Below are 57671 nucleotides of genomic sequence, written 5' to 3' on the forward strand. Positions count from 1 at the left end.
ATAGCTGATTCCAGTGGAGAGATAGTAGAAATCAGCCTGCGAACAGTCAATGCGGATCAAGCCCGTCATTAACCTGCTAGCACGTACTATTTCGCAAGCTAGGTGAGGGCTACATTCGAGCCAGATGACTCGGTCGGGCGGCTAGGCACGGCTCGTGTATCTAACTCATCACGAAGTACGACCATATCGGCCGGGGCGTCAATTCCCAATCGGACTTTATCGCCCGCCACGCGCACCACGGTGACTATAATGTCTTTTCCCAAACGAATCCGCTCGCTTTGTTTTCGAGACAATACCAACATATCCTTACCCTCCGTGAATTCTTTGTTTATGAACTTTTGTACAGTAACGCGCGCGTTCCGTCAAGGACGAAATTGCGTTCGATATTGAAGTTCGTCTTGGCGAAAGACCATTTATGCCGCGCAGGGGAGCAAAGCCGGAGCACTAGTTAATCGCGTTCGGTGAAACCGCTCCCCTGTCGAATTGTAAAACAGAATCGTGTTGCGCTCCGTTTCCCAAATTGCCGTCACTTTTACCGCTCGAGGGCCGTGCAAGCAAAAGAAAACCCCACACGGTTTGCTACCCCGCAACAAAATCCGTTCAGTCATTCGGAACGCGTCCACCTCAAGCTGATCGTGCTGGCATAAGATTCGATTGACATAGTTTCGTAATGTATCCAGGTTTTGCAGTCGCTCCATGTTTGTCAACATTGGATGCGTTGTCTCCTGTATGTGCACAACAGTAGATAAATATGGGCTACTGTGCGGATTGGATAAGCGAGGGCAACTACCGATAGATTAAGCTATCGGCAATTTGGCCAATGTTACTTCGCAGCTAGCACTCGAGTTTGTAGAAAAGCCAGAAACGTCTTTGGCGGTCTCGAGACGCAATCGCAAAAATGAATTCGCGCAACTTATTTCGGCTCACGGTTTTTCGGCTGCATATTTCGCAAAGGCTTCAGCGATGTGACCTTCTTTTTCGTCTCCCTTGTGAAAAATTACACGAAAATAAAATTTCATGGTGTCGCCGGCTTTGAGTGTTGTGCTGGCCTTAGGAAGCATCTCATCGAATACGTGTTGGCCAAACACATTGGCTGCAAACAGGCCGTAATCGCGCGTGTGCCAGCGGGTTGGGTAACCAAAGCTGGTGGGATGTTCCAGAATAGCAATTCCAAGTTTTTCTCCTTCGACAGGCCCGTGATAATCAACCCACGACGCCCGATTACCCCATACGGCTCGCTTGCACTTGGGGTCGCCAGTTGCGCCCTTGGGAAAGTCATCAGGATTCTCGTCTTCGCCGACTTTTCCCTCGTTGTTGACAAAACTCCCTCCCTGCTTGGCGTCGACACGCATGGTGTCAGGCACGCGCAATCCAAACACGCCATCCTTCTCATCGCCAAACACCACGTCACCTTCGGTAGCCTTTAGCGTGATGTCGAAATCGATGATCCGATTATCGCCATCGGTCATGCACGTAATTGTGCGCTCGTCTTCCAACAATTTTTTTCCGTTGGGATCGAGCCAATCGTTACGGGTCACAATTTTCGCGGTTGGTCCGCCGGAAACTTGCACAAACTCCTTGTGCTTGGTGGAACCCGTCGGCGGGTTGGCATGTTCTTCCCATAAATTGTTGCCGTTCACGCTTTGGTAGCTGAACCACAGCGAGCGGTGCCACGAATGGTCGTCGGAAAGGATGTCGCCTTTTGGAAGCTTGCCCCCTTTGGCCGTCTTTTCGGCATCGACTGCGGCGGTGTCCATGGGCCAAGGCCGGGTCATTGGCTTGCCCGTGGGACCAATAATCGGCCACAAGATGGGCTTTTTCCCCGATTGAATTTCGTATTTTGTGAACAACTTGCCGTCGAGATTTACAGTTACGCCGTCGGCGGTCTTATCGACCGTGAATTCCGCAGCCGAGGATTGCATGGCAATTCCACCGGCCAGAATCAATCCAACGAGACTGCTCAAAGCTCGCACTTTGTATTGGCACAAATGCATGACGAATGCTCCCAGTAGATTTTGAATTGTTTCCGGATTGTCGCCGCTTGCCGCATCGTCGGCAACTCTCACGGATGCGAGCCGCCAAACATCTCCTCTGGCCTACGGCACTAATGCTAACAGCGGCCGCGGGGCGTTTCCAGCAGGCGGTAAATACTGAGCATTACTCGGCACTATTTTTCAGCCGGCGCGGGCGCAGTTGGCTTCGCCTCCGGTGGTGAGCCCGTGACCCTGAAAACAAACAAAACACGTTGCGGGAAGGCAGGCGGCACGGATGCCGTGGCCGTCATAGGCGGCTCAGAAGCTAACGAGGCAGCCGGCGGGGAACCAACCGGCGAGTTAACAGGTGTATCGGTAGGAACGGACTGAGACGTATTCGTGGAAAGCTTGTTTTTATTTTCCGACAGTACGCCACGACCTCCGTAATCCAATTTGTCGGCGGCGCCTTCTCTTCCATCGACCGCTCCACCGCCGCCGATGCCACCCATTCCGCTGATGCCGCCAAATGTACCACCATATCCGGGTGCGCCTGCGTTGGCGTGACCGTTGCTGCTGCCGACGCCTTCTTTGACTACAGGCTGGCGCGTAACGGTCGATAATTTCTCGTCGCTGCTGAGCGGTAACATCAGCCTCACGGCATAGCTTTCTGTAGGAGATGAAGCGGCAAAGCGACGCGATCGCTCTCCTCCGACCGAACGATGTTCGCCAGTGGGCGGCTGCTCTGCTTTTAATTGCAAACCCAGCTGCGGCGTCGTCGGCGATTGCGAGCTTTGCTGTTGCTGCGGTTTCGCGGCGCCGAATCGCTCCGATTGCGCTAGATTTTCCTGCTCCAAACCTTTCCGGAAGTCGTCGGAATTGGCGGGTTGATTCGCGCTCGATCGGCTTTGATCCTGCATGCTTTGCACGGCTGGGTTTTGTGCTTCGGTCTTCTTCGCCGCGGCAAGATCGGTCGTGCCTGGCGGCGCGGCTTCATCTCGGCCCGACAAATGCAGATCACCCGTCTCCTTATCGTTGATGGTTGATTCCAAATTTCCCGGCGAAGCGACGCTCACGCCAACCGCAGAAAACAGCGCCGGCGCCTGCTGCAATCCGGCCAACATTCGTTGGATTTGCTCCGGCGAAGCCACCACATATACGGCATCAACTAATTTTGTGTCGCTCAAATCGGTTTCGGCATCCGAATCGAATGAAAAGTTATCAAGCTTCAATTCATCCCGATTCTTCGCCCGTTCGCTCAAATTTCCCTTCCGTGCGACATCCGCGCGGCTAGTTGGCGATGCGGTGCCGATCGAATAAGGCGCCGGCCGAGCAGCCGCAACGCCCGGCACAGTGGCTGTTGCACCAGGCATAGTGGCCGCGGAAGTAGAATTGGCAACGGTACCAGCATTTAGCTCACGCGAGGTTTCAGCGGGTGTGGCATCGCCGGCTTTCAACTTTTTCAGGTGCTTAAGCTCTGAGGCGTTTAAGTAAGAATTGAACGTTTGATCGGCGGGCTCCAGCCGAATGTGATTTTTGGCCAAGAGTTGCTCGAACTCACCGTTTCGGACTGCACTGGGCATCAACGACACGTTCACAATCACCAAATTGTTAGGCGCGCGGCGCAACTGGTGCGTAGCGCCCAGCGGTGCAATTGTATCGGCGGGCGTCTTGGCAAAATCGTGCTCCGCCTCGGCCAATGGCGTACTTAATGGGGCCACCGCCGATGCAGAATTCGATGGGGCGTTTAGCTTATTGCCATCCAAATTATTGCCTTTCAAAGAAAGACGATCGCCAATTGCGCCACTTAGACTCCCGCCCGAGAACTCTGCGGGATTACGATCGGCGGCGATTTGGTCTACAGAGGGCTGCGCAGCGGCCGGTGCGGTCAACGCAGGCATCTCTTCGGATTGTCCGATCGGCTGAGATGCAGAATGTGAAACTGCCAGTCTCGGTTCCGCAGCCGGCTCAGCAGCGCCACGATTTTGCTCGGCCTGCCGATTCGCCACCATCACCACAACCGCCGCGGCCACAGCCACAGCCGACCAAATAATGCCTCGGCGATTAATCGGCAAGCGGCGCGGAAGCAGCGGCGATGGCTGCGACATTGAGGATTGAGATGTTGACGGTTGAGCCTTGGGAATCGTTATTTGCGGCGTGGCCAACCCTGCAACCGCTTCCGTGGAGGCTATTTGACGATCGGCCATTTCTCGTTCAGCTCGCTGCAGCACATGCTGGGCAAAATCCAACTCCAATCGATGCTGCGGCAAATCCTGCAAGCCGGCGCGCAAAGCCCGCAACTCATCGAGCAATTGCCGTGCTTCCCCACTGCTGGCGAGCAATTGCTCAACACGGGTGCGTTCCTCGCCGGTCAGTTCGCCGTCAAGGTAAGCGCTAATCAAAATGTCGTTTTCCGAATGGTCCATCGAAAGTTATTCAAAATTGAATTCCAACTTTGTCACTCCGTCACCAATACGCCCTTCAATAATTCGCGCAATTCCATCCGAGCCCGATGCAACCGGCTGCGGACGGTGCCCAGCGGCAGCTCGAGCATTTCGGCAATTGTTTCGTAGGGATGGCCGTCGATTTCGCGCAGCACCAACACCGTGCGAAAGTCGTCATCCAAGGCAGCCAGCGCCTCTTGAACTCGAGCCACCCGTTCTTGCTGCTCCAGCGGCTCCGAGGGTCGGCCTTCGCGCCCGACCGGTTCGTAGCCGGTTGCTTCGCGATGTTCGTCAACCGAGAGGGTCGGTTTCTTTCGTCTCCGGCGGCTGGCGGCCATGTTCAGTGCAATTCGGTACAGCCACGTGTAAAACGCGCTGGACCGCTGGAACGAGCGCAATTTGACGAATGCCTGAACAAAGGCGTCCTGGCACACGTCGCGCGCCTCTTCCGCCGATCCTGTCACGTGGACCAGCGTGTTGTACAGCCGGTCCTGGTAACGCGTTACCAGGCGTCCAAAGGCCGACGAGTTCCCACATAGTGCTTCGTCAATGAGTTGCAGGTCGTCGTTCACCGTAACTCCAAGTATTAGACGTGCACCACCAAATAAAGTTCCGAAAATGGCATATCAGTCCGAGGGAGGTTAACTTTTCTGAAAATCTGCAAGGGAAATTCTAAATTCTGCAATGGCATGCGGTTAGGTTGAATTTTCCCGGCAGATTATTGGGCGATTCACTGATATTCTCCGGCAATTCGCCATTTCGATCAAAATTGGGCCACTTATTTTCCTCTTAATTTCCTCTTGAATTGGGCCACGGCAAAAAATCGGCTCGTGAAAACAAGGCATTTTCGTATGCCGAGGCGGTTTCCTTGAAAATCCCAAAGGGAAATTATGAAGCCACAAGTGGGGTTGAGCTCCCTGCATGGCCGCTTTCCTACAACAACTGTTTTTGATTGGAACCATGGCAGCCATCGCCCGCTTCTAGGCCACAATTTTGTTTCTTGGATGTTTTGGAGCATTTCACTTCTTCTGTTACGTCGCTCAACGCTTGCCGGCGGGTTTTTGATAATTCAGGATCGCTTTCGGATGATTCAGGTCAACTGTCGTAGCCATCCAGCATAACAAACCCATGGCCTAAAACTCGAAAGTTTTTTTCGCTCGCCGCCATTGGGGAACGTGTTTAAATTTTTGGTAGTGGGCCAGTTTGATGAAAACAATTTGGGTGGCCGGGATCGAGTACCGCCGAGCCCCCAGAATTTCTGCGACTGGGGGCTCACTTCGTTCGACCCCAACCACCCTGAAAAATCAAACTGGCCCCCCAAATTTTTTGAAAAATCGCTTGCAAAGCAGTAAAGACCGTGCTACTATAAAACCAAATCTAAATAACCAAATATAGTCTGTGATCACAAAGATCGGATTTTCAAGCGAATTTTGCTGCGGTTCTGCCATATAGGAGAAGTTCAAAATGGCTCGTCCCCGTGCCAAGGAATTAACCGAACGTGAATTGGAAGTCATGCAAATGTTTTGGAAGCACGGCGAGCTGAACGCCGTGGAAGCCCGCGAGAAGTTGGCGGCCGCTGGACTGGACCGGGCTTATACCACCATCGCCACGCTGATCCGAATTTTGGTGGATAAGGAATGCTTGAGGCAACTACCGGGCAGCGAGCGGCCGTTTCTTTTTCGTCCCACACGCTCGCAGGACGAAGTTTCCGGGCGAATGCTGGCCGATGTCGTGGAGCGCGTGTTCCAAGGCTCGAGGGAACAGTTGTTGGTGCAACTACTCAAACAGAAAAAATTAACGGCCAAAGAGCGGGCCACTTTGCAAGAACTCTTGAAGGAGCAAACGTCATGAACGCTTTAACCTCGGCAATTTTGTGGATGGCAGTGCAAGTGCTGTTGTTTTCGCTGGTTGGCGGTGCGGCGTTTGTGCTGTTACGCCGCCGTGGGCCCAGCGCTGCGGTCGCTTGCGCGGCCACGGTGTTAGCGCTCACCTTGCCACTCGTCTTCTGTTTGGCCAGTCCGTGGCCACAGTGGATCGGCACATCGGACAGCCGAATTTCGGCAACGCAGGCAAATGCTGGGCTTGCTCCGTCCACGATTCAAAATCAATCCTCGGATGCGATCATTTCAGCGGCCGATAGCGCCAATGCAACGCACGGCTCGGTACTTTCGACGGTATCGAACTGGTGGCTGAAGGCGGTCGAATGGCTGCAACCTACGAGCAATTTCGCCAACGGAGAGAAATCCGCAGCGCCTATCTGGCAAATCGCGATGCTATGGGTATTGGCAACCGGCGTGAGCTTGAGTTTGGCTCGGCTGGCCGCCGGAATGTGGGCTGTTCATCGATTGCGCCACCGCTCGCAGCCGATTGACAATCCGGCACTGGAATCGACACTGCGAGAACTTTCGCAGCGGTTGAATGCGCCGACGGTGGAACTGCGTCACACCGAATGGTTGCGCTCCGCGGCCACGATTGGCTGGCGGCGTCCCATGTTGCTGTTGCCTGCCGATTGGTCTGGCTGGACCGAAACAGAGCGGCGGGTGGTCCTGGCTCACGAATTGGCACACGTCGCCCGGCGCGATTATTTCACCGCTTTGTTGGCGCAGTTGGTGTCGGCGATCCATTTTTATCAGCCGCTGGTGCTGTGGCTTAGCCGCCAATTGCGGGTGCAGCAAGAATTGGCCGCCGATGGGCAAGCCGCCGCCGTGACGGAAAATCGACAAGCTTATCTCGCCACGCTGGCACAAATGGCCCTGCGGGCCGATGAACAGCCGGTCCCCTGGGCTGCGCGTGCATTTCTGCCGGGCACCAGCATGCTCATCAAGCGCGTGGCGTGGCTCAAACGCAAGGGTCAAAGAACGGAAACATCGCTGGGCAGAACAGGCCGTTGGATTCTGGCAGCATGTATGGCGGCCATTGCGCTAGGCGTGGCAGGCCTTCGTGGACCGAGAGATTCATTCACTCAGGTGGCCATGGCTGCGCCGGCCGACGATGCCAAGCAATCCGAAACCAAAAAAGACGCCGAGCGAGCTTGGGATGTTTCGCAGCCGCAGCCAGCGGTGTTGCGGAGCTTCCGGTTTGTGCCGTCGGAAGCAAAACTGGTCGTCGGTATTAATCCGCATGAATTGGCGAAGACTGCATCGGCGGCAAAACCGATTGTGGACATGCTGGACAAGGAATTCGAAGGCAAAAACGGATTCAAGCTCACCGACATTGCCGACGTTGAGCTCATTTGGATGCACTCCACACAAGAGCCTGACAGGATTGTCATTCAAACCGAAAAGCCCATCGACTGGAAGGAAACGCTGCGGCGTAAGAATCCAGGCGATATGGAAATCCAACACCAGGGCGATCACGAGTATTACGTGCTGAAAGATAGCGCAGATTTTGGGCCATGCGTGTACCCGGTCGACAACCGAACAATTGTTGCCGGCAGCGAAAAGCAAATTCAAACGTTCATTCGCGGCGGCGAAAAATTGATGGACGCTAGCGCGTTTCCTGAGTTTCCAGCCAGTACGTTGGCGATTCGGGCGGAAATATCGATTATGAAGCCGATCACGGAATTGGACGCCCTGTCGGCGGCGATGTTTTTGCCGCTCATGGAGCATGTGAAGGTGGGACGGGGGTTTGTCGGCGCCGAACCGCCGGGGACCAACGGCGTCGGCTTCCACGCACTACTCGAATGTGATTCGGCCGACGGCGCCCAGCAGGTTGCCAAAACACTGGAAGTGGCGCGGACCATCGTTTTGAATATGATCCAGATGAAAATACAAGCCTGGCGGCAAACGGAAGGACAGACGGCCGACAAGGAACAAGCGGCCCAGATCAATGGGTTGTTCGACTTACTCACCAAAGCGCTGAGCGATTGCAAGATTAACGCAGCCGGCAGCGTGGCACAAGTTTCGGCAAATGTGGAGCTGGGGCCGGCACTGGTCGCCGGATTTTTAATGCCGGCGATGGCGGCCGCGAAAGAGGCGGCCATGCGACAGCAAACCATGACCAATATGAAACAGTTGGGGCTGGCGATGTTTGAGTATGCCGACAAGCACAATCACTTTCCCCCTGCGGCTATCGTTGGGCCAGACGGCAAAACAAAACATAGCTGGCGCGTGGAGGTACTTCCGCTGTTGAATACGGTCGAAGCGAACACCGTTTATAAGGAATATCACTTCGACGAACCGTGGGATAGCGAACACAACAAAGCATTGTTGGCGAAAATGCCGGCCGTATTGCGCGATCCGCATGAACCGGAAGGAAGCACCGACGCTTGCTATTTTATGCCGACCGGCAAGGGAATGATTGGCGGAAGTGAAACCGGAACACGCCTTGAAGACATCACAGACGGCACGGCAGTGACGATTGCGCTGGTCGAAGCCAAGCGCGATATTCCCTGGACCAAGCCGGAGGATATTGAAATCGACGCCGATTCCACCAAACCGCTGCCGAAATTTGGCGGACATTTGGCGGACGCTACAGGTTCCAACAATATTTACGCGGCGGTCTTTGCCGACGGGCATGTGCAAATTATGTCCAACGAAGCCGATCCGAAATGGGTTCGAGCGGCATTTACCATTAGCGGCGGTGAGCCATTAGATGGAGGAAGACTATCGGCCCCGCAAGAACAGAAGCGGCTAACGCCGGATTTGAAGCCGGTTAATCCGCAGTCCACGCCGGTTCCGCCTGGAAGTGGTTCGAAAATCGATCGGCCAAAGCTGGAATTTCGTTTGGCGGAAGCCGAACCAGGAGAAGGACTAACGGAAGCCGCGCTGCCCGGCGGAACGGAAAAAGTTTATTTGCATCTCCAGGCGGAATTGAGCAAAGACGACATAGCGTCGATCCAACTCATGCCAAACGAAAATGGAACAGAAGGGATTTCCATTACGTTGACCGAGGCGGGAGGGGAAAAAATGGAAGCCCTAACGGCCGCCAACCTCTTAAAAAGATTGGCAGTTTTAGTTGACGGCAAAGTGCTGGTTGCGCCGAGGATTCAATCCAAAATTTCGGATAAGATGCAGCTCACCGGCAACTTCAGCAAAGAAGAACTAGAGCAGCTTTCAAAAACCTTGGGCGGGGATCCAAGGCATTGAGCTGGGCCGTGGTGTTTTCAGGCAACGGCCGCATATTTCAACCGCGGGCTGCGGATGACGAAAATCCACAGCGTGAAACTCCAACCTAGCCCACAACAGTGAAAGCTGAACTGAAGCAAGAATTGTTATACCTGGCGCCGGCTAGCTCCGTTTGTGTACTGTTGCCGCTGCCTGTAATTTTCTTCTGGCCAACTGCTGACGGACGACGAGTGGCAATTTGGCTGTTCTTGGTATCTTGTTGCAGCCTCGTTGCTTTTGCGTTTCGGCGCGAGTTAATGTCTGCGTCTTTAGAAAGGCAAGAGCGAACGTCTCTTGGGTGGCACATAAAAATGGCTGCCATTTCAAGCGTCGTCTTTGCCGTCTTTATTTGCTTTTCACTTTTGTCATTACTCTTGAACAGTTCCAGCGACTTTGTAGCAGTCTTCCTTGCTTTTTTAGCATTGATTCCATCCCTTTGTGTTGTGCCTTACTTGACACTTCTTACCTGCAATCCGTTTGCGGCGGTGATATTCTCGCTCGCACTTCTCGGTTCGATGAAACTCCTTGGCTGCGTCGTTGTGGTTTTTATCTATGGCTGGCACGCCGACGCTTTGGGTTATACGCAGACGCCTTGGATGCATCCAAACTTGCTGGTATGGTTAATTTGGTTCAATACTGGAGTGCTTTCGTTAGCGTGTTATTTTCTGGGTAAACGGCGATATGTAAGGATCGGTGCGTCGAGTCGACAGCATTCAGATATTGCCTCGGTCCAATGAACATTCACTCGATGGATGATCGGAATCTTGGTGGCAAAACGGCTCATCGGGATGAGAATCGATATTTTGGATTCCGCACCACGAAAATCCACAGTGTAACGGCAGCCGCCATCAGCAGCACGCTGGCGATTTGTGAGATGGTCATATGCGTGAGGCCCACGAAGGGTTCGTCGGTGCGAATGGCTTCTTCCAGGATCCGCATCAACGGGTAAATGGTGATCATCAGCGCCGTGACTTCGCCCGCATGTCGGCGAAACGGATACCAGGCCAGCAAAAATAGCGTGAGCAACAGGGCTCCCAACGCGCTGTACAACTGCGTGGGATGCACCGGCAGGCTGCGCGGCGGCAGCGGCGGCGGCGTGGTCAATGTCCAAACCTGCGATTTCGGTTTGCCGGCGGCATCGATGGCGTGGAACGTAACTTTCGTTCCAGGCTGTTGAATATTCGCCAGTGCCTCCTGCGCTTCAGCCACCGAAAGCGCCGTTGTTTCGTTCCCTGAGTATTCCTGCGGCCGTTTGGGAGCCGGCGGTTCGACGTAAATGCCCGTCAAACGATCGCCCGCATGTAGCCCGGCCTGTGCCACCGGGGAGCTTTCATCGAGCGATTCGATTACTGCCGGTGCAAACGGATTCGGTTCAAAGTGAATTCCGTCCAGAACCAGCTGTCCGCGGTCAGCCTGGTTCATGTACGCCGGCGAGCCGATTGGAAAAGTTACCCCCCAGGGACGATCGCACATTCCGCCGTAACAGCAGCCGTTTAGGAAACATCCGATGCGCCCCAATGCCAGGCCAAGAGTCAAACTGGGGGCAATGATGTCGGCAAATTTCAGCATCGGCAACTTGTACCGGGCAAAGAACAGCCCAGCGGCCACGCATCCGCCGGCAAATGCTCCGTATACCACCAACCCGCCTTGTGTGTAATTGACGACGGCGATAATCGTCGCCCGCAATGTGTCTTTTTGAAATTGGGTATCCCAATACTCGATCACGTAAAACAACCTCGCACCCAGGATCGCAGAAATGCACATCCACAGTGCGAGCGAATAAACGAGTTCGGGATCGAAGCCTTCCCGTTTGGCACGGTACACGGCCAGCGCCACGCCGGCTACTACGCCCAGAAAAACCATGACCCCGTAGCCACGGACCGGCAACCCGGCATCATCCGATAGCGCCGGCAGCACCCACGCCAGGACCGCCCCCAGCACCAACATGATGGGCAACTCGTTCCACACGGCGCTACTCCATCCGTGGCGAAAGACAAGCCAACCGACACGTGCTGCGCAAATCAATGCCCAAACCGCCAGCAGAATTCCAAACCCCAACAGCGGCACGCCGCCCACCGTATTTGGAATGTGAAACAGGATGGTTCGCATGCCTCAGTGCGCCTTAGCGTTTGTGCGGTTCAAATCTGCTTCGGAAAAACCAAGCAATTCGTTGTCAATTAATCTGGTTTTGCCCACTCGCGCGGCAACCAGCGCGACGGCAGAATTTTTAATGTGCGACAGTTCTGCAAATGTTTCCGGATCGGCAATGGTCGCATAATCCAATTGCACGCCTGCTGCGGCGGTAATTGAGCGTCGTAGGAAATCGCGAATTTTCACCGCATCGCGCTCGCCGGCGTCAAACATTTCTCGCGCCAATCGAAGACTGCGCGGCAGCGCCAGCGCATGCTTTCGCTGGTCGGGGGTTAAATACACGTTTCGAGAGCTCAGAGCCAGGCCATCTGCATCCCGAATGGTTGGGCAAACAACGATTTCGATCGGCAAATTCAAATCGGCGGCCATCCGCCGCACGGCCAGCGCCTGCTGATAATCTTTGCGGCCGAAGTAGGCCCGATCGGCCGGCGCAATTTGAAACAACTTCATCACGACGGTAGCCACGCCGCGGAAATGCCCTGGCCGCAACGCGCCTTCCCACAAATCGGTCAGGCCGCTGACATCAATCGAAGTGCCAAAGCCGGGTGGGTACATTTCGCCGGGTTCGGGCGCAAAAACCAATGGGACACCCAAGGCGGACAATTGGGCCAAATCGGCTTCCAAGTTTCGCGGATACTGCGTGAAATCTTCCGTGGGCGAAAATTGCTTGGGATTAACGAAAATCGAGACCACCGTGTAATCGCACTCGTTGAGGCTGCGTTGCACCAAACTGAGATGTCCTGCATGCAACGCGCCCATCGTCGGCACCAGCCCCACGTGCTTGCCGGCCTGCTGTTGTGCACGGACCAACCGATGCGTTTCGTGCACCGTGGTGGCAACAGGCGTGCGAGTCCGATTTGGAGTTGCTTGAACCATGAAATAATTACTGCCTACGCCATTGCTTGAATCGCCGCGGTCAATTCAGCCTCCGCATGCGCTAAACTTCCGCCTTCCAGCCACAATACGGGGCCCAGCCCGGGACGGCCGGCTCGGGCACGCCGAGCTTCGTTCAATCGATGCCACAGTGCTACGGCCACGCTACTCGACTGCTTTTGCTCCGAAGTTTGGCTCTCGTGGAACTGCTGCGAAGTCGCTTCGTATACCACTAATAATTTGGGCGGCACAATGGACGCAACCAACGATTGCCACGCATCGGTCATTGCACCGGGCCATAACGCGTCGCCAATGGCCAGTAAATCTTCGATCCAAAACGGGGTGATCGCGCCTGGTTGGCGGGAGCCAAGCCACCGCTTACGATCGAGCAGCGTTGCCTGCTGGCGAAGGAATTCTATCGTTTGTGATAATCCCAGACTAGCCAAACCACCGAATGGTGAAGCGTCGTCGCCTTCGGCAAAGTCCACAAGCTTCCAGCCAACTTTCGCTGCCACAGCATGCGCTAGTTGCCGCGTGGCCTGATGCACGGAGCCGCTGATCGCCACATACGGCTGGGCAAATTGCACATGTTTCAGCAATTGAGCAACCGTCCAGCCAATGATTGGGTGCCGCATTTCGCTGGCCACTTCGCTGGCCGGCTGAAGCACAAAGCGGCGAAAGGCCATTCGCGGATGAGGCAATTGCAAACCCGGCGTGTGCTGCACGACATCGTCATACAGCAACAAATCAAGATCGATGGTCCGCGGGCCAGAAAGCTCGGCACGCACGCGCCCCAGAGTTTGTTCTATTTCCAGCAGCCGCGCCAACAATAACTCTGACGGCAGTGAAGTTTCCATCACGGCCGCGCCATTCAGAAATTCCGGTTGACCCGGCGGCCCGCCAATGGCATGCGTGGCATGCCAGGCGCTATGCCGCAATTCCGATACGCACGGTGTAGTTCGCAACATTTGCACGGCGCGGCCGAGTAATTGTCGCCGATCGCCTAGATTGGAACCCAAACCGATCAGGGCAGAGGCCATAGTGAGAAACCAACCCCAATCTGTAAGCCGAACTCTGGAAACCAGGCAACCGCGGAATCAATCCCTAGTTCCCCTAGGTTGTACACCGGGCGCAGCTCAAAGCAATTCTGAGAACAGCGGTTAACCGTGCAATTTTTCCGCGTCAGGGTATATCTGAGAATCGCGCTTTGTGGTTTCGGCTGCTAAAAATAGTTGGGGGGGACATCCTTGGCCCCGACCAGAGGTCGTCGACGGTCGATCCCTCGGTTCGCGCCCCCCAAATTTTGGTTGGGAAGGATAATTGCCCGAGCGTGGGACCAGCCTGACCTGTCAGAACATCAGCGCAACACGACCGCTTAACCCCTACGCCACAAACACGATCGGCATAGGCAATCGCCGCGGTACGCCACAATTTCCGTGACTTGCTGTACACTAAAAGCGGTCACGAAAACTGCCAATATTCATTTCATTTCGGTCGAAACTGCCAGGTCATTCGGCGGGCAAACCGTAAAACTCCAGCCGCCTGGTGCGTTTCGACGCGCTGATTCCACAAGTCAGGCCCCACGCGGCTTATTTTGGGAACGGCGCAGTTTTTGTCAAGCAAGCGCGCGAAAAAGTTTTTTTCGCACCGCTGAATACCGAGTAACCTGCGAAAAAAATAACGGAATTGCCGATTCTTCAGCGTGCTGTTTGAGAAGCAGGGCGCTGCTGGCAGGCAGCGCAGCATTCGATATCGCGCCGTTTACCATCCAATGGGCGGCACCACACATTGACAGCGAGGATCAATGCCGGCATACGGAAACTGTTCGCGATAAGGATACGGTTGCGTGTAATCCGCCGGATGCAAAAACATGCGGTGATAGAAATAACACGCCGGACGGTAATTCGTCTCACACGCTGGCTGAGTGCTGGCCAGGGGTGGTGCATTATTCGGACAGCACCGATAGGCCGGCGGAACAGCACAATTGCCGCCGCAACCACAGCCCGGACAGCCGTACACGGGCGCAGGAACCGGATACGAAACGCTGATATTGCACTGCGGCGCGATGGAGCTGACGCATTCGACCGGCACCGCTTGAACAACTTCGCGCGGCGGCGTGTCGCCGCAAGAAACGGACATCAACACCAATGACAATAACGCTGCGTGCATAATTTAAGATCAAGTTATTTGCCGGCCGGCGGCAAAGCGAAGAAAATGGATAGAACTAGCTGTGTTTCATATCGGCCCGTTACAGACACCGGGTTTAGTACTATCGACGGCGATGACGGCAATTGTTTAATTGTTCGCTTTAACAACGGGCGAGGGAAAATCGGGAAGCAGCCGCGCAAACTGCGGCGGTTCGCTGGCAATGCTGGCGCTGGACTTGGTCTGCGCGCCACTTTACAATGCTTAGCTGCTAGCGATGGGAGATAGCGCGACTTGCGGCAGGAACGAATTGGCCCCCGGTCAGGCGCCTCACCGCACAGCAAGAAAAAAAGTTTTCGGGGCGGTAGCTCAGTTGGGAGAGCGTCGCGTTCGCAATGCGAAGGTCGAGGGTTCAACTCCCTTCCGCTCCACTAACCCCTTGCACAGCAAGGGGTTTTTCATGCGCAGAATTCTTTTTTACAGGTAGTGGATTTTTCCAAAAAATAACGACTTATGCCAAGAAATCGCCAAAGTAAGTTCCCAAAATCGGGTTTTCAACAACGACGGGCGATCAGGTTTTCTGAATTCCCAAAGTGCAAATTGGATCGCGTAATTTCGGCAGTTTGATTTTACGACACCTGATCGGCACTCTTAGAGGCGACTAGATTACTGGTAATATGACACGCCTTTTCACGTACACGATTCCTGTTGACGACGGAGCCGCTCCAAATCCATTTCATGGAATGTGTACTCTGACGATCTGCAAACCTGGAATCCGTAGAGTTGCGGAGCGTGGCGATTGGGTCGCTGGACTTTGCTCCAAAAGAGCGCCTAGTAGCGACTTAAGCCGCCGCCTTGTCTATGCCATGCGAGTTGACGATGTCCTGACCTTGGAGGATTACGACATGCGGGCAATTGAAGAGTGGCCGCATCGTATTCCAAACCTTCAAAGTGATGATCTTAATGAGCGCCTGGGCGACTGCATTTACGATTATTCGCGCGAACCGCCACGGCAAAGGCGCTCGGTACACGGGCCGCAAAACGTAGACACGGATTTGAGCGGAAAAAATGCACTCATTTCCCGACACTTTTACTACTTCGGCCGCAGCGCCATTTCGCTGCCAGAAGCTCTTTGGGAGATTTGCTATCAGACTCAGGGGCATCGCAGCAACTCGAATGCGCCATTTGTAGATGAGTTTGTCTTATGGCTTGAGAATCAGGAGTTTGCGCCAGGACAACATGGTCAGCCTGATTACGTGATCGACTGGAACGACGGCGCGTCGTGCAGTCGTTGCACCGGTCGACAGCAGGACGGCGAAAATGACAATAGTTACTGATTGCAAGATAATCACTGCCAGCCGACTCATCTGTTCAATCGGCCTGGGAATAAACTGCTGTTCAGGCTGCTTTACGACGGGCCATTGTAGTTTCCGGGCGCTCGCGGCGGCCAATGGACGGTGCTCTTAATCCCGGTAAGTATAGAGGGTTTTCGGCCAGCACGGTGTTCACCGCAGCGGGCTGATTGCACCGTTCACCCGCTGGTTCGATAACCCTTTCTCCAATGAAACCGCACAGCGCTGATCTCAATATCGGCCAAAAAGAGATTGCCGGTCTCGCCTCGCTCGATGCGGTGGCAGGGTTCGTAACCACATTGGGATTACGACACCTCCAATCGGAAGGAATTGACCGCGGAAGCGATCGGATTGACCGGTGATTCGGCAGCGGCGATCAAGCAAATCGAATTGTTGTCGGAAGACGCCGAAGGCTTTCTGCGAGTCGTCTTCGTCCAGCTTCGGTCGCTAACCGCCAAGAGCCGATATGATCTTGCCCGCGTGCTGGGCAAATCAAACGTCGATCATCTGCTGATTCTTACGTCCGACTTTTCGACGATCGAATTTGTCTTGCTCGACAAGCGCCGACGGGAACAACGCGGCCCCATTAGCGTACAGCGCATTCAGGTTGTGCCGCTTAGCGTTGCCGTCGCGCGAAAATCTCCTGAAACGCGAGAATTGCGCACGATTCGCCGTTTCACCTGGACGCAGCGAGATGGATTAGAGCAGTTCGATAAACTCCGTAGCGTTTTTGAGGCGGCTGCATTTTCTGAAGATTATTTCTGCAATCGAGCGCTCTTCGCAGACCATTACCTGCTAACACGGCTACCCGGTGCGAACGGTAGAGCGCCCCGTTGGGGCTTGGTGGATATTATGTGCCATCCGTTCCAGGGGCGATGCCCCTGGCTATTACAGGTTGGGCCGTTAGCCCAGGTGCAAATTTGTCGTTGGCCCACATTCATGCTGGCCGTTGGCCTCACGGGGCGATTGCATACTGGCTTTGCATTCCTCGCTGGGCGGTTACATTAGAAGCATCCGATTCGCTCCCGGGCTCTCACCTAAAAACTCTAACAAAATCCGTCTTTTTACCTCTCATCCGGCCCTTCGATGAACTCAGCGCAGGCCCTCTCCCACAAGGAGAGAGGGAGTTTTTTAGAGTTCCTGAATTCAAAACAATTCAAAACCATGAAATATCGCACCTTCGGCAGCATCGGTTGGAACGTTTCCGAAATCAGCTTCGGCGCGTGGGCCATTGGCGGATCGTGGGGGGAGCAAAGCGAGGAAGAATCGATGGCCGCGCTGCACCGCGCGCTCGATGTCGGCATGAATTTTATCGATACGGCCGATGTGTACGGCGACGGCCGTAGCGAACGGTTAATCGCCCGGCTGCGGCGCGAGCGCAAAGAGCCGTTTTACGTGGCCACGAAAGCGGGCCGGCGACTCAATCCCCATACAGCCGAGGGTTACAACGAAACAAATCTCGCGCAGTTTGTGGAACGCAGCTTGAAGAATCTGGAAGCGAACGTTTTGGACCTCGTGCAACTGCATTGTCCGCCGACCGATGTTTACTACCGGCCGGAAGTGTTCGAGGCGCTCGATCGGCTCGTCGCCGCGGGAAAAATTCGCCATTACGGGGTAAGTGTGGAACGGGTGGAAGAGGCGCTGAAAGCGATAGAATATCCGGGCGTGCAAAGCGTGCAGATTATTTTCAACATGTTCCGTCACCGGCCGGCGGAATTGTTTTTTGCCGAAGCCAAGCGGCGAAACGTGGCTGTAATTGTGCGCGTGCCGCTGGCCAGCGGATTGTTGACCGGCAAGTTGCAGCGGAATTCACACTTTGAACCGGACGATCATCGGCAATTCAATCGCCACGGAGAAATGTTTGATCGAGGCGAAACTTTTTCCGGCGTCGACTACGATATCGGGCTGCAAGCGGTGGAACATCTACGAGCGCTGGTTCCGGCTGGCGCTAGCCTGGCACAGATGGCGTTGCGCTGGATTTTGATGTTCGACGCCGTTTCGACTATCATTCCCGGTGCCCGGCGGCCGGCCCAGGTGGAAGACAACGCCGCCGCCTCTGCTCTGCCGCCACTTACCGAACCTCAAATGGCTGTGGTCCGCGATTTATATCACCGCCGTATTCGGCCGCTGGTCCACCACCGCTGGTAAATAAAGCTAATTGCGCGATAACACCGCTGGCGGGGAGGCCTGCAAACGAGTGTGTTTTTCTCCAGCGCATCTGAATCCGCTTAAATCGGCGGGCAAATTGCGATGTGGCATTTTGCATTACCCAGGCAAACTGTGCCGATTAGCGCGAAAGTTCTCGAATGCGCCACGAATACCGTCGAAAACGATTAAAACGCCTGTGCCGATGGCACGGGTGGTAATGTCTTTGTGGGACGGCTGACTCGACACCGAGAGGCGGTCTGTGATTTGGAGCGCTTCGCTCATCATCTAGATCGCAAGGAACCTGTGCCGTGATCCATCGCATTCGGGAAGCGCCTGGGGCTGTCTTGTTCGTCCTTTTGCTCTCGTCATCGCTTTTAGTTTGGGCAGATGAGAGCATACCATCGCCTGCAACCGTTCTGTCGCATCAAACTGAGAGTCCCATTTTTATGCCAGCGCCGCCTACCGGTTCCGCTGTGGCATCATCGAACGTCGATCTGCAAGCCATTTACCGTCGTCTGGAACAACAAGACGAGGAATTGCGGCAACTGCGAGATCAATTGGGCACTATGCAAAATAGCGTCCATGCTTTGCCATCTGTCTCGAACGAAGAATTGTCGGCGCCCCAGCTAGGAATTATGCAAGCTGGTGGAATCGATAGTCCGCAGATTTTCCAATTGCAAGACCGGATGTCCGCGATGGAAAAGCGTTTGGACGCCAATGATGCAGCCGCCGGCAGTGCACCTCCTGGCTATGAAGTGGGAAGCGATTTGCATTTCTCGGCTACCTGGGCCAAGGGCTTGCAGTTCGAAACGCCCAACAAAGATTTTCGCTTTCACGTGGGCGGAGTGCTGCAGTTCGACCTGAATTATTTCGACAATCCGCATGGGATTCAGGCGCCCGCAGCCGCCGGCGGCATTGGCCGACAGCCAGATTCGCTCGATTTCCGTCGCATACGGCTCCGCATGGACGGCACCATGTATGAAGTTTTCGATTGGATCGTGCAGGTCGACTTCGCGAACCTGGTCACTCCCGCCGGCAGTCCGAATGCGCAGTCACCGGCCACCACCAGCCCGGCCTTCGACGAAATGTACATCAACTGGGGCCAGATACCTTACATCGGCAACTTGCGGTTCGGCAATATCAAGGAGCCCATGGGCTTTGAACACATGATGACCGACTCGCAATTGCCTTTCATGGAACGATCGTATTTGCAGGACTTTGTATTCGGTCCATTCAACGGCGGCTACGCGCCAGGGATTGAAATGATCAATTGGCGCCAGGATTTGAAAGGCACGTATTCGCTGGGTTGGTTTGGCGCCGACGACGATCAATTTGGCTTCAGCTTGGGCAACGATTATGCCGGCACCGGCCGACTCACGTGGTGTCCGATTTACGATGAACCGTCGAATGGCGCCTATATGATGCACTTGGGAGTGTCCGGCAGTGTTCAAAGCACCGACGAAGGGTTTGTACGGTTGCGAACGCGGGGCGATATTCGCAGCGGCCCGCCGGGTATTTTGAATCCTATTTATATCGACACCAACTATACCGGCACCATTGACGCCATCTCGCAAAACATCTTTTGTGGCGAATTTGCCTGCGTGATGGGCTCGTTCAGCGTAGTCGCGGAATATGCGGGCACGACGATTCCCAACGCAACCGTCGCCGGTGTAAATCATGGCACGCCGTTATTTCAGGGCGGTTACATTCAGTGCGCCTACTTGCTGACCGGCGAGCACGAAGTTTACGACCGCAAGCGGGCAACTTTTGAAAGAATTGTGCCGTATGAAAATGCGTTTTGGGTTCGCGACACAAATGGTAATTGCTGCCATGGCTGGGGCGCCTGGCAGATATTGGCGCGCTATAACACCATTGATCTGAACGACAACGGAATTACCGGCGGCGAGCTCAATAGCTTTAGCCTGGGCGTGAATTGGACTTGGAATGCCCAAGCTCGAATGCAATTTAACTACGATTTCACCAACCGCAGCGCCATCAAAACGACATCGCAGGCGGACCTAAACTCGGTGGGTACGCGGTTTAGCTTTGACTTTTGACACGTCGCGTCTTGACTGTTCAAGCATTTAAAATTTTAGCGATTGCCTGTTAAGTGCCATTCACGCTTTTTAACGATGCTCTGTCGGTCGATATACTGTCGCAACGGCGGACGAACCCATTTCAGGCGGGCGCTGGCAATTGGTCGGTTGCGGATCGCCCCAGCCGGGATTGCACGTCATCTGCTGCGCGGGAAAACCGAGGGCGTGGTACAGTCGGAATTCTGCGCGATTGTAATCGTTGATGCTGGTATAGTAATCGCTATACGCTTGCTGCAATTGCAATAGCGCGGCGGTCACTTCCTGAGGACGAATCACGAGTTCCAACTGTTGCCCGACCTGAATCGTTTCGCTGAGCCCTTTCAAATTGCCTTTGAACGAGGCTTCGGCGGAGGCCAATCCATATTCTGCTTGCTTGATTCGCGCAGCGGCCGCGATGACTTGCGCCTGGGCCTGGACAATTTCCGCCGCCACCCGATCCTGAACGCGAAATAATTCCACCATTGCCTGCCGTTCTTCACCCATCCGCTCGTGAACCAGGCCTGCATTTCCAGCGCCTAAGTTTTGCAATTCCCAAACGACTTGAAAATCCCAATCGCTGCGGCCTGTTGAAATCGGATTGGCACCGGTGACATTGGCTTCATAAAAACCGGCTCCTAGCGTATCGCCCGGATTCGCCGACCCCTGCACCACCAAGCTAGGAATTAGCGGCCGCATTCGTTCCTGCTTTAACCGCGCAATGGTTGCTTGCACCACGGCCTTTTGCGATGCCAATTCCGGACGCGTGAGCAAGCCTTCGGGAATCAATTCATCGACCGATTTTTCGGGCGACACTATCGTCACTTGCAATTGCGGCGGTTCCAGCGGCACGATAACCGCCGCCGGATTCAATCGCAGCACGCGGGTTAAGTTGGCGCTATTAATGCGCCAATCTTGTCGGGCAGTAGTCGCCCGCTGTTCCAATTCTGCCAACGTGGTTTGAGCCCGTTGAACTTCAATTGGCGCAGCTAATCCTTGCGACAGCGATTGCACGGTTTTTAGAAGCTCGCGCCCTTTCGCTACGGCATCTTCGTCGCCGGCCAACACTCCTCGCGATTGCTGTACCAGAAAATACGCATCGGTCATATCCAGCAGCGCATCGTTTTTTGCGGCCTGCACGTCGTAATTTCGGGCCCGGTAAAGTTGCTTTGCGGAAAGCGGCTCGTAAATTGCGTCCGCTAATGCAAAAATGGCTTTCAATCCGCCGCCGGTTAAAAACTGGTTTCGGTCGTTGATCGAAACTTCGCCCTCAGCGCGCTGTTGGCCACCATCGTGGCGTTGATAATCGCTCCCCAAAATTAAATCGGGCAACCACAACACTTGGGCTTGCTGGACGCGACCATAAGAAGTCATCTCGCTTGCTATCGCGGCTTGAATGACTAAAGGCCGCGCACTGGAAAGGCGCATGGCCGTGGCCAAATTAATCGGCAAAGCCGCGTCGATTTGCTCCGGCTGTGCTGCGGGAATGTTTGGGGCAGCGCCGGCATCACTGAGGTTCGGAATCGCTGGCTCTGGTTCACCTTGGAGCCACGCCAGCGAACTGGGACACAGCCTGGCCGGCGAAGCAGGCCGTTGTTGGTATTCTGGCCGCGGATCATACCCGAACGAAGGATTTCCTCGCGGAACGGTTTCCGGAGATTGGCCGTATAGAACCGCCGCTGGGGCGGTGAAAAGCAACATCGCCGCCAAGAGTATGAAGCTAACTCGCATGAATTAGCCCCCTCGACAGCAATTGTTTTTGAAAGGTCGACACGGATTTTTAGCCCGAATAATCGCCTCCCTTGCAGCCCGTATCATCGGCATTGCCGGCCTTTAACCGGAGGAATTCGGGCCATAACATTGATGCAGTCGTATTAAACGTATGCTGGCATTGCTTACCCGCCCGGCCAACTCGAATTAATCGATAGGCAGGCACTCAAAAAATCGCCTTTCGAAGCACACGAAATCACTTGGCAGCGTTGAACTTACAGCGCCCCGGGATTCGCAAAAACTATGCTTCGTCGTATATTTTTGAACTGCCGCCAAAATAGGAAAACCGGTGGGAATGGGAAACGTGCTGCTGCAAGGAGCAGGGAGTGAAGCTGATTGTCTTTGCGATGAAGCATCCGGTGACGACCGTGATGCTTGTTGTTTCGATCGTGCTGGGCGGCTGCCTGGCCCTCTCGCGCATGCGCATCGATATCTTTCCGCCTATCAACATGCCGCAGATTTATGTGTTCTGCAATTATGGCGGCATGGACCCCGGCCAAATGGAAGGGCTGCTGGTCAATCAGTTTGAGATTTCTTTTCAATACGTCGACGGCGTGAAATCGATTGAATCGCGCTGCATTTCGCAAGTGGCGGTCATCAAGCTGTCGTTCTATCCCGATACCGACATGGCCAAAGCGATGGCTTCGGTAGTCAGCCAGGCCAATCGCGCGCAAGCGACGATGCCTCCCAACGTGTTGCCGCCGCTGATTATGCAAATGGATGCCGGCAGCGTGCCCGTGGGTTATCTCGTGTTGCAAAGTAAAACCGCTTCGCTGGGAACGATGGGTGATTTGGCCCAAATGCGAGTTCGAGCCCTGGTGCAATCCAATGTGCCTGGCACGGTCGCTACTTCGCCTTTCGGCACCAATGTGCGGGCGATTGTCATCAGCGTTGACCCCGATCGGTTGCGCTCTTACGACCTAACGCCGGAAGATGTGGTTTCCGCAGTTCAAGCGGGCAATTTCATCAGCCCGTCGGGCAATGTGTACATCGAAGACGAAATGCCGCTGGTGCCCAACAATGCCATGATTGGCAATTCGGCAGACTTCGCAAATATTCCAATTAAAACCGGCCGGAATGTTTATGTGCGCGATGTCGGCACCGTGGCCGATGCCACCGACCTGAACTACGGCTATGGGCTGGTCAATGGCCACAAATCGGTATACTTGCCGATCGTGAAAAAAAGCACCGCTTCCACGCTGCAAGTGGTGGCCGATATTCACAAGGCCATGCCGCTTTTCAAAAGCGTGCTGCCAGACGATGTGGATATTAGTTTTGAATTCGACGAATCGCCCACGGTCGTTCGCTCCATCAAAAATGTCGGCACGGAAGGCTTAATCGGCGCCACATTAACTGGCCTGATGGTGTTATTATTCCTGCGCGATTGGCGCAGCGTGTTGGTCGTGGTGGCAAATATTCCGCTGGCACTATTAGGAGCGCTGTTCGCGCTGTGGATCACCGGTTGCACAATCAATATTATGACGCTCGGCGGGCTAGCGCTGGCGATTGGCATCTTGGTCGACGAAGCGACGGTCTCGATCGAAAATATCCACGTACAAATGACGCGCACGAAGTCCTTGGCCCGAGCGGTGGAACGGGGCGGTGCGGAAACGGCCATTCCCCGATTTTTGGCGCTCGTTTGCATTTTGTCGGTATTCATTCCGGCATTTATCATGGCCGAGCCGATCCGTTCGTTCTTCGTGCCGCTGGCGCTAGCTGTCGGCTTTGCGATGACGACCTCGTATTTCCTTTCCAGCACGCTCGTTCCGGTGTTGTCGGTGTGGTTGTTGAAACATCACGGAAAGACGCACGAAGAACACTCGCAAGGGCTGTTTGCACGGGTAGAACGGGTGTTTGGCGGCGTGGTGAAGCAGCTCGTATTGTGGCGCTGGGTGGTAGTGCCATCTTACTTAGTTGTTTGCCTACTGATCCTGTTGGTCGTGGGGACTAACCTAGGAACAGAGTTATTTCCGCAAGTCGATGCCGGCGAATTCGTGCTTCGATTCCGCGCCCCGCCCGGCTCCAACTATGAAATCACCCGCGAAATTGCCGTGAAGGCCTTGCAAATCATCGAGCAAGAAGCCGGCGGCCCCGGCAGCATCGATATTTCCATGGGCTTTGCCGGCCAGCAAGCGCCCACGTACTCGATGAACAATTTAATTTTGTTCATGCGCGGGCCAGATGACGGCCAAATGCGCATCGCCTTGAACGAAAACTTTGACGTTCGCCTGGACGAGTTGCGCGAGCGATTGCGCAAGCTCTTGCCGGAAAAAATCAAGCCGTGGCTGGCCGAGTTGCTCCAGCAGAAAGGCTTGACGCCTGATTCGGCCAAGCAACGCGCCGATTTGGTTACGTTCGGCTTTGAGCCCGGCGACATCGTTAGCGAAGTGATGAGCTTCGGCTCCCCCACGCCCATTGAGGTGGCTGTCGCCAGCCCGAACATGGCTGATTCCAAAATGTTCGCGATGCGGATAAAAAAAGAGCTCGAAAAAAATGATTATTTGCGCGACGTCGGTTTCCGCCAATCGCTCGATTACCCGACGGTGCCTGTAAAAATCGACCGAGAACGCGCCGGCCTCAGTGGACTGACTGCGCGCGACGTGGCCGATGCCATCTTGGTTAGCACTTCGTCCAGCCGTTATGTGGCACGCAATTATTGGCGCGATCCGAAAACGGGCATCGATTATCAAGTGGAAGTGCTGGTCCCCACGCCACGCATGAACTCGCCGCGGCAAGTGGAAACCATTCCGGTGCGGCACGTGGAGGGGGGCACCAATGTCCTGGTTCGAGATGTTGCCAACGTCATGGCCGGGGCTATGCCCGGCGAATACGACCGCAACACCATGCAACGCTACTTGAGTTTGACCGCGAATGTAGAAGGGGAAGATTTGGGCCGCGCCGGACGGCAAATTCACCGGGCGATCGAAGCTGCCGGTCAACCCCCTAAAGGCGTTCGCATTGAGGTGCGTGGGCAAATCACGCCGATGGAAGAAATGTTCCGCTCCATGGGTATTGGCTTAATTGCGGCGGTGATGGCAATTTTAATTATGCTCACCGCGTATTTTGAATCGCCTCGCTTGGCGCTTTCCGCGGTGGGCGCGGTGCCGGGCGTACTGACCGGCGTGGTATTGATTTTGTTTATTACCCGGACAACGTTAAATATTGAATCGTTCATGGGCTCCATCATGTGCATTGGTGTGTCGCTGGCGAATTCGGTCATGATGGTGTCGTTCATTTCCCGTGATTGGCGCGAAGGGAAGAACACCTTTGAAGCCGCCTGGTCGGGCGCACAAGAACGGTTGCGGCCAATTTTAATGACCGCTTGCGCGATGATCGCCGGCATGGTGCCCATGGCGTTGGCGCTGGAACACGGTACCGAAATGCAAGCGCCGCTGGGCCGCGCGGTAATTGGTGGCTTGGCGTTTTCCACCTTCGCCACGCTGTTCATTGTTCCGGCGGTATTTGCACTGTTGATGGGGAAGAAGCCGGCAATTTCGTTGTCGATGCATCCCGATGACCCCGAAAGCGCTCATTACCATGAAATGCGCGGCGAGGAAGGCAGCGGGGCGTAACGCCGCGGCAAGGAACAGCGCCAGCCGAAAACACAGAAGCAAGCTAAATTTGATAGATTATTGCGGATTAGAATTTCATCGAGCACATTCCGTGAAACGCATTTGGTTATCATTGACGATTGCCGGCAGTCTGCTTAGCGGCTGCTCCGACCCCGCAAGCCCTACGGGAAAGGCGATGGAGCTACGGCCCACGGTCACCGTTGCACAGCCGGAAATCCGCACGATTCATCGCTCCGTGGCTCAGCCCGGGGTGATCGAACCGTACGAGCAAACGTCCATTTTTTCTAAAGTCGCCGGGTTTGTGCAAAGGTGGAATGTCGACATAGGGGACCACGTGAAGAAGGATCAATTGCTGGCCGAAATTCTCGTCCCCGAATTGGCGGAAGAATACAACCAAAAAGTCGCGGTCGTGGAACAGCAAAAATCGATGGTCAAGCAAAGCGAGCAACTTATACACGTGGCCGAAAGCAATTTGCAAGCATCAATCGACGCCGTGAACGAAACGAAGGCAAATCTCACTCGTTATGCGGCCGATGTCGAACGTTGGGAGGGAGAGCTGGATCGGCTGAATAAAATGGTGCGCGATCAAGTCGTTAATCCCGAGGTATTGGCCGAAACGAAAAATCAAGCCAAGGCCAGTCAGTCGGCCTATGACGCAGCCCAGGCAGCCGTCAAAACCAAGGAATCGCAACAGTTGGCCTCTGCCGCCCAGGTCGATAAATGCAAAGCCGACTTGGCCGCCGCGGGGGCACAGGTGAAAGTTGCCGAGGCTGACGAACGGCGCATGGCCGCCATGTTCGCCTATACGAAAATTCTTGCCCCCTACGATGGCGTCGTCACCACGCGAAATATCAACACCGGCGACTTTGTCCGACCCGCTTCCGGCGACGCCTCCGGTGGGGAAGAAGGGGGCGCCTACGGGGTAAGCTCCATTCCGTTGTTCGTTGTCGCCCGCACCGATCCCATGATGTTTGTCATCGGCGTGCCAGAACTCGATGCACCGTATGTGTCGGTGGGAACCAAAGCGTCGTTGCGGCTGCAATCGCTGGCCGAACGGGAATACGACGTGCCTGTCACTCGCACTTCGCTGGCGCTGCGAAATCAAAGCCGTACCCTGCAGGCAGAAATCGATTTACCCAATCCGAAAGACGAACTGCTGCCGGGAATGTATGCCTATGGTTCCATCGAAATCGAGCGGCCTAAAGTGTGGGCCATTCCCAGTTCGGCAATTGTAGAAATTGGCAACCGCATGTGTTGCTACTTAGTGAACGAAGGGGTAGCCGTGCGAACACAAATTCAGGCCGGCGTAAGCGACGGCACTTGGACGGAAGTGGTCAAGCGACGAACTTATCCGACCAGTGGAGAACCGGGAGCGTGGGAAGATTTCAACGGCTCCGAGCGCGTCATTGACGGCGACCTCTCAGAAGTTGGCGACGGTAAGCAGGTGGCCGTCGAGAATGCGAAATAGCTCGAATTTTCGAGCAAATTGTCAAAACGAATGGTCGTTTACCAATCATGCCTGGCGAATGCTATGGTTGTTTGAGGCGGCAGTGATACGGTGCATTTCAACTGCTGAAAACGGAACGAGATGATGCTTCAAAACAGAGTGTCGATTTTGATCGCCTGCGGGATACTTGCTTTTGCCGGCTGCAACAACGAGCCGTCCATGGATAATTCCAAGCTTCCTCTTGCGGTGAACGTGACGGTGCAGCCGACTGATGCGCATCCCCCGCAAGTCGCAGCCGCCGATGCCTTGGGCCGCATTGGTGAGCCGGCCGTGGCGGCACTTTCCGATGCGCTGACCGACGGCAATCCGATTGTTCGCTTGCAATCTTGCCGCGCGCTGGCTTATATGGGCATTCAAGCCAAAGACGCGGTGCCGGCCCTCATTCGTACTTTAAACGATCCCGAAGAAGGGGTGCGGGAAGCGGCCGCGGAAGCGCTGGGACAAGTAGGATTGCCAGCCGCGCCGGCTGTGCCCACTCTCATCCAAATGTTGCGTGCGAAGACAGTGGGTGGTCAGTGATCGGTGGCCAGATGGGAAGTCGCGGGTCCCACTGCTATCCGTAATTCAACCGCTCAGGCACGCCGCGCGCAATGGGGACATCGATTAAGCGTGGCTGGTCGCTAGCCAGTGATTCTTTTATAGCATCACTCAAATCGCCCGGCTCAGTAATGCGCACCGCTTGTACGCCCAGCGATTCAGCCAGTGCGACCATGTCGACCTCCGGCTCAACAATGTCTAGCCCCACAAATTTTCCAGCCAGCGCTTGCGGCAATTGCAAACCGGCAGCGCCGACTTTGAGAATTTGATATTGGGCGTTGTTCGCAATTACAAACGTGACCGGAATGCGGTAACGGGCCGCCGACCACAACCCTTGAATGCCGTACATGGCGGCTCCTTCACCTAAAATGGCCATCACCGGCCGGCGCGGCCACGCCAACTTTACGCCCAAGGCAACGCCCAAGCCCCATCCCAAAGCCCAGCCGCGATGGCCAAAGTGGCCAGAGGTGTTTTTAAATGTCCCCAAGCGTTCCAACATGGTTCCGGTGGTGGTTACCGCTTCTTCCACGACGGCGGCATCCGGAGGAAGCACCCGGGCGATGGCCGCCATAAAGGCCAGCGGAGAAAGCGGTCGCTCGTTTTTCTGCGCATCGCACTCTTGCCAAGCAGCCTGGCAAGCCGCCGCGTGATCGAGCGCGAGGTGTTCTATTCGCTGCATGGCCATTTTTTTCTGCGCCGCTGTCATCCGCTGCGCCAGAATGGTTTCCAACTCCGCCAGTCCCGTTTTTGTGTCGCCGATCAGCCCAACTTCCAACGGATAATTTTTCCCGAGTTGATACGGATCTTCGTCGAGATGAATTAGCCGGGTTCCTTCAGGAATGGGGCAAGCTGGCTCGTAGTACACGTATTGCCGCAACAAATCCATGCCGACGACCAGCAGCACGTCATAATTTTGCAGGCGCTGGCGCACTTCGGGCGACCACAGGGGCAATCCCTGAGCATACAGCGGATGATCGCAGGGAAACGCCAGCCGGCCGTGCGTAGTGCCGCTTTCGGAAATAACTTGTAAGCCCAATCGCTCCGCCAGGCGAACCAACTCCCCCACGGCGTCGGCTTCCTGCACGCGGCTGCCGACCAAAATTGCAGCATTTTTAGACTCGATCAAAACTTCGGCTGCGCGGTTCAATGCTTCCAGCGGTGGGCGCACTCGGCGATCGGGCAGTCGTGCGGGAGTTAAGTCGAGCCCCTCGGTTACGGCAGTTTGCACATCCATCGGCAGCGACATAAACACGGGGCCAGTCGGCGGCGTAAGTGCTGTTTGAATAGCGCGGCGCGTGGCGGTAGGCAAATCTTCCACTCGCTCCACTTCCACGGCCGAACTACGTCGACCATACGGCCCCATAAAATAGGCTCTTCAAATTTCAAGCGACGGTCTTGCTGGCCTGCCGTAATTAACAGCGGAGTGCCTTCCCGGAAAGCGTTGTATAACATGCCCATGGCGTTGCCCAACCCGCAGCAAATGTGCAAGTTAACCACAGCCAGTGAGCGCGAAGCCATGGCGAAACCATCGGCCATCGCCACCAGCGGCACTTCTTGCAGTCCCAAGATGTACTGAAAGCGCGGATCGCCAGCCAAGGCATCGTTTAGCGGCAGCTCCGTGGTGCCGGGGTTGCCGAAAATGTGCCGTACACCGGCCGCAGCAAGCAAATCGAGAAACGCATCGATTCCGCGCATGAGCTGAGCCATTGACCAACGAAGGCTGAGATCGCCGCTGACAACAACGATCTCAGTGTAAGGTCTTGGCGGCCGGAATCAACAAGGGGCAAACGAGACTCCTGTTGATTCGCCGTAGGCTGGAGAAAAGCTCAATAAAAAATCCGCCGTGGGGGACCTTCGAAGTTGACCGTTCGAATGGTCCTCAGCGGCGGACGTAAGTTGGATCTGTCGCCACGAGCAACGCGAATTAGAACTATTGCGTTACGGTGTTTTTCGACTTCTGGCCGATGTAGGTTTCGTCGCCGGACATGCCGCTTTCGTCATGCGGCGGCCAGGTGACCGAGCCGAACCGTGGCGTCGCCTGGTAGCAATGGTTGGAACAAGCACAGCCGCCGGTGTAACCGCCGCAGTGGTCGCAGGGATCGGGCGTGGGAGGGCAGCTTTTCCAATCGCACCAATATTTTTCGCCACATCCGCCGCCGGGGCAGCTATATTGCTCGCCTGTGCAGTTGCTGCAAGAGAACCAGCTTTTCAGCCAGGAATCCAAAAAGCAGCAACTGTGCCCGCAGTTGTTGCATCCACAACCGCCACAGCCGCCCGAATCACAACCGCAGCTACCGCACGAAGCACAACCAGAGTTATTGCCACAGCCACAGTTATTACCGCAACCGCAGCTTTCGTCACAGCTGCAGCTATTGCAGCAACTGCCGCACGAGCCGCAGTGAGAACATGTATCGCAACTGCTGCATCCGCCACCGTGTCCGCAGCCGCAACTGTCGCAGCTGCCGCATTGATTGCAGCAACTATTGCAGCCTGTGTGCACACCGCAAAGATAATCCATATTGCAACAACCGCCAGATGCGGCCATGGCAATCGCCGACAAAGCGGCAGCCCACAACGCATGCTTGGTCATGACAGGTCCCCCCGAAATTTGCTGTCGAAGTAGGGCCGCGGAAAGAAGAACTGCGCGGTTACCTGAAGGCGTTATCGGCCGATAGAAACGGCGGAATCGAGAAAATCGTTATAACCGCTCCCAATGCATCGGCGGCAAACTCAACCAACCTTACGACTTTCCATGCCGCTACGCTGGATGGACAGAAGCCAAGCGTGCATTCACCGCTATCACGCGGCGGGCTTGATAGCAAGGGGAGCCGCTTGGTGCGCTGCCAAAGCCAAATCGGCATCGACCATCATTTCGGCCAATTGTTGAAATGATGTGCGCGGTTTCCAGCCAAGCTGCTGGCGTGCTTTGGTGGCATCGCCCACAAGATGAAACGGCTCGCTGGGGCGAAAATAACGCGGATCGATGTCCACATGCTGTTGCCAATCCAAATTCACGCGGTCAAACGCGATTTGCAAAAACTCGCGCACCGTGTGCGTTTCGCCAGTGGCAATGACAAAATCGTCGGGCTGACTTTGCTGCAGCATTAGCCACATCGCTTCGACGTAATCTTTGGCGTAACCCCAGTCGCGCTGGGCATCGAGGCTTCCCAACGACAAGCGATTTTCCAACCCCAAGCGAATTCGTGCGGCTGCGCGCGTAATTTTGCGCGTGACAAAATTTTCGCCGCGGCGAGGCGATTCGTGATTGAACAAAATTCCGCAGCAGGCAAACAGACCATACGCCTCACGATAGTTGACCGTTTGAAAATGCGCAAATACTTTGCCACAAGCGTACGGGCTGCGCGGGTGGAATCGGGTATCTTCGCGCTGCGGCGATTCCATGGCTTTGCCAAACATTTCGCTGGAAGAGGCCTGATAGAACCGCACCGACTTATGCTTATTCAATTGCCGGGCGGCTTCCAAGACGCGCAGCGTGCCCAGTGCGGTAATCTCAGCCGTGTAGAGCGGTTGATCGAATGAAGCCTGCACGTGGCTTTGAGCGGCCAGGTTGTAAATCTCGTCGGGCTGCACATCGAGCACCAAATTCGCCAGGCGAATGCCATCGATCATGTCATCGTAATGCAGCACCAGATTGGGGCTCGCGCCGTGCAAATTTCGATACAGATGCTCCAGCCGACCGGTATGCAGCGAGCTGGCCTGTCGGGCTAAACCATGAACCTCGTATCCTTTTTCCAAGAGCAACTCCGCCAGATAGGAGCCGTCCTGTCCGGTGATGCCGGTGATTAAAGCGCGGCGGGGTAAAATCATCGCAGAATGCTCGAAAGTTTACGGCAGGAGTTCAATGCGGAACTATTCAATTCATTTTTTGACGCACACGGCATTTAGCTTGCTTCGCGCATTTCGTCCCAGTGATACTTGGCCCAACGATTCAGCCGGCCCCAGTTTTTTTTGAGCCGCAGTTTTGTATTGCGAGTCTGGCGAATCAGGAAGAGCCGCGGCTCAGGCTTTTTCAGCGCGATTGGCGTTTGGGGCGACGATAAAATCTTTTCGAACTGTGCCAGTACATTTTGCTTGTCAACAAAGGCGTTCGGACGGTTGCCGTGAAACCACGGCTGGCTTACATATTGGCAATACAACTCGTCGTTGCGATCCACTTCAATAATGCGTTCGATCAGCGCGCGGGGACTGCCATAATCGAAATAGTTCAAAAAGCTGGCCGGGTTAAAATCGCGGTGCACCAGCGGGTTGCCCCAATAAATGGGCAAGCTGTTCATGAGCATCGGCTGGCCAATTTTTTCCGTCGTATAGCCAGGATAGCTGGAGTTTTCAAACGCGAGGGTAAATTTGTATTGGCGGATGAATTCCAGTTTATCTTTGACCCGCCCCCCGACATTGTTGAACAGCCGCCCGCCGGCATCTACGTGTTTGTACTTCGAAAGCTCGCGAAAAAATGCGTTGCGGAACCGGCAATAGCGGTTGGAATACACAAAATTGCAGAACTGGATTTTTTCCGCCAGAACTTTTTGGGGATCGACCGTGGTCTTCACCAATCGACCGACGTCGCAATGCAAAGCGTATTGCGGCAGGCGATAATGATTAGGATGATCGCAATAATCGAAGGTGAACGCGTAATCGCAATCTGCGAAATTCGGCCGCAAATTTTCCGAGGTGTAGTAAACGCGCGTGCAAGGGTAACGGCGAAAGTTTTCTCGCGAACCGTAGCAACTGTAAATTACAATCTCGGGCTGATCGGAAAGCTCGACGTCGTACTTCTCGCGCAATAATCGCGTGAAGTAATGATTGGCCGGATTCATCGCGGCCTTAAAATCGCTGAATGCCAACCGCAGCCGAGGCTTCATGGAAATCCTGCGGAAATAGATGGGCAAAATTTCGCTGCTTCCCCAATGCACCGCCGTAAATTGGGGCGGTATGATACTGTTTGCCCAGACTTTGCCAAACGCCATTTTCTTTCGAGCCGCTATGCCAGCCGCGCTGCCAATTTCTGAACTGAACCATGTGGCGCTGGTCACTCGCCACCTCGATGCTAGCAAGAAGTTCTACAACGAGGTGCTGGGCTTCCGCGAAGTGCCGCGGCCAAATTTCACGTTTCCCGGCGCATGGTTGTTCGGCCATGGATTAATGATCCACCTTCTCGGTCACAATCCCGCAGCCAACGAACAACCGAGCCCAGCAGCGGCCGAAATTCTAACCCGCGAATACCATTTGGCGCTGCATACCGACGATTTGTCCACTGTCGAGCGGTTACTAACGGAACACGGCATACTGTTCCGCCGGAACCGGCAGGCCGACACCGGCGTAAAGCAGATTTTTTTTCAGGACCCGGACGGCTTTCATATTGAAGTGGGCGCCTATCCCCCAAACCCACCAGCACCGGGTTAAAAGCACGGGGTGTCTAACGACACAAAAGAGGCTCCCTGCGAGCAGCGGCTGGACGATCACAAGCAAGACGAAAATTCCAGCGGGAAGAAATAACCAGCCCGGCAGAGTTCGCAATCTGTGAAATCGGCTTCCGTTCCGTGTTGCTGTACCGATTTATTTCCACGCAAAATCGCCGGCGTTCACGCTCGGCAGGTGCGATACCCCCATCAGGTATTTATCGACGGCTCGGGCAGCTTCGCGCCCTTCGTGAATGGCCCACACCACCAAAGACTGCCCGCGACGCAAATCGCCAGCGGCAAACACGCCGGGCTGGCTCGTCATGTAGTTGGCATCCGTTTTTACATTGCCACGCGGATCCATTTCCAAATTCAAATCAGAAATCGCTCCGCGTTTTTCCGGCCCGACAAAGCCCATGGCCAATAACACGAGTTGGCAGGGCCACACTTCCTGCGTGCCTTCCATTTCCTTGAACACGTGGCGCCCTTGCTCGTCTTTGATCCATTCAATGCGCACCGTGACTAAACTCTCCACGTGACCGTGGGAATCGCCGCGGAATTCCTTCGTCAAAATGCCCCACTCGCGGCGACAGCCTTCTTCGTGCGAGGTGCTAGTGCGCATAATCATGGGCCACAACGGCCAAGGTGTATTGGCAGGGCGCTGATCAGCCCGCGGGTAATTTCCCACATCGGGCGGTTGCGGAAGCAGTTCGAACTGCGTGAGGCTTTTGCAACCTTGCCGGTTGGATGTCCCATCGCAGTCGCTGCCGGTATCCCCACCGCCGATGACAATCACGTCCTTGCCCGTCGCCAAAATCTGTTGGGAAATTACATCTCCCTGGTTCACTTTATTTTGTTGCGGAAGAAACTCCATGGCAAAATGAACGCCACCGAGGTCGCGGCCGGGAATTGGCAAATCGCGCCCTTGCGTGGCGCCACCGCAAAGCAAGATGGAGTCGTAATCACGGCGCAAATCAGCCGTCGCCACGTTGACCCCCACGTTGGCATTGTACTTAAATTCCACGCCCTCCTCTTGAAGTTGCTTAATCCGCCGCCAGATGCGCGATTTTTCCAGCTTGAAATCCGGAATGCCGTACATTAGCAAACCGCCCGGCCGATCGGCTCGCTCGAACACGGTGACATAATGTCCAGCGCGATTGAGTTGCTGCGCCGCCGCCAATCCCGACGGGCCGCTGCCAATGATGGCCACTTTTTTCTCTGTGCGAACCGTCGGTGGTTCCGCTACAATCCAGCCTTCATCAAATCCGCGATCGGCAATGGAACATTCAATTTGCTTAATCGCCACCGGATCTTCGTTAATGCCTAACACGCACGCCGCTTCGCACGGGGCAGGGCACACCCGTCCGGTGAATTCCGGAAAATTGTTCGTAGCGTGCAATCGATTGATGGCTTCCTGCCAGTGATCGCGGTATACCAAATCGTTCCAGTCGGGAATGATGTTCCCTAGCGGACAGCCGGTATGGCAAAAGGGGACGCCGCAATCCATGCACCGGGCGCCCTGTTTGCGCAGCTCGTCTTCCGACAATATCGTGAGAAATTCACGATAATGCTTGATTCGTTCCGGCACCGGCTCTTTGCCGCTGGTCTTGCGGCCATATTTCATAAACCCGCGAACGTCACCCATCGAATCCCGCCTGTCTCAAAAGAATTACACATTGACCACAGCCTTCGGCGCCGTTTCGGCTTCGGCCGAAGTTGGCAAATGAGCTTTGGCCATTTCCCCCAATGCACGTTTGTAATCGATCGGCATCACTTTCACGAACTTGCCGATCATGTCATCCCATTTTTCGAGTACACGCCGTCCAACCATGCTGCCCGTGTAATGCACATGCTGGGCAAGTTTTTTGCCGATGTATTCCCGATCGTCGTCCGATAACGCTTCCAACTCGACCATTTCCTGATTGACCAGTTTCGGGAAGCGACCCGTTTCATCCAGCACATAGGCAATGCCGCCGCTCATGCCGGCGGAAAAGTTACGACCGGTTTCGCCTAAAATAATGGCGCGGCCGCCGGTCATGTACTCGCAGCCATGGTCGCCCACACCTTCCACCACGGCGTGCGCGCCGCTGTTGCGGACGCAAAACCGCTCGCCAGCCACGCCCCGCAAATACAGTTCGCCACTGGTAGCGCCGTACAATACCACGTTGCCGGCGACAATGTTTTTCTCGGCAGCAAAGGAAGCTTCCCGCGGCGGATACACAATAATTCTGCCGCCCGAAAGTCCCTTGCCGCAATAGTCGTTAACATCTCCCTCCACGCGCACGGTTACGCCGTGTACGCCAAATGCCAGCAAGCTTTGCCCGGCCGATCCTTTGAAGTTGAGCTGAATGGTGTCTTCCTTGTCGAACCCGTGCGCGCCGTATTTCTGCGTGACTTCGCTCGAAAGGATGGTTCCGACCGTCCGGTTGATATTCCGAATCGGCAACTCGACGGTTACAGGCGTTTGATGCTCCAACGCTGGCCGGCACAAATCCAATATCTTGGTTACGTCTAACGATTCGTCCAAGCCATGTTCCTGAGCTTCCGCACAATACGTTTTAATATGCGCCGGCACGTCAGGCTTGTACAAAATGCTGGAGAAATCCAACCCTTTGGCTTTCCAATGGGCGATGGCTTTGCGCGTGTCGAGAATGTCGACACGGCCCACCATTTCGTTAATAGTGCGGAAGCCAAGCTGCGCCATCAGCTCGCGTAATTCCTCGGCCAGCAGGAAGAAGAAATTGACCACATACTCCGGCTTGCCATTGAACTTTTTCCGAAGTTCCGGGTCTTGTGTCGCTACACCGACCGGGCATGTATTGAGATGGCACTTGCGCATCATAATGCAGCCAATGGTTACCAAAGCCCCGGTTGCAATACCCCATTCTTCGGCGCCCAGCATGGCGGCAATCGCCACGTCTTTGGCCGTGCGAATCATGCCGTCGGTTTGCACAATAATGCGGCCGCGTAAATCGTTTTTCACCAGCACTTGATGAGTCTCGGCCAGGCCCAATTCCCACGGCAGGCCCGCGTGCTTGATCGAAGTTTGCGGGCTAGCGCCGGTGCCGCCATCGTGACCAGAAATAAGCACCACGTCCGATTTTCCCTTAGCCACGCCCGCGGCGACGGTGCCCACGCCGACCTCGGCCACTAGCTTCACGCTGATTCGTGCCCGGCGATTGGCGTTTTTTAAATCGTGGATGAGCTGCGCCAAATCTTCGATTGAGTAAATATCGTGGTGCGGCGGTGGTGAAATCAAACCCACCCCTGGCGTGCTGTGCCGAATGCGGGCAATTTCTTTGTCAACTTTATGGCCGGGCAACTGGCCCCCTTCACCTGGCTTGGCTCCCTGCGCCATCTTGATTTGAAGTTCTTTCGCGCTGTTCAGGTATTCACTGGTGACGCCGAACCGACCGCTGGCCACTTGCTTGATGGCGCTGGAACGCAAATCGCCGTTGGCGTCGGGCACATAGCGGGCCGCATCTTCGCCACCTTCTCCGGTGTTGCTTTTGCCGCCAATGCGGTTCATGGCGATGGCCAAAGTCTCATGCGCTTCCTTAGATATGGAGCCGTAGGACATGGCCCCCGTGGCAAATCGCTTGACAATTTCCTTGGCCGACTCCACTTCATCCAGCGGCACGGGCGCTGTGTTTTTGCGAAATTCCAGCAGGCCGCGCAACGTAAGCAGGCGCGTTTGCTGTTCGTCAATCAGTTTGCAGAACTGCTTAAATTCCACTCGGCTGTTGATGCGCGAGGCCTGCTGCAGCTTCGACACGACCTCGGGATTCATAATGTGCGCTTCGCCTTTGCGACGCCACTGATACTGGCCGCCGACATCCAAATCGAGCAGTTCGGGTACATCGGTCCGGGGATAAGCGTATTCGTGGCGATGGAGCGCTTCGTCAGCAATTTCTGAAAGGCCCACGCCCTGAATGCGGCTGGGGGTCCATGTGAAATACTCATTGACGAAATTCGAATTCAGCCCGACGGCTTCAAAAATTTGGGCCCCACGGTAGCTTTGTTGTGTGGAAATGCCCATCTTCGACATTACTTTCAGGACGCCTTTGACTGCCGCCTTCACATAATTTTTGTGTAACTGTTTGTGGGTGAGATTTTCTGGCAAGTAGTGCTGGGCCAGCATATCGTCGAGCGTGGCCAAGGCTAAATAGGGATTGACCGCTCCCGCACCGTAAGCTGTGAGCAACGCAAAATGATGCACCTCGCGAGCTTCGCCGGTTTCGATCACCAGGCCACATCGGGTGCGCGTTCCTTCACGCAGCAAATGGTGATGCACGTTGCTCACGGCCAGCAACGCGGGAATGGCCACGTTTTCGTGATTTACGCCGCGATCGGACAAAACAAGGATCGCCACGCCTTCTTCAATTGCCTGGCTAGCTTCGACGCGCAACTGCTTCAAGCGCTGCTCCAGACCTGCCGCGCCCGAGCTGCGCGGGAACAATATCGAAAGTGTTCGGCTGCGCAAACCCGGCGCGTTCAGTTCTTTAATTTTGGCCACTTCGCCGTTGGTAATCACCGGCGTTTCCATCCGCAGTAGACGGCATTGTTCCGGAGTTTCGTCGAGCAAATTTCCTTCGGAGCCAATCGTGGTAATCATCGACGTGATGATTTCTTCTCGAATCGCGTCGAGCGGCGGATTGGTTACCTGGGCAAACAGTTGCTTGAAGTAGTTGAATAACAACTGCGGCCGCTCGGAAAGCACCGCCAGCGGCGTGTCGTTGCCCATTGATCCGACGGGCTCGTAACCATCGGTCCCCATCGGCCCCATAATGATTCGCAAATCTTCCAGCGTGTAGCCAAACGCCCGCTGCAACTTCACCAACGGTTCGTCCAAGTGGCCGTTGACACCGGCAATATCGGGCAAATCGTCCAGCTTGATTTGGTTTTCGTTGATCCATTGCCGATACGGATGCCGCGCAGCCAGGCCGGTTTTAATTTCGTCGTCGCGAATAATGCGGCCTTGCGTGGTATCGACCAGGAACATGCGCCCCGGTCGCAAGCGGCCTTTGTATTCCACTTGGTCTTGCGGCAAGGCCAGCACACCGGCTTCGGAAGCCATTACCACCAGACCGTTTTTCATCACCCAATATCGGCTAGGACGCAAACCGTTGCGGTCTAGAGTCGCACCGATCACGGTGCCATCGGTAAATGCCATCGATGCCGGGCCGTCCCAGGGTTCCATCAGGCAAGCTTGATATTCGTAGTAGGCCTTCAACTCGTCCGGCATGCTTTCGTGTCCGCTCCATGGCTCCGGAATCAGCATCGACATGGCCTGCGCCAGAGACCGGCCCGTAAGCACCAGCAATTCCAACACGTTGTCGAAAATGGCGGAGTCGCTCGCCCCAGGGACACAAATCGGGCAAATTTTCTTGAGATCGGGCCCATACACGGGATGGTTAAGCATGCTTTCGCGCGCGTACATCCAGTTGACGTTGCCGCGCAGCGTGTTGATTTCGCCGTTGTGGGCCAGGTAACGGAACGGATGAGCCAAATCCCACGTCGGGAAAGTATTCGTGCTGTACCGTTGATGTACCAGGGCCAACGCCGAAACCATGCGTTCATCATGCAAATCTTCGTAGAAATACTCCACTTGATCGGCGAGCAACAATCCTTTGTAAACGATCACCCGCGACGAAAGCGTGCAGGTATAGCAACACTTTTTTTGCTGCAAGTCTTTTGCGGCCCGAATTTCTAATTCGTGCCGTTTGCGGATGACGTATAGTTTCCATTCGAATAAATCGGCCGGCGTGTTGTCCCCCCGGGCGATAATCGCTTGTCGAATGAGCGGCTCCACTTCGCGCGCCGTGCGGCCGATGCCGGCATTGTTGACCGGCACTTCGCGCCAACCCAAGAAGTTTTGTCCTTCGTCGGCGCAAATGGCTTCCAGGCGCTCCTCGCAAAATCGGCGTTCCTTTTCGTCGGGCGGCAAAAACACATTGCCAATGCCATAGCTGCCCAGCGCAGGCAATTGAATTCCTTGCTCCTGCAGTTTCGCCTGGAAAAAGTCGTGCGGCATTTGCACGAGAATGCCTGCACCGTCGCCGGTAAGCGGATCGCATCCACATGCTCCGCGATGCGTAAGGTTCACCAGGATTTCCAACCCTTGCCGCACAATTTGATGGCTTTTTTCGCCGTGCATATTGACGACGAAGCCGACACCGCAGGCATCATGCTCAAAAGCCGGGTCGTACAAGCCTTCGCACCGGCGCGGATCGTATGGAAATTGAGATTGCATAACCGTTACCCGTTCAATGATTCGATGAATTGCTTGTTTCCCTACGCACAATTGATTTATTTTGAATTGCGGCAAATCGAATTAATTGGCTGCCGCAGAATGCGCAGCCAGCGTTGCTCCCCCGGCCGTCAAATGATCGTGTTGATTGCTTCCCGCTGTCCCATGCATGGCCGAGCCATTTCCAGCGGCAGTAAACTCCGCATCGCCTTCGCCATTTCGAAGAGTCGATTGAGGATGCGCGCCAAACAAATGGCCTTCGCCCCGCAGCAGTTCGATAAACTTGCGCACGGTCACTCCCAAATCCTTACCACGACGATGAATAATTCCCAACGGCCGTACTAATTCGTTGGTTGAAAGCGGCACAGCGGCCAAAGTGCCTGTCTCCACTTCACGCACCACTGTCGGCGCCGGCAACAAACTAACGCCGGCGCCAATCTCAACGGCCCGTTTAATCGTTTCGATGTTGTCGAATTCCATGACCACGTTCACGTCGGCGCGATGTTCCAGCAGCACGCGGTCAATTTCGCGCCGGATCGTTAAATCAACGTCAAAGCCAATAATGGGTTCACCCGCCACTTCTTCCAGCGACACCTGCGGCCGTTTGGCCAAGCGATGGCTCGGCGCGCACACCAATACCATCGGTTCCTGCCGCCAGCCGATGGCTTTGACGGTCCGTGATGGTTTGGGATAGCTTACCAGTCCCAGGTCGGCCTGATCGTTTTCGACCGCTTCGTAAACTTTGTGCGGATGCAAATACTCCAATCGCACATTCGCCTTGGGATACTGACTAAGAAACTGGTGCAGGTACCGGTCCATGTGATGCAATCCGACGGAATAAATCGAAGCCACGCGCACTCGACCCGCCACTTCATCGTGCAAGGTGCGCACGCGATCTTCCAACGCGAAATAACGCTCCACAATTTTGCGGCAGCCGCTGTAATAGATTTCCCCTTCTGGCGTGAGCGAAAACGGCCGCTTCGATCGATCAATCAACTTTGTGCCTAAGTGCCGCTCGAGCTGGTTCACCACCTGGCTGGCGCCGGATTGCGAGATACCGTTCTCCTCCGCAGCGCGAGAAAAACTGCGCCGCCCGACAACATCGCAAAACACTTTCAGCGACTTAAGGTGCATAAGTTTACCCAGGATGTAAGCCAAGATGGATAATTAGCAATCCAAATACCATATCCGATAAGTATTTGCCCCAAACATAGTAGAGTAAGAATGTTGTCGTCCCAAGTCAAGCCGCTAGCACGAACAAAACAAACGAGCCGGGGACGGCAATTACGCCATAATTATCATGACGCTCGTACATAAATGATTAATTTGCTTATACTTGCATTGATATCAGCAAGTTTGGCCTACCCGTGCAATTGACGCAATGATTAATGCAGTTTGCGCAATGCGTAGATTAGCCAGCCGAACATTGAACTCGCAGTAATCCTGCTCAGGCTCAATTTCACTTCTAACAATGGCCTTAATAAAGCGCCTTTTTGGCCCGGCATTCTTGGTACCAGACTCGGCCCGATTGCAACAAGGCGCAATCTTCAAAGAGCACTTACCGTTTCCGGCAAACACGTTCCGCTAGTTGGCCAATGCGCGCCGAAAACTCCTTTCGACGTGCGGTGAATTCGGCCACCGTTTTAGAGCCGGGCATTCGAACATAATCAAGCACAATTTTCTCGGCGGCTGCAAACTCGGCTGCAACATCTGGAATTTGGTCGGCAATTTCCAGCGGTATGCAGGTCACGCCATTCAAATCGCCATGCAGTAAATCGCCCTGGTTCACCACGAGGCCTCCAACTCGCACGGGCAACCCAATGTGCAGAATATGGCAGTATCCGTGCGAACAAATGGTTCCCCCGGTAAATACGGGATAATTCAAAGCCCGCACTTGTTCTAAATCGCGTCCGGCGCCGGAAGTGATTAACCCAACCGAACCGAATGCCCGATAGGTGGAACACATGACTTCGCCAAACGTGGCGGCAACAGGCGGATCGTCGAAGTCTTGAAATACCACCACGGCCGGACCCGGCAGCTCCGCAAACCGTGTGACTTGTTGGTCCATGCTGCCATAAGCATCCCCGGTAGTCGGGGGTGCATCACTGCGAAATGCCGCCGTGGCGGCAAAGCCCACCATCGGTGGCAATTCAGAAAACGCGGCTCGAATTCGTCCGTCCATATAGCCGCGGTTTCGCGGCACAACGTCGAACAACTCGATGGTGTTGCTAATGGTGGGCGTATCGAACTTCGCCAAGGCAGCCAAAGTTGCGGGGGAAAAGTGCATCGTGGATCCTTAAATCCATGTCAATCCGTGAGTTATCAAGCAGCGAAGACAACATCCTAACCGAACCTAAATGCCTTTGCAGCCGCCCTTGCGCCCCATGTTGACCACCAAATTTGCGCAACACCTCTCAAAAACCTTGACCATTTCGAAAAAGGAGTTTAAGCTCGTTCTGGTGTAGTGTATATGCAAAGTATATGACGTGCAGGTGAGCTTTTGGGCCGGTGGAACAAAGTAGAGCTTTATCGAAAGGCAACCGTATGCGCATCGCCAGAATCACGTTGCAGGGAATTCTTTGGGCAGCCCTTTGTGTTTTGACCATTAACCAAGCACAAGCGGGAAACACTTACAACGAATCGACCAGCACCGATCTGTCAAATAATCAAGCAGCGCCCACTTCATTTTCACTTACCTCTGGCACGAACCCGGTCATCGGGAACGTGGGCGCGGCGGTAGGAGATATGCAAGATTGGATTGCGGTCTCCGTACCTAGCGGATTTCAGTTGAGCTCGCTGATTTTGCACTCGTATATTTCAAACGATGTGCAGGGATTTACGGGGTTCCAAGCCGGTTCGGCGTTTTCGGGAAATCCTCAAACCGCTCCCAGCGCCTACGAAGGCTATACCCATTTTGGCACCGCAGCTCAAAATGGAGTTCTCGCGGCGGTTAATTTGGTGGGACAAGATCTGTTGCCAGTGATGGCAAATCCAGCCGATGCACCGGGCTCGCAGGGTTTCACGCCGCCATTGGCCGCGGGAACTTACACTTTTTTGGTTCAGCAGTCGGGCGCTTCGACGAGCTATGAATTTGATTTCGGTGTTACCGCGGTTCCCGAACCGGCTTCCCTGGGCCTGATGGGCTTGGCCGGTGCGGCTTTGCTGGCCGTTGCTTTTCGACGCCGCAAACAATAAGTCGCCAAGCTTAACACTGCTGTCGGTATCAGGCCGCCCAGCGCGCTTTCACGTCCTCAGCTTTCAACCGTTGGAAGGAGCGCAAAAAAAGCCCGGGGTTGTTTCCCCTGGGCTTAGTTTCTTGCGCGACCGATGGTCGTAGCCTTAAACGCACAAGTATTCATCGCGAAAAATACTTAACTCGCGAAATCACTCTGCGATCGCTCACATATCGTAGTACAGGCAAAATTCGTACGGATGGGGCCGCAGCCGCATGGCGTCGACCTCGTTTTTCATTTTGTACGAAATCCACGTGTCGATCACGTCCTTGGTGAACACGTCGCCACGCAGCAGGAAGGCATGGTCGTGCTGCAAGGCGCTCAGCGATTCTTCCAAACTGCCCGGTGTCTTGGGCACTTCGGCCAATTCTTCCGGCGAAAGATCGTAAATATCTTTGTCCAGCGGCTGGCCCGGATTCAGTTTGTTCTGAATGCCGTCGATGACAGCCATTAACATGGCGGAAAACGCCAAGTAGGGGTTGCAGGACGGATCGGGGCAGCGGAACTCCACGCGCTTGGCTTTCGGGCTGGGGCTGTACATCGGAATGCGGCAGGAGGCCGAACGGTTCCGTTGCGAATAAGCCAAATTCACCGGCGCTTCATAACCTGGCACCAATCGCTTGTAGCTGTTGGTGGTGGGGTTGGAAAACGCCAAGATCGAAGGCGCATGCTTCAGCAAGCCGCCGATGGCGAACATGGCCATTTCGCTCAGGCCGGCGTAGCCGCTGCCGGCGAACAATGGATTGCCACCCTTCCACAACGAAATATGCGTGTGCATGCCGGAGCCGTTATCGGCAAACAGCGGCTTGGGCATGAAGGTGACGGTTTTGTTGTACTTCTTGGCCACATTCTTGATGATGTATTTATAAATCATCACTTGGTCGCCCATACGCACCAAATCGTGGAAGCGCATGTCAATTTCGCTTTGACCGGCCGTGGCCACTTCGTGGTGCTGCGCTTCAATGTCGATGCCGCAATCGATCATCGTTTGCATCATTTCGTTGCGGATGTTCATTAGCGCATCGGCCGGCGGCACAGGGAAGTAACCTTCCTTGTAGCGAATTTTGTAGCCCAAGTTCGGCTTTTCATCGCGGCCCCGGTTCCATTCGCCTTCGCTGCTGTCGACGTGGTAGTAACCTTCGTGTTGGTTAAAGTCGTACCGCACGTCGTCGAAAATGAAAAATTCCGCTTCCGGACCGATAAAGCACGTGTCGGCAATGCCCGTGCTCTTCAAATAATTCACAGCCTTGCGGGCCACATTGCGCGGATCGCGGGAGTAATCTTCCCGGGTAATCGGGTCTTGAATGTTGCACACCATCACCAGCGTGGGAATGGTGGTGAACGGGTCGATAAACGCCGTTTCCGGCTGGGGCACGACAAGCATGTCGCTTTCGTTAATCGCCTGCCAGCCGCGGATGCTGGAGCCATCGAAGCCTAGCCCGTTTTCAAATACATCTTCATCCAGCTTGTTGACCGGCACGGTGAAGTGCTGCCACAGGCCCGGGAAGTCCATGAACCTTAGGTCCACCGCCTTGACATCCTTTTCGCGGCACAACGCCAACACTTCTTTTGGCTTCACAGCAGTTTCCCTTTCGCTAAAAAAATTCCAGAAGGAAGAACGATTGGTTTTTACAAATTTGGATCGTCTCTGTCAGATGGGCTGGTGCCTTTCGTACGCCGGCACCCCGGTGTTATCGCAGCCGCTAACTCCCCAGCCGGCGGCAAAAAGAACCTCAGGGTTCCGCCATTAAGCAATCACAGTGCCGTAGCCTGGAGCACAGCGCGCAGAAAGAACATGATAGCGCCTAATTGCCTGCTTGCAACGGGGTTGAGCAAAAAATGTCGGCGGCGAAAATGAGGGCAATTCATGCGAATATGCCGACGATTTAGGCACTCCTAGATCAATCCACAGGCAAATTGCACGATCAAGCGGTGCAGTATTCGGCCATTCCTCAAGATCGATAAAAACAACCTGTCGCTGGTTTCTGGCGGTAGCCGAATGACTTACCGCTTGGTAACCAATTTGTCAGCCGGAAAGCGCGGAAGGTCCGGTCACTTCGCCACATCGTGGCATGTAGTTTGCCTATAGCGGGGCAGACTAGTCTGAATTTGCTTACAGAGTCAAGGACGCCACTCTGTCTATTTAACCCGAACTGCCGCAGTTCCAAGGAATGGAGCTGGCGGCAAGCGTCTTTGCTTTTGTAAGGAGTTCTTCGTGAGTACCTTCTCCCCCACACTTTCCAACGGCAGTAGCTCTGCCGCTGCGGCCGGCGGATCCGCGCCCGCAACCACCCATGCCGCGACCCGCATGGCGGCCATTAATGCCGTCACCACCTGGCGGCCCATTTCGCAACCGCTGAATTTTGCCGAAACGCCGGCCCAAAAGATTTTCGGCCAAAACATTTTCAGCCGGACAGAAATGAAATCGCGCTTGCCCAAGCCGATTTACAAATCGCTCATTAACACCATTGAGTCGGGCGAAAAGCTCGATCCCACGGTCGCCGAAATCGTGGCCGTGGCCATGAAAGATTGGGCCATCGAGCGGGGCGCTACGGCCTATGCGCACGTCTTTTTTCCGCTCACAGGTCTCACCGCCGAAAAGCATGACAGCTTCATCACTCCCGATGGAGAGGGCGGCGCCGTCGCCGAATTCAGCGGCAAGGCCTTGATTCAAGGCGAGCCCGATGGTTCCAGCTTTCCCAGCGGCGGCATTCGGGCCACGTTTGAAGCCCGCGTTACACCATTTGGGACGTGACCAGCCCGGCCTACATTTTGGAAAACCCTAATGGCACCACGCTGTGCATTCCGACGGCGTTTGTTTCGTGGACCGGCGAAGCACTCGACAAGAAAACGCCTGTGCTCCGTTCCATGCAAGCCTTGAATAAGCAGGCGCAGCGAATTTTGAAGTTGTTCGGTCACACCGACGGCGCATTCGTCGCTTCGACCGCCGGGCCCGAGCAAGAATACTTCCTGATCGACCGGCACTTTTATTTTGCCCGGCCCGATTTGTTCACCTGCGGCCGCACGCTGTTCGGCGCGAAGCCCCCTAAGGGCCAGGAATTTGAAGACCATTACTTCGGCGCAATTCCGGAGCGCGTGCTGGGCTTTATGCTGGAAGTGGAGCGCGAGCTGTTCAAGCTCGGCATTCCGGTGAAAACGCGGCACAACGAAGTGGCCCCGGCCCAATACGAAATTGCCCCCACGTTCGAAACCGCCAATCTGGCGGCTGATCATCAGCAACTCACGATGATCACCATGAAGCGCGTGGCCGAAAAGTACGGCATGGCCTGCTTGACCCACGAGAAGCCGTTTGCCGGCGTCAATGGCTCGGGCAAGCATGTCAACTGGTCGCTGGGGAGCAAGTCGCAAGGCAATTTGCTCGATCCGGGCGAAACGCCGCACGAGAACGCTCAGTTTTTGGTGTTTTGCGCAGCGGTTATTCGCGCCGTGAAGAAATTCCAAGGTCTGTTGCGGGCCGTGGTCGCTACTGCGGGGAATGATCACCGCTTGGGCGCCAACGAAGCCCCGCCCGCGATCATTTCGATTTTCCTCGGCGATCAATTGGCCGACGTGTTCAAGCAAATCAAGGCCGGCGGCGCGAAATCGTCGATGAAAGGCGGAACGCTGACCGTCGGTGTCGACGTGCTGCCGCCGCTGCCGAAAGACGCCGGCGACCGCAACCGCACCAGTCCGTTTGCCTTCACCGGCAACCGGTTTGAGTTCCGCGCGGTGGGCGCTAACCAATCAATTGCCGGTCCGCTGGTGGCCATGAACACCATCGTGGCCGAATCGCTCGATTGGTGTGCGAGCAAGTTGGAAGCCGTCACCAAAGGTAATCCCGACGCTTTACACAGCGCCGTGCAAAGCTTGCTCACAGAAATTATCAACGAGTGCGAATCGATCGTATTCAACGGCGATGGTTATTCCGCAGCCTGGCATCAGGAAGCGGCCAAGCGTGGATTGTTGAATATGAAAACCGCGGTCGACGCGCTGCCGATACTCGATGCGCCCGAAGTGAAAGCCCTGTTCGCCAAGTACAACGTCCTGTCGGAGCGGGAATTGAAAAGCCGCCTGGACATTTACTTGGAGCAGTATTGCAAAACGGTGCGGATGGAAGCAGCCCAAACGTTCGAAATGGCAAAAACGCTGCTCTTCCCCGCGGCCATTCGCTACCAAAACGAGCTGGCGTCGACCTGTGCCAATTTGAAGCTGGTGGGCTACGAATTCGATACCGACACGCTCGACAAAGTGACGGAACTGGTAAAAGGCTTGCAAGACAGTTGCGGAGTGCTCGACAAGGCGCTGCACGATCACAGTGCGGCCAACTTACTGGCCGAGGCCCAGCACTTCTGCGACGAAGTGTTGCCCGCCATGACCAGCGTTCGCAAATACGCTGACGAACTAGAAGGCTGGGTGGCCGACGACCTCTGGCCGCTGCCGACCTACCAGGAAATGTTGTTCATTAAGTAAACCTCCTCATTTTCAACCGGTTCGCAACCAATTCAACTACGGCCCTGTATCTGTGATAAAGCGGATACAGGGCTTTTCCGTTTCTTTCCCCGCTGAGGCGCCCGATGGAATATGGTACAATGACGCTGGGCACTTGTTGATTTGGGAGTCACGAATCGTGAAAGCTGTTTTCGCCAGCGTTCCTGACCATATTTTGGAGTGGCGGCGCCGCACTGATGCCGACCAGTGGGACGAAATGTGGGAAGGGGTTTTACATATGGCGCCGAGTCCGAATCGAGAGCATCAGAGTATTGAGTTCAAATTGGCGATGTGGTTGGAGCAGAATTGGGCCGAGCCAAATGGCTGTCGGATTTATCCGCAAATTAATGTTGCCGAACCAGACATTGATAAATGGACTGACAATTATCGAATCCCCGATCTCGTGCTGTTGATGCCGGCGCGATTCAATATCGATCGCAACGAATACTTCAACGGCGGGCCGGATGCGGTTGTCGAAATTCACAGCCCAGAAGACGAGGCGTATGAAAAGCTCGATTTCTATTTCAAAGTCGGCGTGCGAGAAGTATGGATTATTGAGCGCGATTCCAAGCGCCCGGAAATCTACGAGCCCGCCGGCGCCGGCGGGCATCAACTGCGCAAGGCCGATGCGAACGGTTGGCTCCGCAGTGACGTGGCCGGCGCCGAATTCCGCGCCGCCGGTAACGGCAAGCTCGAAATCCGCTTGACCGGCCGCCCGGAAACCGCCGCGAGATTGCCGTGACGGACGCGTTGACCAAATCAAATGGTCTCGCCCGCCTGAAAAGCATTCTTACAACGTTTAGCGGCCGAGCTTGCTCGGCGCTCGCATACCAGCCGGTCAGCACTCGCAACACTTTTGTAAGACTTGAAAGAAGTTTATATTAGTTCGAAGAGTTTGCAACAATTCGGCTATTGAATCAATCGTTATTCGGGGGAAGAGTTTCGATGCCTGAATGGACCCGGGAAACGATTGTCGATGAGGCTCGCAAGACGGCGGGTAAGGTAGACGGTCCGCTCTCGAAGTCGGCATTCCGTCAGCATACAGGCATTTCCGACTATTACATTTACCGCCTCTTTCCCGAAGGCGGCTGGACGGAGATACGCGAACTCGCAGGTTTGCCGCGTCATCCGCAAGATAATGAATCGTTGGAAGACGACGAGCTACTTCAAGAATTTCATCGTGTCGTGGAGCATTTTGGTGAGGTCCCAACAGGGCACAGATTCGCGTCGGTAGCGACGATAAGTTTTGACACTCTGAAGAAGCGGTTCGATGGCCGCGATGGATTAATCGGTCGTTACCGTGATTGGCTAATAACCAAGCATCCGGACTCCCCGTTGCTGCAAATGATAAAAGTGAAGTCGACGCATGAGATAGTTCCGCCACCTATCGCCGTCCCAACCACTGAACGCCCTCAGTGGTCGAAGGCCGATGGGCTAGTCTTTGGTGCCCCGATCAATTTTCGCGGGTTACGTCATGCGCCAATTAACGAGCAAGGTGTCGTGTATTTGTTTGGGATGGTCAGTTCCGAATTAGGGCTGATCGTCGAAGCTGTTCAGTCAGCCTTTCCAGATTGTGAAGCCAAGCGATGCATCGATAGGAACAATAATCGATGGCAGCGGGTAAGAATCGAATTCGAATTCTACAGCAGCAATTTCCGCGAACACGGCCACAATTGCACGGGTTGCGACTTAATCGTTTGCTGGGAGCATGACTGGCATGACTGCCCAATCGAGGTCATTGAGTTGCGGTCAGTGATCGATCAACTTGACGCATAATCGCGGCGGCTCGGCCACCGATAACCAAACGCTGCAATGGACCGTGCGGGCATGACGGTCCCTGGTATTCGATAGTTGGTCGGCACTCGCCCCGGCCATTGAACGGTGTTACGTTAGAGGCGTTTCAACTGGAAATCAGCATGGCAAAGAAGACGGCCCCGATCTATGTCGTCAAAGTGGCACTCAAGGATGCCAAAAAGATTTGGCGGCGAATCGCCCTTCGGGGAAATCAAACGCTCGACGATCTGCACGAAGCGATCTACGATGCCTTTGACCGCTACGACGAGCATTTGTACTCGTTTTTCTTTCCGCCCGAGGGAAGCCGAAGCCGCGGGCGAAATCGACTGCGCGATGCCGTGGAGTACGCACACCCGTACATGGTCGAAGATCCAGGGCCGTTTCGCGACGAGCCGCTGCTGGATGCTTCCCAGACTCGAATCGATTCGCTTGGCTTATCGAAGGGACAACGATTTGAATACCTGTTCGATTGGGGCGACGAGTGGTGGCATGAATTGACCGTCGAAGAAGTCGATGCAAAGCCTGAAAGAGGGCGGTATCCAAAGATCGTCGAAAAGCATGGGGAATCTCCGCCCCAGTATCCGGATTTGGAGGAATGCGAGGAATAGCCAGCGAGCAATTGGCAAGTTGCTGCTGAATCGCCTTGCGCGATAGGGGGATGTGTTATTTGTGCCGGCGACCGATGCGCTAGACGCGCAGCACCTTTACCAGTCTGTCTTGCGAATCGACGGAATAAATTATTCCCAACGGCTGCTCAAATAAAATTCTGCGACTTAAATCTCGTGACTCGCCGACTTCGATCGGAAAGTCTCGCAAAAGATCATCCACGATCGACGCCGCCTTGGTAACTGCATCGCGAGCCAGATTTTCGTTAGCGCTGTTTCCGCCGTCCGATTCCATACGACGGTGTATTTCATTTAAGGCGCTCGAAGTCGGCTAGGATTTTGCTTAATGGCCGACCCTCTTCTTTTTCCGCTTCGCATAGCTCCCCCTCAGTGAATGGCGGAACATAGTATTCATAGTCGCTGACCGGTCGAAACCAGCCCAACGTGTTCCCCTCTGCGTCGCAGACCTCGACGCTACGTTCTAGGCCCGCGAGTTTAGCGCCGGGTGGATGGATCAACAGTAAGCTTGTCCATAGAAATTGCCTTTCTCATTGTCCTTATTGACAACCAATCTATTTTAGACAAGCTGTTGTGTCACGAGCAACTTTGCCAAATCTCTCTTACCCGCGCTTATCCAGCGATTGGTATTCGCGCTTTAATGCGCCGGTGTAAATTTGCCGGGGGCGGCAGATTTTTTTGCCCGGCGTGTGGTGCATTTCCATCCAATGGGCAATCCAGCCCGGCAGGCGGCCGATGGCGAATAGCACGGTGAACATGTTCACCGGAATGCCCATGGCGCGGTAGATCACGCCGCTGTAGAAATCGACGTTGGGGTAGAGCTTCCGCTCGATGAAGTATTCATCCTTGAGTGCCGCCGCTTCCAATTCCTGGGCGACATCGAAAATGGGATCGCGGATTTTCAACTTATTCAGCAGTTTGTCACAAGTGCGCTTGATGATGGTCGCCCGGGGGTCGAAGTTTTTGTATACCCGGTGGCCAAAGCCCATCAGGCGGAAGCCGGAATCTTTTTTCTTGGCCAAATCGACGTATTTTTTCACGTTGCCGCCATCGGCGCGAATTTCCTCCAGCATTTCCACACAGGCCTGATTGGCCCCGCCATGCAGCGGGCCCCACAACGCGCAAATGCCGGCCGAAATGGAAGCGAATAAGTTGGCGTCGCTGGAGCCGACCATTCGCACGGTGCTGGTGCTGCAGTTTTGCTCGTGATCGGCGTGGACAATCAAGAGCAGGTTGAGCGCCTCGACAAAATCGGGGTCGACCTCGTACGTTTCGCACGGCACGCCGAACATCAAATACAAAAAGTTGGAGCAATAATCCAAGTCGTTTCGCGGATACATGAACGGCTGGCCGGTCGATTTTTTGAAACTGTAGCTGGCGATGGTCGGCAGCTTGGCCATCAGCCGGTGGACCGAAACTTCCACTTGCCGCGGATCGCGGGGATCGAGCGAATCTTGATAAAACGTGGAAAGCGCCCCCACCACGCTGCTTAAAATCGCCATCGGGTGGGCATCTCGCGGGAAGCCGTCGTAAAACGATTTCATTTCCTCGTGCAGCATCGTGTGACGCAGCAAGGAACTTTTGAAGTACTGCAGCTGCTGTTTGTTGGGCAGTTCGCCGTAGATCAGTAGGTAGCTGGTCTCGACAAAATCGCTGCGCTCCGCCAGTTGCTCGATCGGGTAGCCGCGGTATCGCAAAATGCCTTGTTCGCCGTCCAGAAACGTTATGCCGCTGATGGCCGAGCCGGTGTTCATGTAACCGTCGTCCATCGTAATCAATCCGGTGGCGCCGCGGAGCTTGGAAATATCGACGGCGGTTTCGTGCTCCGTGCCGATAATGATCGGCAATTCCAGTTGATGACCGTTGTACAGCAGTTTGGCCGCGTCAGACATGTTGGTATTCATTGCACAGTTGTCAGAAGAACGGAAACCAGCCCAATCAATGATGGACGGTAAAAGAGCACGGGTCGAACAATGCGCACAATGAATTCGAACTCTCCCGATGCAGCCGGTTCGAATGCGCCGCCTGAAGTTATCATACCGGCGCGGCCCAGCCAGCGGAAGCGGCCAGCGGACACCGCCACATTTTCTCAATGAGGCGAGGACCCGGCTGGCGGCCTGTAGAAAACAGGCGGCCACAGGTTTTCCTACTTGGCCTGCAACATGTCGGAGTAGGAAGTCGCTAGCAAGTCGGCCGGCTCGATGCCGAATTCTTGTTGCAGTTTGGCCAGCTGCGTGTGGCCGGCGGCGGCATTTACTTGGAGACCGAGCACTGCCTCGAATTCCAAAAACGTGCCAAGCTGGGTCACTTCGTCCAAATGAATGCGCACGTTATCGTGCAAGAAAATTTCGCGGCGCTTGGCCACGACCACGCGAATGCCCATTTCGCGCTTCAAAGCCACGGCTCGGGCCGGATCGGTAATTTCCACGATTTGGTAATCGCTTTGCTTGGCGTTGAGTTCGTCGGGGCGATCGTAACTGATGAGCTGCGCGAGCCGCTGCGGCGGTTCATTCGGCCGTGGGCCATAATCGACAATTTCGCGCAGCTTCAGCCGGCCCTGCGGACAGTAAAAGTATGTGTCGGTTTGCTGTTGCACGCCCAGATATTCCGTGGCCACACGCTGCGCAATGATGCGGGCGGCAGCGAGATTGTGCAGCCGCGCTTTCAGTTCGATATTGCGGGCAGGTTCCATGGTCGAAGATTATCACCATGGCGAGCAGAAAAAGAAGCCGTATGGCTCAGACGCGCAAACTCAGAAATGATGATCCTCTTCCTTGGGCGGGCCGTCCAATCCGCCGAGCTGGTCATCGAATACACTGTGGACCGGCGTTTTTTTGTGCAACTCAGCCAAGTATTTGTCGCGCTGTTTTTTGAAGTTTTCTTCTTTCAATTGCTTTTTAATGTCGCCTTGGGCATCTTCAAATGATTTTCGCCCGGCGACTTTGCGGTCGACGACTCGAATAATGTGGAAACCGCGATCGCTTTCGACAATGCTGCTGAGGCTGCCAATCGGCAATTGGAACATGTTTTCGTCCAGGGCTTTGCAAGCCAAACTGCCTTGGGTGGTCCAATCGTAGGCGCCCCCTTTATCGGCCGTTGGCCCCTGCGACATTTTCATGGCCACTTCAGTGAACGGCGCGCCTTGCATCACCTGATTTCCCATTTGGGCAATCGCGGCGTAGGCCGCGTTCTTGTCGGAAAACTTGTCGAAGCTAACCATCAGCTCTTCCCACTTGGCTTGGGCCGGGTATTCGTAATCGAGCAAATGCTGCTCGTAATAACCCAGCACGTCGGCTAAGGCCACTTGCTTGTCGTCTTTGACTTGTTGGTCCCGCCACCCGTGATAAATATTTTGCTCGAAGAACGAACGTCGTTCCCAATCCAGCGAGCTGCCTCCTTTGCGGAGCGCTTCGTCCAGCTCATGCTGATTAGAAACGTGATAATCTTCCATCAGCTTGGGAATTCGATTTTTGTCGAAATCGTGATTCACTTCGACTTCAATTTTTGCCATCCCCGCGGCGGGAATCGTTTGCTTAGCATCGTTCACAACGAGCTTCATTTCCACCATTTGCTTCAGCACCGGACGCATCGCCGCTTCAATAAATTCCTTTTCGTGCTCTGGCGGGGGAGCGGAAAACATATTGTTGTGAATGGCCTGGTTGATCATCGCCCGCACATCGCCCGCAAGAATGGGCAGATTGCCGACCGTGGCGACGATTTTTCCATCTGCATATTCTTCTCTCGGTCCCGGCAATACTTGCAAGCTTTGCATGTTGGCATCTGGCTGCGGGACCATTGCCACACCACCAGGCGTAGCTTGGATCGTGCCGTTGGGAACCGGGCCGCTGGGACCAAGGGCTCCCATCGGCATGGTTTGCATCGGCGCGGGAACGTAGGCTGCAGCCGGCGGCATGGTTTGCGCCGGAACTGGATTCATACCCGGCGGAAGAGGAGATGCAGTTGGCGGCGTCGCCGCGTAAGAATTTTGTGGCATCCCCACATAAGAGATTTGCGGCTGGGCTTGGTACGGAGATGGGTATTGAGCTGCAGGCTGTCCGGCCGTTTGAGGCATCGTTTGAGGCGGCAACGTCCCCTGCGGTATAACAGCGCCCGGCATGGTAGCGCCATACCCCGATGCATTCGTGGGCGAAGCAACCGGCGCTGCGCCATTGGTGGCCGCGCTGGGGGTAGCATATTCTAACGGGGCGCCGGGCCAAGAAACCGGTCGAGTGGCTGGAATTGGTTGCGTTAGTCCACTGGGTAAATTGCTGTACGGCACTACACCCGGCTGCCCTCCCCAACCCGGTGAAGGAGGCGCCTGCGAATTCCAATCGTTCGCTTGTGGAGAGGCGGCAGCCACGCCCGGCGATTGGGCGCGCACGCTGCGTGCCAAATCGATCAAATCTTGCGCCAACCCTGGCCGCAGCCACAACGTGGCCAGCAGCGCCAAAGTGGCGCACATCAGTAAGTTATACAGCGTCCGTGCCACGCACAGCCTGCGCTTGATGAGTTGGAACACCGAGCAAGGAAAGGACGAAACTCAGAAAAGTGCACATCCGAATGGATCTTGGTCATTGCCCTTTTTTGTGGGCGGAAGTTTAGCGGCGAACTCACTTTAGCTGCAAGACGGATTCTGCCAATGCTAGCAGGGAATCTGCGTCGATTTTATGGCCTTTCAGCGGCAAGTAAGCACTGCGATCGTCAACAATGCGTAGCCGATTGTTGTTCAAACGGTTCAATTCTTCAATTTTTAGGCGGTTGGCGTATTGGAAAACGAGATAGCCTTCCTCGCGTCCAATCGAAGCAATATGCCACTGCGCGGCTGCAATCCGGAGTTGGGCAAACCTCACCATACCTGCAGCGGAGGGAGGCAAGGGACCGAAACGATCCAACATTTCCGCCCCCAAATCGTTCAATTCGTCTTGGGCCGTGACACGCGTCAGCCGGCGATATAAATCGATTTTCATCCGCATGTCGGGCACGTAACTGCGGGGAATGAAGGCTTCGCCGGGTAAATCAACGTGCACTTCAATCGTTTGCCTTGGCGGCAGCTTCTTCAGTTTGCGAACGGCCTGTTCCAGCAGCTCGCAATATAACTCGTAGCCAATTGTGGCAATGTGCCCACTTTGCTGCGTGCCCAAAATGTTGCCGGCCCCGCGAATTTCTAAATCTCGCATGGCGATGGCAAACCCGGCCCCCATATCGCTGAATTCTTCGATGGCGCGCAATCGCTTGGCCGAATTCGTCGATAAATACTTGTTCGGATCGAGCAGCAAATAACAGTAGGCCCGGTGCTTGTAACGCCCTACCCGGCCGCGCAATTGATGCAAATCGGCCAGACCGTAGCGATCTGCCTCGTCGATGAAAATTGTGTTGGCGTTGGGAATATCGAGCCCGCTTTCGACAATCGTCGTCGCCAGCAAGATATCGAATTTGTGATTCACGAAATCAAGCATCACGCTTTCCAATTGATGCTCCGGCATTTGGCCGTGCCCAATGCGAATGCGGACTTCCGGCACAATGCGCTGCAGCCGGGCGGCCAGCAAGTCGATGTTGTTGACGCGATTGTGGACGAAAAACGCTTGTCCGTTGCGATTGATCTCCCGCATCAGGCCGTGGCGAATTAACTCTTCGTCGAACCGTGTCACGCGGGTTTCCACGGCCAAGCGGTCTTCCGGCGGCGTTTCTAAATTCGAAATATCGCGCAAACCCAACAGAGACATGTGCAACGTGCGCGGAATGGGCGTGGCCGTCATGGTAAGCACGTCGACCGTGGTCCGGAGCGCTTTCAGCCGCTCTTTCACTTCCACGCCAAAGCGCTGCTCCTCATCGATCACCAGCAGCCCCAAATTTTGAAAATTCACGTCGCCTTGAGCAAGCCGATGCGTGCCAATTACCAAATCGACCGAGCCATCGATTAGCCCGGCGATGGTTTCACGCTGCTGCTTCTCCGTGGCGAAGCGGCTAAGCACATCAATACGGAACGGAAATTCCGCCATGCGTGCCGTAAAGGTGCGGCGGTGTTGCTCGGCCAAAATGGTCGTGGGAACCAATACCGCCACTTGAAAGCCGGCGTCAATCGCTTTGAACGCCGCCCGAATGGCCAGTTCCGTTTTGCCGTAGCCCACGTCGCCGCACAGCAGCCGGTCCATCGGGCGCGGCTGCCGCATGTCATGTTTGATGGCGCCAATGGCCGAAAGCTGGTCGGGCGTTTCGCGATAAGGAAAGGCGGCATCAAATTCGCGCTGCCATTCGCTGTCGGACGGAAACTCAATGCCGGGGCGCAACGACCGCATGGCTTGCACCTGAAGCATGTCGGCCGCCAAATCGATCACCGCCCGCTGGGCCGCTTCCTTTTGCCGCACCCACATTCGCCCGCCAATATGCGCCAGGCTGGGCCGGGCTTTATTGCCGCCGATGTATTTTTGCACCAGGTCAATGTTGGAAGCCGGCACGAAAATGCGCGTGCCGCCGTGAAACTCCACCTCCAAGTGTTCTTCTACAGTCCCATTTTTTTCCAGCAGCTTCATCCCCCGATAGCGGCCAATGCCGTGCGAAAGATGCACCACGTAATCCCCTTCGCGCAGCTCCAGGAAGCTGTCGATCACACGGCCCAACCGGCGTCGGGCTGGCCGATTCAAATCTTGCCGATGAAACAGCTCGCCGCTGGAAACCAGCACGACGCGCTCGCTCACCAATCGAAAACCCATTTGCAACCTGCCCAATGGAAAATGCAACCGGTCGGCGGCCGCCAGTTTCGTATTGCCGAAAATCTCGCGCAAGCGATCCGCCTCCGCTTGTGTCGGGCAAATCAAATGCACGTCGTACCCTGTGCCGACCGTGTCCAACTCATCGCGTACTTTGGCAATGTCACCACTGAATCGCTCCACGCTTTCAATTCGCAATTGACATTCGGCTTCCATCGAGCCGCTGGCGACTGCGGCGGCGGTAACGGAAGGAAAGCGGTACATGGCGGCCAGTGCGTCATCCAAATCATGCACTTCTTGCGGCCGGTCCAAGCGCTGACGATAGTGCCGCCCCTCCTCTTGCATTTCGTGCGGTTCCACCAGCAGAAACCAACTTCGCGGCGGCAGGTAACTGGCAAAATGATCTGACGCCGCCGCGGACTCATTGGGCAGCATGGTAATGTCAACCGAATTAAGCGATTCCAAGCTGCGTTGCGTGCTGACTTCAAATTGCCGCAGCGATTCCACGGTATCGCCAAAAAATTCGATCCGCACAGGATGAAACCAATCAGGCGCAAAGACATCCACAATGCCGCCGCGGGGCGAAAACTCGCCCGGCAGTTCCACAGCGGTAGTGTTGAGAAAACCGTTTTCCGCCAGCCACCGGAGGAGCGCGTCGGGTGAAATTTCCTCCCCCACCCGCAACCGCTTGGTTTGGGCATTCAGCACCGCTTTAGACGACACGGGCTGGAGCAACGCTTGAATGCTGGTGACGATCAGGCGCGGCGACTTCAGTTCACCTTGCGGCGCCGATTGTGAACTCAGTAATTTCAGCACTCGCAAGCGGTCGCCGTGAGCTTCATCTTGAATGTTGCGCTCGCCGGGCGCGCTTTCCCATGCGGGAAATTTTTCGAGATTGTAGCTGGCGACTTGCGTCGCCGAATTCGCCGACTGGGAAATGAACACTGCCAAATCGTCGCAAAAATCGTCGACATCGCCGGCGCGAGGCAATACCACCACGAGTGCAGCAGGAGCATGTTGCGCCAGGTTCGCCGCCACCAGCGCGCAGCTCGATCCCCAGACTCCGCCCAGCGCCGCACCGTGTCCTGCCTGCAGGCTGGCGACTACTTGGGCGTAGCCTTCTTGCGCATCCAATCGCTCGGCCAGGTTGGTCAACCGTGCCGAGCCGATATCGGCTACGGGCGCGGCCATGTGTAGGAGAATTGTAAGCCGCCGCCGTTTCGGTGGAAGGGCGATTTCCGGCGGTGTTTCTCGATATCCAAGCAGTGTCTGCCTGCAATTGCAATCTGCTCGATTGCAATTGCACTACCCGTGCGATCATAATAATCCTGGATTCGGGGGAATCCACGGACAGCGGGAGGTCGAGTTGTATCCGGCCAAGCATCTATTTGCCGCACGCCCGGCGTTTTGCTGGAGCGTGGTCGTTAGCGGCATTTTGTTGAGTGCTATTGGCTGGCCGGCGGCCCAGGCGGCAACCGTCAACGTGGCAGCCGGCAATTCCAGCGCCCTAAAT

The 57671-nt window shown here is 55.1% G+C and carries 41 protein-coding genes and 1 tRNA gene (1 of these 42 only partly in view); 19 read left to right on the forward strand and 23 right to left on the reverse strand.

Features of this window, described 5'->3' with window-relative positions; genetic code table 11:
• Positions 1 to 98: 98 nt before the first annotated feature.
• The 4 genes from VFE46_13915 to VFE46_13930 all read right to left on the reverse strand — a co-directional run bounded on the left by VFE46_13915 (position 99) and on the right by VFE46_13930 (position 4986).
• Positions 99 to 302 carry a carbon storage regulator gene (locus VFE46_13915; GenBank protein ID HZZ29090.1) on the reverse strand — a complete coding sequence of 68 codons (204 nt, stop codon included), beginning with the start codon at positions 300 to 302 and terminating at the stop codon, positions 99 to 101.
• 621 nt (positions 303 to 923) lie between these two features.
• Entirely contained in the window at positions 924 to 2066 is a 1143-nt protein-coding gene (locus VFE46_13920) for a PmoA family protein (protein ID HZZ29091.1), read from the reverse strand.
• Between the two features lie 101 nt (positions 2067 to 2167).
• Entirely contained in the window at positions 2168 to 4396 is a 2229-nt protein-coding gene (locus VFE46_13925; protein ID HZZ29092.1) for a zf-HC2 domain-containing protein, read from the reverse strand.
• Positions 4397 to 4428: 32 nt separating this feature from the next.
• Complete coding sequence (locus tag VFE46_13930; GenBank protein ID HZZ29093.1) at positions 4429 to 4986, reverse strand: sigma-70 family RNA polymerase sigma factor; 558 nt, start codon at positions 4984 to 4986, stop codon at positions 4429 to 4431.
• A gap of 892 nt (positions 4987 to 5878) precedes the next feature.
• Here VFE46_13930 and VFE46_13935 point away from each other — a divergent pair.
• The 3 genes from VFE46_13935 (at position 5879) to VFE46_13945 (ending at position 10256) form a co-directional block, all read left to right on the forward strand.
• Complete coding sequence (locus VFE46_13935) at positions 5879 to 6265, forward strand: BlaI/MecI/CopY family transcriptional regulator (GenBank protein ID HZZ29094.1); 387 nt, start codon at positions 5879 to 5881, stop codon at positions 6263 to 6265.
• Entirely contained in the window at positions 6262 to 9501 is a 3240-nt protein-coding gene (locus VFE46_13940; protein ID HZZ29095.1) for a M56 family metallopeptidase, read from the forward strand. Before VFE46_13935 ends, VFE46_13940 begins: the two co-directional genes overlap by 4 nt.
• Before the next feature lie 98 nt (positions 9502 to 9599).
• Positions 9600 to 10256, forward strand: a complete 657-nt coding sequence (locus tag VFE46_13945) for a hypothetical protein (GenBank protein ID HZZ29096.1) — start codon at positions 9600 to 9602, stop codon at positions 10254 to 10256.
• Positions 10257 to 10299: 43 nt separating this feature from the next.
• Here VFE46_13945 and VFE46_13950 read toward each other — a convergent pair whose 3' ends face one another.
• The 4 genes from VFE46_13950 to VFE46_13965 form a co-directional block, all read right to left on the reverse strand.
• Positions 10300 to 11628: a prolipoprotein diacylglyceryl transferase family protein gene (locus VFE46_13950; protein ID HZZ29097.1), complete on the reverse strand. Its 1329-nt coding sequence runs from the start codon at positions 11626 to 11628 to the stop codon at positions 10300 to 10302.
• Positions 11629 to 11631: 3 nt separating this feature from the next.
• Positions 11632 to 12546, reverse strand: a complete 915-nt coding sequence (gene panC / locus VFE46_13955) for a pantoate--beta-alanine ligase (protein ID HZZ29098.1) — start codon at positions 12544 to 12546, stop codon at positions 11632 to 11634.
• Positions 12547 to 12560: 14 nt separating this feature from the next.
• Positions 12561 to 13583 carry a 2-amino-4-hydroxy-6-hydroxymethyldihydropteridine diphosphokinase gene (gene folK / locus VFE46_13960; GenBank protein ID HZZ29099.1) on the reverse strand — a complete coding sequence of 341 codons (1023 nt, stop codon included), beginning with the start codon at positions 13581 to 13583 and terminating at the stop codon, positions 12561 to 12563.
• A 721-nt stretch (positions 13584 to 14304) separates the two neighbouring features.
• Positions 14305 to 14712, reverse strand: a complete 408-nt coding sequence (locus VFE46_13965) for a hypothetical protein (GenBank protein HZZ29100.1) — start codon at positions 14710 to 14712, stop codon at positions 14305 to 14307.
• A 334-nt stretch (positions 14713 to 15046) separates the two neighbouring features.
• Here VFE46_13965 and VFE46_13970 point away from each other — a divergent pair.
• From VFE46_13970 to VFE46_13990, 5 genes are all read left to right on the forward strand, one after another.
• Positions 15047 to 15119 (forward strand) — tRNA-Ala (locus VFE46_13970).
• A gap of 246 nt (positions 15120 to 15365) precedes the next feature.
• Positions 15366 to 16025: a hypothetical protein gene (locus tag VFE46_13975; GenBank protein ID HZZ29101.1), complete on the forward strand. Its 660-nt coding sequence runs from the start codon at positions 15366 to 15368 to the stop codon at positions 16023 to 16025.
• A 366-nt stretch (positions 16026 to 16391) separates the two neighbouring features.
• The gene (locus VFE46_13980; GenBank protein HZZ29102.1) at positions 16392 to 17048 is read left to right on the forward strand and encodes a hypothetical protein; all 657 of its coding nucleotides are present in this window, start codon (positions 16392 to 16394) and stop codon (positions 17046 to 17048) included.
• A gap of 156 nt (positions 17049 to 17204) precedes the next feature.
• Entirely contained in the window at positions 17205 to 18188 is a 984-nt protein-coding gene (locus VFE46_13985; GenBank protein HZZ29103.1) for an aldo/keto reductase, read from the forward strand.
• Positions 18189 to 18634: 446 nt separating this feature from the next.
• Positions 18635 to 20245, forward strand: coding sequence for a porin (locus VFE46_13990; GenBank protein HZZ29104.1), 1611 nt, complete (start codon positions 18635 to 18637; stop codon positions 20243 to 20245).
• Between the two features lie 69 nt (positions 20246 to 20314).
• On the opposite strand, the gene VFE46_13995 is transcribed toward VFE46_13990, so the two are convergent.
• Positions 20315 to 21961, reverse strand: coding sequence for a TolC family protein (locus VFE46_13995; protein ID HZZ29105.1), 1647 nt, complete (start codon positions 21959 to 21961; stop codon positions 20315 to 20317).
• Between the two features lie 395 nt (positions 21962 to 22356).
• On the opposite strand from VFE46_13995, the gene VFE46_14000 reads away from it, so the two are divergent.
• From VFE46_14000 to VFE46_14010, 3 genes are all read left to right on the forward strand, one after another.
• Positions 22357 to 25602 carry an efflux RND transporter permease subunit gene (locus VFE46_14000; protein HZZ29106.1) on the forward strand — a complete coding sequence of 1082 codons (3246 nt, stop codon included), beginning with the start codon at positions 22357 to 22359 and terminating at the stop codon, positions 25600 to 25602.
• A gap of 91 nt (positions 25603 to 25693) precedes the next feature.
• Positions 25694 to 27070: an efflux RND transporter periplasmic adaptor subunit gene (locus VFE46_14005; protein HZZ29107.1), complete on the forward strand. Its 1377-nt coding sequence runs from the start codon at positions 25694 to 25696 to the stop codon at positions 27068 to 27070.
• Positions 27071 to 27193: 123 nt separating this feature from the next.
• Positions 27194 to 27628, forward strand: coding sequence for a HEAT repeat domain-containing protein (locus tag VFE46_14010; GenBank protein ID HZZ29108.1), 435 nt, complete (start codon positions 27194 to 27196; stop codon positions 27626 to 27628).
• A 34-nt stretch (positions 27629 to 27662) separates the two neighbouring features.
• On the opposite strand, the gene VFE46_14015 is transcribed toward VFE46_14010, so the two are convergent.
• The 5 genes from VFE46_14015 to VFE46_14035 form a co-directional block, all read right to left on the reverse strand.
• Positions 27663 to 28964 (reverse strand): thiamine pyrophosphate-dependent enzyme, encoded by a 1302-nt coding sequence (locus tag VFE46_14015; GenBank protein ID HZZ29109.1) that lies wholly within the window; start codon positions 28962 to 28964, stop codon positions 27663 to 27665.
• On the reverse strand, positions 28859 to 29353 hold the full coding sequence (locus VFE46_14020; protein ID HZZ29110.1) for a thiamine pyrophosphate-binding protein: 495 nt from the start codon (positions 29351 to 29353) through the stop codon (positions 28859 to 28861). Before VFE46_14020 ends, VFE46_14015 begins: the two co-directional genes overlap by 106 nt.
• A gap of 223 nt (positions 29354 to 29576) precedes the next feature.
• Complete coding sequence (locus tag VFE46_14025) at positions 29577 to 29870, reverse strand: hypothetical protein (GenBank protein HZZ29111.1); 294 nt, start codon at positions 29868 to 29870, stop codon at positions 29577 to 29579.
• A gap of 575 nt (positions 29871 to 30445) precedes the next feature.
• Positions 30446 to 31474, reverse strand: coding sequence for a GDP-mannose 4,6-dehydratase (gene gmd, locus VFE46_14030; GenBank protein HZZ29112.1), 1029 nt, complete (start codon positions 31472 to 31474; stop codon positions 30446 to 30448).
• Positions 31475 to 31548: 74 nt separating this feature from the next.
• On the reverse strand, positions 31549 to 32526 hold the full coding sequence (locus VFE46_14035; GenBank protein ID HZZ29113.1) for a glycosyltransferase family 10: 978 nt from the start codon (positions 32524 to 32526) through the stop codon (positions 31549 to 31551).
• Between the two features lie 121 nt (positions 32527 to 32647).
• On the opposite strand from VFE46_14035, the gene VFE46_14040 reads away from it, so the two are divergent.
• Positions 32648 to 33067, forward strand: coding sequence for a VOC family protein (locus VFE46_14040; GenBank protein ID HZZ29114.1), 420 nt, complete (start codon positions 32648 to 32650; stop codon positions 33065 to 33067).
• A 153-nt stretch (positions 33068 to 33220) separates the two neighbouring features.
• On the opposite strand, the gene VFE46_14045 is transcribed toward VFE46_14040, so the two are convergent.
• From VFE46_14045 to VFE46_14060, 4 genes are all read right to left on the reverse strand, one after another.
• Positions 33221 to 34708 (reverse strand): glutamate synthase subunit beta, encoded by a 1488-nt coding sequence (locus VFE46_14045; protein HZZ29115.1) that lies wholly within the window; start codon positions 34706 to 34708, stop codon positions 33221 to 33223.
• A gap of 24 nt (positions 34709 to 34732) precedes the next feature.
• Positions 34733 to 39316 (reverse strand): glutamate synthase large subunit, encoded by a 4584-nt coding sequence (gene gltB / locus VFE46_14050; protein ID HZZ29116.1) that lies wholly within the window; start codon positions 39314 to 39316, stop codon positions 34733 to 34735.
• 81 nt (positions 39317 to 39397) lie between these two features.
• Complete coding sequence (locus VFE46_14055; protein ID HZZ29117.1) at positions 39398 to 40447, reverse strand: LysR family transcriptional regulator; 1050 nt, start codon at positions 40445 to 40447, stop codon at positions 39398 to 39400.
• A 424-nt stretch (positions 40448 to 40871) separates the two neighbouring features.
• The gene (locus tag VFE46_14060; protein HZZ29118.1) at positions 40872 to 41600 is read right to left on the reverse strand and encodes an RraA family protein; all 729 of its coding nucleotides are present in this window, start codon (positions 41598 to 41600) and stop codon (positions 40872 to 40874) included.
• 257 nt (positions 41601 to 41857) lie between these two features.
• Between VFE46_14060 and VFE46_14065 the strand changes: the two genes are divergently transcribed.
• Positions 41858 to 42508: a PEP-CTERM sorting domain-containing protein gene (locus VFE46_14065; protein HZZ29119.1), complete on the forward strand. Its 651-nt coding sequence runs from the start codon at positions 41858 to 41860 to the stop codon at positions 42506 to 42508.
• A gap of 204 nt (positions 42509 to 42712) precedes the next feature.
• Here the strand turns inward: VFE46_14065 and glnA are convergent, their stop codons facing one another.
• Positions 42713 to 44125 (reverse strand): type I glutamate--ammonia ligase, encoded by a 1413-nt coding sequence (glnA, locus tag VFE46_14070; GenBank protein HZZ29120.1) that lies wholly within the window; start codon positions 44123 to 44125, stop codon positions 42713 to 42715.
• A 636-nt stretch (positions 44126 to 44761) separates the two neighbouring features.
• Between glnA and VFE46_14075 the strand changes: the two genes are divergently transcribed.
• The 5 genes from VFE46_14075 (at position 44762) to VFE46_14095 (ending at position 49436) form a co-directional block, all read left to right on the forward strand.
• Positions 44762 to 45301, forward strand: coding sequence for a glutamine synthetase III (locus VFE46_14075; GenBank protein HZZ29121.1), 540 nt, complete (start codon positions 44762 to 44764; stop codon positions 45299 to 45301).
• Positions 45298 to 47016 (forward strand): glutamine synthetase III, encoded by a 1719-nt coding sequence (locus VFE46_14080; protein HZZ29122.1) that lies wholly within the window; start codon positions 45298 to 45300, stop codon positions 47014 to 47016. The genes VFE46_14075 and VFE46_14080 overlap by 4 nt, the downstream gene beginning before the upstream one ends.
• Before the next feature lie 157 nt (positions 47017 to 47173).
• Complete coding sequence (locus tag VFE46_14085) at positions 47174 to 47776, forward strand: Uma2 family endonuclease (protein ID HZZ29123.1); 603 nt, start codon at positions 47174 to 47176, stop codon at positions 47774 to 47776.
• Positions 47777 to 47979: 203 nt separating this feature from the next.
• Positions 47980 to 48810 (forward strand): hypothetical protein, encoded by an 831-nt coding sequence (locus VFE46_14090; GenBank protein ID HZZ29124.1) that lies wholly within the window; start codon positions 47980 to 47982, stop codon positions 48808 to 48810.
• A gap of 140 nt (positions 48811 to 48950) precedes the next feature.
• Positions 48951 to 49436, forward strand: coding sequence for a plasmid pRiA4b ORF-3 family protein (locus VFE46_14095; protein HZZ29125.1), 486 nt, complete (start codon positions 48951 to 48953; stop codon positions 49434 to 49436).
• 617 nt (positions 49437 to 50053) lie between these two features.
• Here VFE46_14095 and VFE46_14100 read toward each other — a convergent pair.
• From VFE46_14100 to mfd, 4 genes are all read right to left on the reverse strand, one after another.
• Entirely contained in the window at positions 50054 to 51343 is a 1290-nt protein-coding gene (locus VFE46_14100) for a citrate synthase (protein ID HZZ29126.1), read from the reverse strand.
• A gap of 254 nt (positions 51344 to 51597) precedes the next feature.
• Positions 51598 to 52143, reverse strand: a complete 546-nt coding sequence (locus VFE46_14105; GenBank protein ID HZZ29127.1) for a class IV adenylate cyclase — start codon at positions 52141 to 52143, stop codon at positions 51598 to 51600.
• Positions 52144 to 52203: 60 nt separating this feature from the next.
• Positions 52204 to 53970 carry a peptidylprolyl isomerase gene (locus VFE46_14110; protein ID HZZ29128.1) on the reverse strand — a complete coding sequence of 589 codons (1767 nt, stop codon included), beginning with the start codon at positions 53968 to 53970 and terminating at the stop codon, positions 52204 to 52206.
• 91 nt (positions 53971 to 54061) lie between these two features.
• The gene (gene mfd / locus VFE46_14115; GenBank protein HZZ29129.1) at positions 54062 to 57349 is read right to left on the reverse strand and encodes a transcription-repair coupling factor; all 3288 of its coding nucleotides are present in this window, start codon (positions 57347 to 57349) and stop codon (positions 54062 to 54064) included.
• Between mfd and VFE46_14120 the strand changes: the two genes are divergently transcribed.
• Positions 57348 to 57671: the 5' portion of an autotransporter-associated beta strand repeat-containing protein gene (locus VFE46_14120; protein HZZ29130.1), read on the forward strand. Its footprint extends 4686 nt past the window's final position; only the first 324 of its 5010 coding nucleotides appear in the window; it begins with the start codon at positions 57348 to 57350; its stop codon lies off the right edge, out of view. The genes mfd and VFE46_14120 overlap by 2 nt on opposite strands.

This window comes from Pirellulales bacterium, from assembly GCA_035656635.1.
Taxonomy (GTDB): Bacteria; Planctomycetota; Planctomycetia; order Pirellulales; family JADZDJ01; genus DATJYL01.

Excerpts from the sequence above, each read along its gene's own strand:
- VFE46_14010 (HZZ29108.1), top strand. The coding sequence starts at position 27,194 with ATGCTTCAAAACAGAGTGTCGATTTTGATCGCCTGCGGGATACTTGCT.
- folK (HZZ29099.1), bottom strand. The coding sequence starts at position 13,583 with ATGGCCTCTGCCCTGATCGGTTTGGGTTCCAATCTAGGCGATCGGCGA.
- VFE46_14065 (HZZ29119.1), top strand. The coding sequence starts at position 41,858 with ATGCGCATCGCCAGAATCACGTTGCAGGGAATTCTTTGGGCAGCCCTT.
- VFE46_13965 (HZZ29100.1), bottom strand. The coding sequence starts at position 14,712 with ATGCACGCAGCGTTATTGTCATTGGTGTTGATGTCCGTTTCTTGCGGC.
- VFE46_13975 (HZZ29101.1), top strand. The coding sequence starts at position 15,366 with ATGACACGCCTTTTCACGTACACGATTCCTGTTGACGACGGAGCCGCT.
- VFE46_14020 (HZZ29110.1), bottom strand. The coding sequence starts at position 29,353 with ATGGCTCAGCTCATGCGCGGAATCGATGCGTTTCTCGATTTGCTTGCT.
- VFE46_13990 (HZZ29104.1), top strand. The coding sequence starts at position 18,635 with ATGCCAGCGCCGCCTACCGGTTCCGCTGTGGCATCATCGAACGTCGAT.
- VFE46_14095 (HZZ29125.1), top strand. The coding sequence starts at position 48,951 with ATGGCAAAGAAGACGGCCCCGATCTATGTCGTCAAAGTGGCACTCAAG.
- VFE46_13985 (HZZ29103.1), top strand. The coding sequence starts at position 17,205 with ATGAAATATCGCACCTTCGGCAGCATCGGTTGGAACGTTTCCGAAATC.
- VFE46_14105 (HZZ29127.1), bottom strand. The coding sequence starts at position 52,143 with ATGGAACCTGCCCGCAATATCGAACTGAAAGCGCGGCTGCACAATCTC.
- gmd (HZZ29112.1), bottom strand. The coding sequence starts at position 31,474 with ATGATTTTACCCCGCCGCGCTTTAATCACCGGCATCACCGGACAGGAC.
- VFE46_13950 (HZZ29097.1), bottom strand. The coding sequence starts at position 11,628 with ATGCGAACCATCCTGTTTCACATTCCAAATACGGTGGGCGGCGTGCCG.
- VFE46_14045 (HZZ29115.1), bottom strand. The coding sequence starts at position 34,708 with ATGGGTGACGTTCGCGGGTTTATGAAATATGGCCGCAAGACCAGCGGC.
- VFE46_13995 (HZZ29105.1), bottom strand. The coding sequence starts at position 21,961 with ATGTTGCTTTTCACCGCCCCAGCGGCGGTTCTATACGGCCAATCTCCG.
- panC (HZZ29098.1), bottom strand. The coding sequence starts at position 12,546 with ATGGTTCAAGCAACTCCAAATCGGACTCGCACGCCTGTTGCCACCACG.
- VFE46_14060 (HZZ29118.1), bottom strand. The coding sequence starts at position 41,600 with ATGCACTTTTCCCCCGCAACTTTGGCTGCCTTGGCGAAGTTCGATACG.
- gltB (HZZ29116.1), bottom strand. The coding sequence starts at position 39,316 with ATGCAATCTCAATTTCCATACGATCCGCGCCGGTGCGAAGGCTTGTAC.
- VFE46_14100 (HZZ29126.1), bottom strand. The coding sequence starts at position 51,343 with ATGTCTGACGCGGCCAAACTGCTGTACAACGGTCATCAACTGGAATTG.
- VFE46_14035 (HZZ29113.1), bottom strand. The coding sequence starts at position 32,526 with ATGAAGCCTCGGCTGCGGTTGGCATTCAGCGATTTTAAGGCCGCGATG.
- VFE46_14090 (HZZ29124.1), top strand. The coding sequence starts at position 47,980 with ATGCCTGAATGGACCCGGGAAACGATTGTCGATGAGGCTCGCAAGACG.
- VFE46_13925 (HZZ29092.1), bottom strand. The coding sequence starts at position 4,396 with ATGGACCATTCGGAAAACGACATTTTGATTAGCGCTTACCTTGACGGC.
- mfd (HZZ29129.1), bottom strand. The coding sequence starts at position 57,349 with ATGGCCGCGCCCGTAGCCGATATCGGCTCGGCACGGTTGACCAACCTG.
- VFE46_14040 (HZZ29114.1), top strand. The coding sequence starts at position 32,648 with ATGCCAGCCGCGCTGCCAATTTCTGAACTGAACCATGTGGCGCTGGTC.
- VFE46_13915 (HZZ29090.1), bottom strand. The coding sequence starts at position 302 with ATGTTGGTATTGTCTCGAAAACAAAGCGAGCGGATTCGTTTGGGAAAA.
- VFE46_14055 (HZZ29117.1), bottom strand. The coding sequence starts at position 40,447 with ATGCACCTTAAGTCGCTGAAAGTGTTTTGCGATGTTGTCGGGCGGCGC.
- VFE46_13940 (HZZ29095.1), top strand. The coding sequence starts at position 6,262 with ATGAACGCTTTAACCTCGGCAATTTTGTGGATGGCAGTGCAAGTGCTG.
- VFE46_13935 (HZZ29094.1), top strand. The coding sequence starts at position 5,879 with ATGGCTCGTCCCCGTGCCAAGGAATTAACCGAACGTGAATTGGAAGTC.